Source organism: Kribbella sp. NBC_00382, assembly GCF_036067295.1.
Lineage (GTDB): Bacteria > Actinomycetota > Actinomycetes > Propionibacteriales > Kribbellaceae > Kribbella.
Map to the genome: position 1 here is coordinate 6230910 of NZ_CP107954.1, position 57671 is coordinate 6288580.

Genomic DNA, 57671 nt, shown 5'->3' on the forward strand with positions numbered 1-57671 from the left:
GCACTCCGGGGGTTGTGGGTGTGTTGATTGGGTGCAGGTGAGCACGCCGGGTTAGCGTTCTCGCGCGATGAAAGACTCGATCACCTTCCTGCACAGCTCTGACTGGCAGCTGGGCATGATGCGCCGGTTCCTGGGGCCGGACGGTCAGGCCCGCTGGGCCCAGGCGCGGCTGGACGCCGTCATGCGGATCGGGGACGTCGCCAAGGAGACCGGCGCGGCCTTCGTGGTGGTCACCGGGGACGTGTTCGAGCACAACCAGGTCGAGCGGCCGACGATCCTGCGCGCTTGTGAAGCGCTGAAGCGGATCGAAGTACCGGTGGTGTTGCTGCCGGGGAACCATGACGCGCTCGAGCCGGGGTCGCTGTGGTCATCGGCGCAGTGGTTGGGGCATGCGCCCGATCATGTGGTCGTGGTGACGGACAGCCGGCCGATCGAGATCGTGCCAGGGGTCGAGATCGTGGGGGCACCCTGGCGTTCGCGCCGGCCTGTGTCCGATCCGGCGGCTCCTGGGTATGCCGAGCTGAAGCCTGCTCCTGCCGGTACGACGCGGATCTTGCTCGCGCACGGGCAGCTGACCAGCCTCAGCGGCGGCATGTCGGACGTACCGACCATTGACCAGGTGGCGCTCGAGGCCGCTGTTGCCGATGGGCGGTTGCATTACGTCGGTCTTGGTGACCGGCACTCGACCACTGAGGTGACCGAGCGGATCTGGTTCTCCGGGACGCAGGAGGTCACGGCGCCGGAGGAGACGCACCCGGGCAATGTTTTGAAGGTGACGGTCAACGCCGCGCAGATCGAGGTCGAGCCGATCCGGGTCGGGGCCTGGCACATGGTCGAGCATCACGCGGAGCTGTACGACGAGGAGTCGCTGACCGCGCTGGAGGACTTCTTCGCCGAGTTGCCGGAGAAGGAGCGGACCTATGTCCGGCTCGCCGCCGACGGGTCGCTGCCGTTGCCGCTGCTGAGCCGGCTGGACGCGATGGTCGACGCGCAGGGCGAGGTCTTCGCCAGTGTCGAGCGGTGGGCGAAGTTCTGGACGGTACGCCCGGCGCCGGATGCCGCGGATCTGGACTCGTTGCAGTTGAGTGGTCCCGCCCGGGCCGCGATGGAGGAGTTGCGGCAGGCGCTGGCCGGTGGCGACGAGAGTGCCGGTGCGGCGCTGACGTTGATGCACAGACTGGCGCGGGACGCGGGATGAGGCTGCATCGACTGACGCTGCGGAACTTCCGTGGCGTCAAGGACCGTACCGTCGACCTGCCTGGCATCGGTACCACCGTGATCGTCGGCGACAACGAAGTCGGCAAGTCGAGCCTGGTCGAGGCGTTCGCGCTGGTCTTCGACTTCCCCGACGACTCCAAGTCGACCCGGATCCGAGACATCCAGCCGGTCGGCCAGGACGTTGCCCCCGAGGTCACCGTCGAGCTGACGCTGGGCGGCCGCGAGCTGGCCTACACCAAGCGCTGGCTGAAGAACCGTTCCACCGAGCTGTCCGTCGTCGAGCCCGACGGCCGCCGGCAGACCTTCACGGGCCGCGAGGCGCACAACGAGGCTGAGCGGCTGTTCGCGGAGAACGTCGATCCCGTGCTGTGGCAGACGTTGATGGTCGGTCAAGGCCAGTCCCTCGTACTTCCGACGCCCGCCGACGCCGAGCCGCTGATCACCGCGGTCACCGCAGAATCCGGTACGCCGGTCGATGGCGCCTCGATGCCACTGGTCACCGCCGTCGAGCACGAGTACCTGCGCTACTGGACCCGTGGCGGCCGTCCGACCGGCGATTTTGCCAAGTCGGCGCAGCACGTCGCGGCAGCGGAACTCGCAGCCGAGCAGGCGTTGAAGGCGATGGACGAGGTGCTCGCCGATATTCGTCGCGCCGAGCGGCTCGCACTCGACCTGGCTGACCTCTCGGGAAGACTCGACGCGCACCTCGTCTCCGTTGAGGGACTGCGCGAGAAGAAGAAGGCGACCGACGAGATCCTGCTCCGGCGGGACTCGATCCGCAGCCGCGCCGAGACTGCTCGTGCGCGTTTGGAAAACCACACCCGCACGCGGCTCGAACGCGAGCGGTTGCTGGTCGACGTCGAGCGATTCACCAAGGCCGATGCGGAGCTGGCCGAGCGCTGGAAGCACGCTGACCAGACTGCTCGCAAGGCGGCTGAGACGGTTCACGCTGCCGAGGCTGCGCTCGCCGAGGTGGTCGAGCTCAAGGATGAGCGGCGTGGCGAGGTCCAGGATGTGGAGCGGCTCGTCTCGTCGCTGATGGACCGGGCCGAGCTTGATCGGTTGCTTGGACAGCAGGCTGAGCTGATCGACGTACGGGCGCGGATCGCTGCGGCTGGTGCTGTGCTCGACGCGATCTTGGTCGATGACGCGTTGGTGAATGCGTTGGAGGATGCGCGGGCGAAGGTTGTCGAGGCTCGCGCGGCGCTGGCGGCCGGAGTACCGGAGGTGTCGGTACGGCGGCTTGGTGGTGAGGCTGTCGAGTTGTCGGGGACCGGGTTGGATGCCGGTTCGTCCAAGGTGCCTTCGTCGTTGGGCGAGGACGGCAGCGTTGAGTTGCTGGTGTCTGGCGAGTTGGTGGTCGGCGTACCGGGTGCGGTGGAGGTCCGGGTTCGTGCGGGTGGCGAGGCGGCGACGCTGCGGGCGGCCGTGGATGAGGCTGTCCGGCGTGAGAAGGATCTGCTGAAGAAGGCGCGGGTCAAGGACCTGCCGGCTGCGCGGGAGTTGTTGCGCAAGGGAGACCTGGCGTCGGCGGAGTTGCAGGAGGCCCGGCGTACCGAGCGGTCGTTGACGTCTGGCGGTGACCCGGCCGAGCGGATCGCGCTGCTGACCTCGCGGCTCGGGTTCGTCGAAGGCGAAGAGGCCGAGCAGCCGCCCGCGAAGCAACAGGCTCCGGTCGAGGACGTTCCTGGGCAGATGTCGTTGTTCGAGCAGTTCGAACCGGACGAGAACGCCTTTGATTTCGCGGATCTGGAGATCCCCGAGCCGATGGACGTCGGCGAGCTGGCGGTTGCGCAACGGCGGTTGGAGAACGCGCGGAGCGGGCTCGCCGAGGCCGAGTCGTTGCTGGCGGATGCGGAGTTTGCTGCAGCGCAGGCGCGTAAGGCGGCCGACGAGGATCGGTCGGAGGCTCAGCAGGCGCGGGCTCGGGCGGAGTTGGCGGGGGAGCGGTTGGCTGCTGCTGTCGAGTCTCTTGAGGCTGCTCGTTCGTTGCTGGCCGATGACGACGTCGAGGGCGCTGAGGTCGAGGCCACGGGTGAGGTCGAGGCTGTACTTGAGGAGCTGACCGCAGTACAGGAGCAGGTCGATGAAGCCGGGGCCGATCAGGTCGCGGGGGAGTTGGCGGATGCGCTGGCGGTCGCGACGCGGCTGCAGGGCGAGCGGGACGTACTGCGTGATTCGCTGCGCACCACCGAGGGCCGGCTGGAGCAATCCGGGCGGGACGGCCTGGCAACCCGGCGCGACACGGCTGAACTCGATCTGGCCGCTCTGCGCACCGAACACGAGAGCTTGAAGCGGCGCGCGGATGCGGCCCACCGGGTCTACGAAACCCTCGGCCGGCATCGGGCGGAGGCGCAGACGAAGTACTCGGAGCCTTTGCAGACCCGGATCGAGGCGCTCGGCCGCAGCGTCTACGGTCCGTCGTTCCGTGTCTGGCTGGATGACGACCTCGCTGTCGCCGAACGCGAACTGGACGGCGCACGACTCCGCGTCGAAGCCTTGTCGACGGGCGCCCAGGAGCAGCTCGCGATCATCACCCGCCTTGCGATCAGCCACCTGGTCAGCACCGGCGAAGGCAGCGTCCCGATCATCTTCGACGACGCTCTCGGCTGGTCGGATAAGGCGCGGCTGCGGGACATGGGCGCATTGCTCGGCCGGGCCGGCGACCATGGGCAGGTCATCATCCTGACCTGCATGCCGGACAGGTACGAGTACGTGCCGCGCGCGACGTACATCAAACTCGAGTCCTGACGGCCCGCTGACGTTGTAACGTGCCGCGCATGAGTTTGCCGGTCGTGCGCGCGTACACCGCTCGGTTCTCCGGTGCGCTGACTGCCTCGTCGCTCGATCGGCTCCGGGCGGTCAGCGGGTTGGAGGCCCGCGGGCGGCTCGATGACGAGCGGTCGGAGGAGTTCGGCGTACGGCGGCTGCGGGACACACCCGGTACGCCGGTGGTGCTGCGGCTCTACCGGGAGGACGGCCGGTGGTCGTTCGTCCTCACGTACCAAGGGGATCCGCCGGCAGCCGGTGAGTTGGCGGCGGTCCGCGATCAGGTGCGGGCGGCGGTTGCGGCGGCTGGCGTAGTACTGGATCAAGAGGCCTGAGCCGGTGTTCCCCGTCGATCCGGCCAACGGGTATCAGGTGCGGGCGCGGGACCTGGAGTTCCTCGGCTACTCGCGTGAGCAGCTCGAGTGGTGGCATGGCCGGACGGCCCCGAACGGGCTGACGCCTGGGCAGTTCCGGGAGTTCAGGTCGAGTCTGCTCGATGCGCTGCGCTCGGACGACGTACCGGCCGAGTCGGTCGAGGTGTTCCTCAAGGGGTCGAGCGTCAGCTTCTTCGCCAACAAGCGGAAGGCGTTGCCGACGCCGGCGGAGTTGGCCGATCAGCCGGTGGCCAAGGCGCGGCTGGAGCAGTGGCTCGGTGACGATGCGGATCGGCCGCAGTCGCGGTTGTTCGATGCGATGCACCGGCTCGGGCTGGAGCCGCCGAGTGATGTCGATCTGGTGATCAGCTCGGACGAGATGGTGCGGCGGGCACGGGAGCGGTTCGAGGCGGATCCGACGCACGGGCCTGACGACTACCTGCATCCGAAGTACCGGTTCGTCCGGAAGTCGTTGATGAACGAGACGTTCCCGAGCATCGCCGACTGGACGGATCGGTGGCAGGCGATGCTCGGCCGGGAGGTGACGCCGGCCGTGTTCGGGCTGCGGGAGGAGCAGCTCGAACCACCGGACATCGACCAGGCCGTGCGCTGGAAGATCGTCGGGCCGGAGGCCCTTGCGATGAACACTCTGGGGAGTGAAGCGGTGCGGCAGACGAGCTATGAGGACAAGCTTCGGATCACGCCGCCGGAGCTGCCGGTGCCGGGTATCGACCTGCGGATGCGCGCTGATCAGCAGCAGCGCGGGATTGATCGGGCGTTGCTGCGGTTCCTGGACTCTGAGGTCAGCCTGTCGGCCGATGCGTACCGCGTGCTGGGTCAGCGGGTGGCCGACGTCCGGCAAGCTTTTGTGGAGGATTCGCTCTTCGCTGCGAACGAGAATCGGCTGCTCGGACAGGGGAGTTGCTTCTACGGTACGGCGATCCAGCCGGTCGCCGGGCGCGGACTCGACGTCGACGTACTGCTCGAGCTTCCGTACCGGGCGGACTGGAATCCGCAGCATTATCTGGTCGAGGCCGAGCGGGCGCTGAACGAGAGCCGTACATGTGCGGGGGCGGCTCAGCGGCAGAGCCGGAACGTGCGGATCGACTTCCCGGGTGAGGTACACGTGGACGTCGTACCGATGGTGAAGCTGCCGTCGGGGGAGCGGGCGATCGTGAACTTCGACGAGAACGCCTTCCAGCCGGTCGATCCGGTCGGGATCGCGGAGTGGATCGACCAGCAGGACTCGCGGGCGGGTGGCAGCTTGCGGCCGGCTGTGCGGTTGCTGAAGTACGCGAACGCTATGGAGGGGAAGTTGCCGCTGGCTCCGATCGCTTTGACGATCCAGCTGGGTGAGCAGATCAAGAGATCGGGGCTCGATCAAGCAGGACTGACCGAGGACCTGCGCCAGTTGACCGATGGGCTGTGCGAGGCGACCGCTGACCCGTCTCGCAAGCCGCGGATCGATGACCCGAGCCGGCCGGACGTGAACTTCGATCATCGGTGGAAGCCGGAGGACTACCAGCGGTTCCGGGTCGGGATCCGGGAGTACAACGATCGGCTGGCGAACGCTCTCCGGACCGATCCGGAAGGGACTCGGGCCGATGTGTGGTTGCCGGTGTTCGGGAAGGACTTCGCGCAGTACCTGGACCGGGTGGAGGCGGACAGTTCGTTGCAGTTGTCGGCAGCGAAGGCTTTCGGCGGGAGTGCGCCGGCGGCTCGGGCTGTGGAGGGCGTGGGCGGACAGGGATCGGCGCGGCGGGCGGCATCACGTAGTACCGGCGAGCGTGGGCGTGAATGAAAGTCGCTGAACGGGGTTGACCTGGAGTGCACTCCAGGTAGTTGGCTAGGGGCATGACCTCGATTCAGGTGCCGGACGGTGGGGTGACGATCGGTGAGGCGGCCCGGGTGACTGGGTTGTCGATCGATACTTTGCGGTACTACGACCGCGAGGGGCTGCTGGGGGAGTTGCCGCGGGACGGCGGTGGGCGGCGGCGGTTCGATCAGCTCAGCATCGGGTTGCTGGATGTGCTGATCCGGTTGCGGCGTACTGGGATGCCGATCGAGCAGGTACGGCGGTTCACCCGGCATGTGCGGGAGGGCGATCGCGACCGGGCCGGGCGGCTGGCGTTGCTGCGGGAGCACCGGATCAAGGTGCTCGAGGATCTGCAGCAGTTGCAGGCCGATCTCGAGGTCATCGACTGGAAGATCGCGGCCTACCAGGCCGCCGAGGACGGCATCGATCCGCCGCCTCGCGACTGACTTTTGCGATGGGACACAGATGACTGAGGCAATGAGCAAGAAGCTCGGCGGGCGTACTACGAGCGCGCTGGGAGTCGGATGCTGGGCGATCGGCGGGCCGTGGGTGGCCTCCGGGCGGCCGGCCGGCTGGGGTGAGGTGGATGACGAGGTCAGCATCCGGATGATCCACACCGCCGTCGAGGCCGGCATCCGGTTGCTGGACACAGCTGACGTCTACGGCACCGGGCACAGCGAATTGGTGGTCGGCGAAGCGTTGCGTCGACTGCCGTCCAGCGTCCGCGACGAGGTGATCGTCGCAACCAAGTTCGGCAACCTCTTCGACGAGACCACCCGGATCGCCCAAGGCCAGGACGTCTCACCTGCCGCGATCCGCAACGCCTGCGAAGGAAGCCTGCGCCGCCTGGGTGTCGAATCTCTCGACCTGTACCAAATGCACGACGGCGCCGGCACCGCCGCCGCTGCCGAGGACGTAGTGGCAACCCTCGACCAACTAGTTGCCGAAGGCAAGGTCAAACAGTTCGGCACCAGCGTCGACGCCCCCGAGGTAATCGCAACCTACGGCAAGGCAACGGCCGTAAGCGTCCAGTCCCAACTCAACGTCTTCGGCCACAACCCCGAGGTCTTGGCGACCGCCCACGAGTACGACCTAACAGTCCTGGCCCGAACCCCACTAGCCATGGGCCTGCTAACCGGCAAGTACAACCTCTCGAACCGCCCCGCCGAAACCGACGTCCGCCGAGACACCCCCTGGTGGACCTACTTCGACGACGACACCATGACCGACTGGCTCCGCCGCCTGGAAGCCGTCCGAGAAATCCTCACCACCAACGGCCGCACCCTAACCCAAGGCGCCCTCGCCTACCTCTGGGCTCTGGACCCGATCATCATCCCGCTCCCCGGAGCCCGAACCCCGGAACAGGTCAGCGAACACGCGGCCGCCATCACCTTCGGCCCGCTGACCGACGCCGCGCGCCAGGAAATCGACACCCTCCTAGCCGACTCCCCAGAACGGCACTAGTCGAGGACCGCGCCGAGAAACTCATCCACCCGCCCGTACCAAACGCAGTGCCCGGCAGCGACGACCGACCTGACCCGAAAGCCGAGCCCCTTGAGTTCACCAGCCCGCTCCGGCGAAACGAACCGACTGGGCTCGGCTCGGATCAGTACCGAGGGAATGCTGGTACTCGGCGGACCCGGTAACGGATTTCGGTCGTATCTCAGCTGCAACGCCACCGCCGTCGCCGGATCGAACTGGCGAGCAGCCTCCGCTTCGACCCTGCGATCTTCTTCGGACCACGCGGGCTTGCTCACCCGCAACTGCTCAACGGTCCGGCCGGCTTTGGCGCCGCTGAACCGGGCCAGCAGTTCGTCAGCGCCGGCACCCGTATCGGCGGGCGAGAACGGCACGTCGACGTAGACGGCTCTCGCCGGACGCAGGAGCGGGAGAGCAGCAGCGAGCACGATGGCCCCGAGCGAGTGCCCGATAGCCAGTTCGACCACAGGACCGGGCGCGGCTCGAGTGTCCAGTTCGGCCCGGACGGTTTCGGCAACGGACTCGGCGTACGACTCGATCGTTGGATCGGCGGTTGCGGGTGAGCGTCCGTGGCCAGGCAGATCGACACCAATCGCCCGGTAGCCGCGGCCGGCCAGAGCTGGGCCCAGCTCGTGAAACTGCCGGGCCGACCCCAACATCCCATGCACCAGCACGGCGATCTTGTCGCCAGCACCCCACGCCAGCCGGTTCAGCAGCACGCAGTGTCTGACGCCGGCGAGGCGCGACTGGTTGGCGGATGGGTGGGGGTGGGGGAGCATGAGGGGATGGAAGCGGGCCGGGTGGCCGCTGGCTGGGGGCTTGCTGGTCGGGGTGTTGAGCAGGAGTTGCTCGAGGGTGCCTTGGGAGGGGCTGCGGGCGGGCGGCCCCGTGCGGTGGTCGTGCATGGTGAGGCCGGGGTGGGGAAGACCCGGCTGGTTCGGGAGGCGTGCGGCGATCCGGAGCTCCTCGTGCTGTGGGGCGCCTGCGTTCATTTCGGTGGTGGGACGGTTCCGTATGCACCGATCATCGGGGTGCTGCAGGACTGGTATGCCGGAGCGGATCCGACGGAGCGTTCGGAGGTACTGGCCGGCGCCGACGAACTGGGAGCACTGCTGCCGGCCATGGGGACCGGGCGGATCGCACCGACCATCCGCCTGATCCCGTTGATCGACACGGTCCTCAACCGGATCGCGGAGCGCCATCGAACAGTCGTGGTGATCGACGACCTGCACTGGGCGGACGTGGCTTCGCTGGATGTGCTGGCCTACCTGATCACCGGCTTCCGCGGGCAGCGGCTGACCGTGCTTGGGACCTGCCGGGACGAGAACCGGACCGAGGGACACCCGCTGCACAGCTGGCTCGCGGACATGCGGCGGATGCCCGGCTTCGAGGAGATCCACCTCGACCGCCTCGACCTGGACGCCACAGCGATACAGCTGGAGCAGTTGCTCGGACAGGTGCCGGATATCGAGCTTGCTGCCCAGGTGCAGTCGACCTCGGGAGGCAACCCGTACCTCACCGAACTGCTGGCCCAGCAACTGTCCGGTGGGGAATCCGTCTTACCGGCGACTGTGCCGCAAGCTCTCCGCGACGCGCTCTTGGCCGCCTGGCACAAGCTGTCCGCGCCGACTCGTCAACTGGTCCGAGTGCTCGCCGTCGGCGGCCGCCCGACCACCCTCCCGATCCTGGCCGCCGTCGCATCGGAGCACGGCATCGACACCGACGTACTGTCCGCGTGTCTCGGGGAGGCCCAGGTCGGGGGAGTTCTCAGAGCCGAGTCGACCGACAAACCGTGGTTCCGCCATCCCCTGCTCGCCGAGGTCCTGTACGCCGAACTGGCGCCACTCGAGGCCGCTCGCATCCATGCCACCTACCTCGAGGTGCTGGAGCCCCTGGCTGGTCCGGCGGAAGCTGCCGACCTCGCCGTCCACAGTCAGCATGCGGGTCGTGTCGACGACACCTATCGCTGGTCGAAGCTCGCCGCCGATCACGCGACCGACCTGCGCGCGCCCGCCGAGCAAGCTATCCAGCTGATCCGGATGTGCGACCTGTGGGAGCAGGTCTCGCCGACCATTCGTGGCACCGCCGCCGACCGGGTGGAACTCGTCCTGCGGGCCAGCGCGGTCTGTCTGCGGGTCGGCCGGGACGACATCGCGATCGACCGGCTCAACGAGGTGATCGGCTTGGTCGACCGGGATCGTGAACCGCTCCAGGCGAGCAACCTGCTGGTCGACCGAAGCATTCTGCGCTGGCACCGGACCGAACCGATCGAGGCCGTGCTGGCGGACATCCACGAGGCTCAGGAGCTCACGGCCCCTTTCCCGGAGAGCGCCGAGCACGCCCGGGTCCTGGCTGAGCTCGGATCCGCCGAAGGCTGGATCGGTAGCCCCGAGGCACTCAGGCACGCGGAAGAGGCCGTGTGCATCGCCCGCGGTGCCGGCTCCGAACGGGTGCTGGCCGAAGCGCTGACCGCACGAGCGAATGCGATCCTCGACCACTCCACGGTACGAGCCCTGACGGACGCACGGGCAGCCGAACCGCTGGCACGCTCGTCCGGATCGATGGGCGACCTACTGAAGGCCTTCGTGTGGCAGGTGAACGCCCTGGTTGGCCTCGGGAGGATCGAGGAGGCAACCGAGGTTGCACTGCGCGGGTACAGCGAGCTCGTCGCGCCCGGGCCGGACCTGTTCGCGTACTCCCTGGCCTACCTGGCCTGTGAAGGTCTGCTGCCGTCGGGGCGCTGGAACGAGTGTCGCGAACTACTGCGTACCGCGCTTGCCGCCCGGTGTGTGGGCATCGCCGGCGCCGCTATCAGATTGACGGCCGCGACGCTGGCGGTCCGCTGCGGCAGCCTGCCGGAGGCAAGACAGCATTTCGATCGCGCTCGTGAACTGATCTCCGATGACTTCCTGGGAGTGCGGGCCGCGTTGGCGGAGGGTGGCGCCGAGGTCCTCGTCGCCGAAGGGAAGCCCCTGCAGGCGCTGCATTGGCTCGACAACAAGTTGAGCCGACCGGGCGGCGTACCGAGGGATGATGACGACGACCTGCTGGTGCCTTACGCGAACGCTGCGGCAGAGGCCGCACGGATGGCGCGCGATGCCGGTGATCCAGCGGCCGCCGGCGAGGTCGTCGCGATGCTCGGCGAGGTGGTCAGCGATTGGCCGTGGGAGCCGTTCACCACCGTACGGCCGGACGCGGCGGTGCAATCGATGAATCAGAGCCTCTTCCTCGCCGAGGTCGCGCGCTGCCGCGATGACCCAGACCAGCCTGGCCGATGGCGAGTTGCGATCGAAGCCTGCGAGGCCGCGAACGCGCCGTGGCACCAGGCTGTCGCGCAATGCCGATGTGCTGAGGCGACGGTGGCTGCTGGTCAGCCGGCGGTCAGTGTCAGTGAGTTGATGCGGCGGGCACACCACACTGCCGCCGAGCTGGGTGCGGAACCGTTGCAGGACAGCGTCGCGGCGCTGGCCCGGCGTACGCGGATCAGCCTTCGCGAGCCGGCAGCTGTCGCCGCCCCTGGCCAGTCGCGCACGCCGCTGTCCGCCTTGACCGCGCGGGAGCTGGAGATTCTGGGCTTCCTCGTCGCCGGCCGTTCGAACGGCGAGATCGCGAAGGAGCTCTTCATCAGCGGCAAGACGGTCAGCGTGCACGTCTCGAACATCCTGCGAAAGACCGGTACTGCGAGCCGTCTGGAGGCCGCTGCCCTGGCCGAGCGGCTAGGCGGTCCGAAGGGTTGAACGACGCCGGTACAGCCAAAGACCGGTGACGGCCAGACCGGCGCCACCCACTGCGCCGGCGCCGGTCTGCAGCGCTTCGGCCAGGCCGTCGTCGACCGCGACTACCTGCGTGGGTCCTGGCACGTCGATGAACATGACGGCGTCGCCACCACCACCGCCGCCGGGTTCGACGTTCTGGGCCGATGCCTGTGACGTTGCGGCGACGGCCGTACCGCACACCAGCACCGGTACTGCGATGAATGCATACCTGAGTTTCATGGCTCCTCCTCGCGGCGCGAATCGCCGCCTGCCTCCACGATCGGACGGCAGTGGAGGAGCCACATCAGGCTTACTGCCTTAGATTTCTCACCCGTTCGCCCTTAGGCCATCGGGATGACGGTGGCGGTGGTGAGGGTGGGTTGGGTGGCGCCTGGTTTGTTTTCGATGGTGAGGCCGAAGGCGATCTTGTCGGCTACGCCGCCTTCGATCAGGTGGGGGCCGTCGGTGGTGGTGAGGCCTACCGAGTGCATGTCCTGGGACTTGTCGCTCAGCCAGAGTTGGTAGGTCTTGTTGTCGGGGAGTTTGGGGAGGTTGTTCAGCAGGACGATGGCGGTGTCCTTGGTGGGGGACACCACGACTGCTGCTTGGCCGCCGGTTTTGAGGTTGGCTCGGACGGTTTTGGCGTCCGGCTCGGCTAGGAGGGACGCCAGTTGCTGGTTCTGGCGGTGGGCCTCGGAGTTGTCGCGGTACTGGTCGATCGCTATGCCGCCGGCGCCGGCTACCAGGAGTCCGGCCGCGGCCAGGCTGAAGAGGGAGCGGCGGGTGAAGGACTTGCGGTGGACAGCGATCGGCTCAGCGATCGGTACGTCGGGCCTCACCAGCGGGTGTAGTTGGCGGGTGGTGGCGATCTCGGCGAGGACGCGCGACTTCAGGGCCGGCGGCGGCTCGGTGGCGACCGCAGTACCGAGTTTGTTGGCCGCCTCGCGGAGCTCCGCGACCTCGGCGCTGCAGGACTGGCAGTCGGCGAGATGCGCCTCGAAACCGATCCGCTCGTCCTCGGGCAGTGCATTCAGTACGTAGGGACCGGTCAGCGCGTGCACTTCCGGTGTCGTCATGGCCCTCACCTCCCCGTCACACCCAGGCAGTCGCGCAGCCGGATCAGGCCGTCGCGCATGCGTGCTTTGATCGTCGCGAGCTTGGCGTCGAGCAACTCCGCCACTTCCCGGTACGAGTATCCGCCGTAGTACGCCAGCGTCACCGACTCCCGCTGCAGCTCGGTCAGCGAGGACAGACAGTGCCGGACCTGCTCCACCTCGAGGTTCGTCGTCACGGCTTCGGCGACCTCGTCGTACTCCGTGGTCGAACTCGCCGCCGCGACCGCTTGCTCCCGATCGGTGGACGACTGCTCCGAGCGAACCCGGTCGATCGCCCGGCGATGCGCCATCGTCAGGACCCACGAGGTGAGCGAGCCGCGATCGGCGTCGTACCGAGTGGCAGTGCGCCAGATCTCGACCATCACCTCTTGGGTCACCTCCTCGGACTGTGCAGGGTTGCGCAGTACGCGCCTGATCAGGCCGTAGACGCGGGGCGCCATCAGGTCGTACAGCTCAGCGAACGCGTCGGTGTCGCCGCGTGCCACCCGCGCCATCAGGTCGGCCGGGCTACCAGCAGCCGGGTCGACAACCCGCGGCCACGGTAAGGCGGTCTCCTCGCTCACAAGGCGCTTCCTCCGACTCGGTTGGAATGGTCGCCTGTACTTCGGAGCGCGATGGTCGTCGGATAGGTCAGCGCAGGACCCGGTCGGGTGAGCTGTAGATCACACAGCGCTCGCCTCGGGTGAAGCCGACCAGGGTGACGCCGAACCGCCGGGCCAGGTCGACGGCGAGGCTGGACGGTGCGCCGACGGCGACCATCATGCCGATGCCGGCAGCTACTGCCTTCTGGATCAGCTCGTAGCCCATCCGGCCGCTCACGACGAGCGCGAGGCCCTTGCGGCTGCGCTGGTTGAGTACGGTCCAGCCGACCACCTTGTCGACGGCGTTGTGGCGACCGACATCCTCGCGTACTACGACCTTCTCGCCGTCCGGGGTGAAGAGGCCTGCCGCGTGCAGTCCACCGGTACGGCCGAAGGTGGGCTGTGCCTCGCGGAGGAGGTCCGGCAGGCGCAGTACTACGTCCAGCGGCACCTCTACTGGGTCGACTGGTTCGTACTGGCGTTCGGCGAGCTCGTCGAGGCTCTGCTGGCCGCATACGCCGCAGGCGGCTGAGGTGACGCCGTACCGCTGGGGTGGTTCGCGGTCGGGCGGTCCGTCGAAGGTGACCGTGACGGTGTTGAACTGCTGCTCGCGGGTGAGCTTCACGTCGGTGCAGTAGGCGACCGTACTGATCGCGTTCGGCCGTACTGCGAACCCCTCGCCGAGGCAGAAGCCGGCGGCCAGCTCGAAGTCGGAGCCGGGGGTGCGCATGGTGATGACGAGCGGCTCGGGCGGGCGGCCGGGCCACTCGAGGCGGAGCTCGAGCGGTTCCTCGGTGACGACCACGTCCTCGCGGCGGGACGTCTTAGCGCCGTCCTGCACCTCGACCTTGTACCGGGTCGTGGGTCCTTTGCTCATGTATACAAACTAGCGCCCCGTGCTCGGATTCCGCTGGCGCTTGCGGCGCCCAGGCACGCACCTCGCGGCACTGGCGAAGCGTCCACGATGCTCCGCATCGAGGACGCTCCTCCAGCACCGCGATGCACGCACCTGGACACCGCAATCGCTCACCGGAATCCGAGCACGGGGCGCTGGGCCTTTACGCCCAGTCACGCCTCAAGGCGAGCCAGTCGAGGAAGGCCCAGGCGTAGAGGCGCTGGTGGCGGCGGATCTCGGGGGTGCAGCCGGGTGGGGGCGGGGCGTCGAGCTTGTTGAGGAAGTAGACGGCGAGGACTGCGGCGAAGCAGTCGAGGTGTTCGGCTGGTGCTGCGCTCGTGAGCGGGCTGGCCTTGAGGGCGGCGAGGGTGTCGATGCCGTCGCGGTGGGCGAGGGGGAGCAGGCCGACCCAGTCGAACCAGGCGGGTCCGAGGCACAGCCAGTTCCAGTCGACGGTCCAGCAGGTGTTGTGGGCGTCGATGAGGAGGTTGTCGGGGCGGATGTCGGTGTGGATCGCGGAGGTCGGGGCGAGGGCGGTCGGGTAGAGGTCGACCAGGTCCTGCAGCTCCTGCAGTCGGTCCGGCAGCCACGGCTGGAAGCCGTCGGGCATCGGCTCTTTGCCGGCCAGGATCTCGGTCGGCCGGTACCGCGGGAAGTTGCGGTCTTCGATCTCCTCGGTGAAGGGCCGCAGGTCGTCGAACGGGCTCGGCGTGAGGGCATCCGCCATCAGCTCACAGGTCGCGGTCACCACCGCGAAGTCCTCCGGAGTCCAAGGCATCCCCGGCATCCGCGCCTCGACCCGCTCGGAGGCAACCGCGAACCATCGGGCTTCGCCTTCAGTGGCGTGCGCCGTGGCCAGGATGCGGGGGACGCGGATCGACTTGGGCAGGCGGGGGACCAGTTCTGCCTCGCGCTGGTAGGCCAGGTACGGGTGCTGGCTGTCGTCGGCTGCTTTGACGAAGATTTGGCGGCCGTCGGCGAGTTTCAACGGAGCTGCGAAGCCGCCGGTGAAGCCGGAGGCGACTGATGGGCCGGCTTCGAGGATTTCGGTGCCTAGGGCAACTGCTAAGGCGGTGCGGAGGGAGGCGGGGAGAGCGCCCCACGGAGGTCTGGACGACGTGGCGGTGTAGTCGACGTGGGGTGGTCCGCTCATGGTTGAAGCGTAGGCCGGTCGGCGTGGCGGGCGCCTTGGGTTTTCGCTGGAGCCAGGGTGGGCGGCTACGGTGCGGTGGTGAGTGGATGGGCTTTGCATGTGCTCGATCTGGTGGGGATCTTCGTGTTCGGGATCACCGGAGCGCTGGTCGGAGTACGCAAGAAGCTGGACGTGTTCGGGATCCAGGTGCTGGCGCTGGTGACCGGGCTGGGTGGTGGGTTCATCCGCGACGTACTGATCGGTGCGACGCCGCCGGCCGCGCTGGTCGACTGGCGCTACCTCGTCGTACCGGTGGCCGCCGGGCTGATCACGTTCTTCCTGCATCCCGGGATCGGCCGGGTCGAGCGCCTGGTCAACGTCTTCGACGCGGCCGGCCTCGCGCTGTTCTGCGTCACCGGCGCTCGCAAAGCGCTCGAGTACGGCCTGCCGCCGCTGTCGGCCGCGCTGGTCGGCACCATCTCCGGAATCGGCGGCGGCGTCATCCGCGACCTACTCTCCGGCCGCGTCCCCGTAGTACTGCGGAGCGAGATCTACGCCACCCCGGCATTCCTCGGCGCCGGTATCGTGGTCGTCGTCAACGCTCTGCACTACGACGCACCCTGGACCACCCTCGCCGCGGCCGTCGTCTGCTTCCTCATCCGCTTCATCGCCATCCGCCGAGGCTGGAACGCCCCACTACCCCGTATGACGTAGCGCCCATCCGTTGACTACGGCAAGCAGATCCAGATAGCGGCTCCACCGCGGATCCACGGTCGTCCGCTGCAGATGGGCGAAGCGCTCCCGAAGCGACCCCGGGCGCCCGGCGGCCACTGCATAGTCGGCCGCCATCAACCGGACGGCAGCGCGGAAGGATGCCTGCTGGGACAGCTCCGCGAGCTCGACCCAGGCTTCCAGTTGCTCGGTCGATGGGTGGTCCGGCAGCTCGGCGGTCAGCGTCTGGCGGATGCCCGCGAACACCGGGTCGGATCCGAAGACGCTGGTGAGGAAGTCGTCGACCAGTTGTCGTCGTTCGGTTTCGGAGAGTCGGGCGAGTCGGTGCATGAGGTTCAGCTCCTCGGGTGTCGAGCCACGCTCGGCTACCGCCGTGAGGATCGCGCGTCGCAACCGCAGGGTCTGGATCTGGACAGCGAGCGCCTTCGCATGCGCGGCGGCGACCTCGGAGAGCGCGACCTCGCGGTCCAGGACCTGGCGGATCGTGCCGAGGTCGAGGCCGAGTTCACGCAGCGAGCGGAGCAGCTCCAGACGGGCGACGGCGGCGTGGTCGTAGCGGCGGTAACCGGCCGGGCTGCGGTCGGTCGGTGGTACGAGCCCGTGATCGGAGTAGTACCGGACGGCCTTGACCGTCAGCCCGGTCCGCCGGGCCAGTTCGCCGATCGAGAAGAGTTCGTCCATGCCAGCCACCTTCGCGTCTCCCGCCAGGGGAGAGTCAACCTCAGTTGTGGGCGAAGCGGGTCTTGGGGCGGGCGAAGGTGACGGCGACGCTGGCGATCAGGGCGCAGGTGATGCCTGAGATCACCGGCACCCAGTACGCATCTGAGGCACCCCAGACGTCGACTGCATGACCAGCGGCTGCGTTGCCTGGGGCAACACCGAGTAGCAGGCCGGTGACCGTCCAGGTGATCGCCTCGGTGAGGCGCTGGGGCGGTACCCACTCCTCGATGCAGGCGGTGACCGCGACCATCGTCGGCGCGATCGTCAGGCCGGCCCCGAACAGCACTGCGCCGAGAACGAGGATGTTGCCGACGAAGGGCAGTGGCGACAGCGTGATGGCCAGCGCGATCGTGCCGATCAGCAGCCGGCGCTCGACCGGCGCCTTCCAGTGGACGGATCCGTACCAGAGGCCCGCCAGCATCGACCCAAGCGCCCACACGGCCAGTACGACGCCTGACATGCCCGGCTGGCCCTCGGCGGCGGTGAACGCCACAGTGACCACCTCAGCGCTTCCCAGCGTCGCTCCGAGTCCGAGCCCGATGATGCTGAGCAGGAGCAACGAGAGCCAGGGGAGGGGCGCCTTCTCGGTACCGTCCGCAGCACCCCGGCCTGGCGGGTCGGAGGCGCGCAACGCGGCCAGCCAGATGCCCCCGCCCAGACCGAGCGCCCCGGCCGCTGCAAGCGCGGCGTACGGGCTGATCTGGGTGGCGAGGGCGGTGACCAGGACCGGGCCGAGGATGAAGACGACCTCGTCGCCGACGGCCTCCAGTGCGAACGCGGTCTGGAGAGCGCGACCCCGGCCGAGCAGATGGGTCCAGCGGGCCCGGACGAACGAGCCGACCTGCGGACGGGTGCCTCCGGCAACGAACGAGATGACGTACAGCACCCACGACGGCGCATCCGCGCGGACGGCGACGAGCAACCCGGCCAGCGCGACCGTGCAGAGCACCGTACCGACGAGGAGCAGCAGTCGCTGGCCCCAACGGTCGACCAGCCGGCCCTGGACCGGCCCGGTGAGAGCTCCCGCGACCACCCCGACGCCGGAGACGGCGCCGGCCAGACCGTAGGAACCGCTCTCTCGCGCGATCAGGATGACGATGCCGAGACCGAGCATCGAGATCGGCATACGCCCGACGATCCCGGCGACGAAGAAGGCACGGGCGCCGGGTCGGCGCATGAGGTGTACATAGGGCTTCAGCATGGGAAATCGAGTTCACCCTAGCTGTCCCAACCGGGACCGCGCGCATCAGTTCTCCGCGCGCCTGGGATCATCGGGGTATGCCCGTCGAACCGACGCCTGACCCAGCAATTGACGCAAGCCCGTACGACGCCGTGCTGCTGCTCTCGTTCGGTGGTCCCGAGAAGCCCGCGGACGTGCTGCCCTTCCTCAAGAACGTCACCCGGGGCCGCGGTATCCCGGACGAACGGCTGGTCGAGGTCGGTGAGCACTACTACTCGTTCGGCGGCCGCAGCCCGATCAACGACCAGAACCGTGAGCTGCTGACGGCGCTCCGTGAGTCCTTCGACGAGGTCGGCCTGGACCTGCCCCTGTACTGGGGCAATCGCAACTGGGAGCCGTACCTGACCGACACGCTGCGCCAGATGACGGCCGACGGCATACGCCGGGCTGTGGTGATCGTCACGAGCGCCTACCCGTCGTACTCCGGCTGCCGGCAGTACCGGGAGAACCTGGCCGATGCGACGGCTGCTGTCGAGGGTGCTCCGGTGATCGACAAGCTGCGGCACTACGCGAACCACCCCGGCTTCGTCGGCTCCTTCGTCGAGTCCACCGCCGAGGCGCTGAGCAAGCTGCCCGAGGGCTCGGCTATCGCCTATGTGACGCACTCCATTCCAAACAAGATGAACGAGACCAGTGGCCCCGACGGCAATGGGTATGTCAGCTGGCACCTGGATGTGGCCGCCGAGATCACCGCAGAGCTGCAGCGGCGTACAGGGGTCGAGCGCAGGACCGACCTGGTCTACTGCTCGCGCTCCGGCCCGCCGCAGGTGCCGTGGCTCGAGCCGGACGTCAACGACCACCTGGAGGCGCTCGCGGCCGAGGGGGTGCCTGGCGTTGCCGTAGTACCGATCGGGTTCGTCAGTGACCACATGGAGGTCATCTACGACCTCGACACCGAGGCCCTAGCGACTGCGGAGAAGCTCCGGCTGCCCATGGCGCGTGCTGCGACTCCTGGTACCGACCCACGGTTCGTGACGATGCTGCGCGACCTGGTGATCGAGCGGGCCGCCGCGGAGCGTGGCGAGCAGCCTGCCCGGCCCTGTCTCGGCAAGCTCGGCCCCGGGTGGGACAACTGCCGCCCGGACTGCTGTCCCGCCCTCCGCCGCCCCGGAGCGCCCACCTCCCACGAACCAGCCGCACCGGCAGCGAAGGAATCCGCATGAGCTCCGAGAACCCCCAGGACCTGCTGAAGCTGGCGGTCGAGGTCGCCGCCGAGGCGGCCCAGCTGATCGTCGAGCGCCGCCGCGGGACGGTCACGGTGGCCGACACGAAGAGCACGGCGACGGACATCGTCACCGCCGTCGACCGGGAGTCGGAGGAGCTGATCCGGGCCAGGGTGCTGGCGGCCCGGCCGGACGACTCGTTCCTCGGCGAGGAGGGTGACGACGTCAACGGCTCCAGCGGCGTCCGCTGGGTCGTCGACCCGATCGACGGCACGGTCAACTACCTGTACGACATCCCGACGTACGCCGTCTCGATCGCGGTCGAGGTCGACGGGCAGACGGTGGCCGGGGTGGTCGTGGACGCGCCCAAGGGGGAGATGTTCACCGCGACGCTCGGCGGCGGGGCGTTCCTCGACGGCAAGCCGATCCGGGTCTCGGAGTGCCCGGACCTGAGCAAGGCGCTGGTCGGTACCGGCTTCGGATACGACCCGGACCGCCGCCTGGTGCAGGCCGAAGTTGTGCAATCTCTGATCGCCAAGGTCCGGGACATCCGCCGGATCGGGGTCGGCGCGATCGACCTCTGCTACGTCGCCTGCGGACGGCTCGACGCGGTCTACGAGCGGGGGCTGAACCCGTGGGACTACGGCGCCGGCGCGCTGATCGCCGCCGAGGCCGGCGCGACGGTCGGTGGGATCGGCGGAGCACCCGTTTCGCCGGAGATGTCGATCGCCGCAACCCCTGCCGTGTTCAGCGCGCTGCACGATGCGCTCGCTGCCGCCAACCCGCTCAGATCGTAGAACTGCTCGTTAGTGCGCGCTAGTACGCACTAATGAGCATTCGACTGTTCGGTCCTGTCTCAATCTGCGACACGCGGGCCAGAAGGTGGACCCCGACGCGCGCGAAGGCCCGTTGATAGGGCACAATCCCTGCCTCGGGGGCGGTACTGACACCGCTGCCAGCCTGTCTGTCAAGGGTTTCGGGGGACGAGAGCTTCCATGATGGAATTTCTCGGCCGTGTTACCCGTTCAAGGGCTCAGCAGGCAACACCACGGGTACGAAGAGGGCAGGGAACACCATGGCGACTGATTACGACGCCCCGCGCAAGACGGACGAGGACTCCAGCGAAGAGTCGATCGAGGAACTGAAGACTCGCCGTCACGACAAGAACTCCGGCAAGGTCGACGAGGACGAGGCGGAAGCTGCTGAAAGCTTCGAGCTCCCCGGCGCGGACCTGAGCCACGAAGAGCTGGCGGTGCGGGTCCTCCCGCGCCAGGCCGACGAGTTCACCTGTTCGAGCTGCTTCTTGGTTCACCACCGCAGCCAGCTCGCGAACAGCAAGAACGGACAGCTGATCTGCCGCGACTGCGCTGCCTGAACCACAGCATCGTCGCCCTGCTCGGCTGAGTCCGTACCGACTCACGGGACCGTCCCCTTCTCCACGGGGACGGTCCCGTTGTCATGTCTTGAGATAGGTAGCTCCTACCGATGTCCAGGCGCCATCCGCGCTCCTAACCTGGCCGCATGAGCAAGCAGATGCGAGACCTTTGGGCGGAAGGACTGGGGCTGCTGCGCCACGAACCGACCGAGATGCGGGTGCGGATCCGGCAGGACGGTCATGAGCTGGTGGACACGGTCAGAGCGATCCTGGTCTGGGAGCCGCGCCGGGTGGTCCCCTCGTACGCCGTACCGGCGACCGAGCTGCACGCCACCCTGAGTCCGTCGGACGCATCGGTGCTGCCGCTGCCGGACGGCATCCTCCATCCCGGCATCCCGTTCGCGGCGCACTCCTGCCCGGGCGAGGTGATGGACGTCGACGGGTTGATCGGCGCCGGCTTCCGCCCGGAGGATCCGGAGCTGGCCGAATACGTCGTGCTGGACTTCAACGCGTTCGACGAGTGGTACGAGGAGGATGAGCGGCTGGTGGCGCACGCCCGCGAGCCGTACCACTGCGTGGCGACCCGGCAGAGCTCGCGGACTGTACGGATCGAGCGGGACGGGCAGGTGCTCGCGGAGAGCTCCCGGCCGACGCTGGTGTTCGAGACGAGCCTCCCGATGCGCTTCTACCTGCCGCGGGAGGATGTCGTTACCGAGCTCGAGGCGACCGACCTGGTGACCTCCTGTGCCTACAAGGGCGTGGCCACCTACTACGGCGACAACCTCATGTGGAGCTACCTGGAGCCGTTGAAGGAGGTCAGGGAGCTAGCAGGGCTCGTGGCGTTCTACGACGACGTACTGGACGTGTATGTCGACGGGAAGCTCCGGGAGCGCCCAGGTGGTCCTGTTGCGGAGGCGCTGCGTCAGGAGTTCGGCTTGTCCTCGTAGCCGGGCGGCAGGCTGCCGGTGGACTTGAGCCAGTACTTCGCCGCGCGGTCCTCGGCGAACCGCTTGGCGGCCGCGGCAGACGCGCCACTGGCGACGGCCCACGTGACGATCTCGATGTAGCCGGCCTGGTTGCCCTTGGGTGGCTTGCCGCCCGACCCGATCTTCCAGGCCGTCGTCACCGCCTTGTTGGCGACCAGACCCACCACGATGGTGAACGCCATCAGGACAAGCTTCCAGCCGATCTTGGCTCCGACCACGACTACCTCCTATGGGACCCGTTGCTCAGGATCTTGCCACGCTGTCGGCTGTGAGTGCCGCTGCGAGCTGTTCTGGGTGCCGCGTGGCGATCAGCCAGTAGGGCGCCGGGTCCTGCGGGTCGGTGATCTCGACCCGTACTGCGCCCGGCAGGTAGCTGCGCAGTACTAGGTACGCCTTGGGGTCGCAGTCGCGGCCGAACGCGTTGCGGGCGTCCTCACCGGACAGCGGCTCGGCCTTGCCCACGTACTCCCGCTCGATGGCGGCACGGCCGGCCCGGAGCTTGGTGGAGTCGACAGCGACCACAGCACCGCCGTACCGGGTGAACAGGGTGAGCAGCAGGATCGCAGCGACCCCTCCGACGGCAGCGCCCGCTATGACCCCGGCCGGGACCGCAGTGATGACGTACAGGGTGATCACTGCCGCAGTGGCGATGATCCACCAGCTCACTGGCACGCTCAGCCGTTCCCGGTATTGCTCCACGACACCAGCCTGGCACGGCCTGTGCCGGACGCCGTCGGTAGGGTCCTCTCCCATGACTGAGGTACTGATCCAGCGGCTAGACGAGGACCTGCCGGTACCGGCGTACGCGCACCCAGGAGACGCGGGTGCCGACCTGGTCGCGGCCAGCGACATCACCCTGAAGCCAGGGGAGCGGGGGCTGGTCGGTACCGGGATCGCGATCGCGTTGCAGGACGGGTACGCCGCGTTCGTGCACCCGCGGTCAGGGCTGGCGGCGAAACACGGGGTGTCGATCGTCAACGCGCCGGGCACCGTGGATGCGGGTTACCGTGGCGAGATCAAGGTGTGCCTGATCAATCTGGACCCGGCTGCCGAGATCACCCTCAAGCGGGGCGACCGGATCGCGCAGCTGATCATCCAGCGGGTCGAGAAGGCCCGGTTCGTCGAAGTGACGAAGCTGCCGGGGTCGGATCGCGGCGAGGGTGGCCACGGCTCGACCGGTGGCTTCGGCGGTGTGACACGCTGATCAGGTGCACGCGATTGACCTGCGTGATGCGCGAGACTACGGCGGGCTGATTTCACGGCCGCCAGATGACTATGGAAGTAGGGCTAGAGCAGTGATCTTCCGTCGCAAGGGCAAGAACGACGACGAGCCGACGACCGGCGGTTTCTTCGGCGACGAGGAAGACGTCGTTGAAGGTGACGACGCCGAGGAGGCTGCGCCGGTCGGTCGCAGCGCCGGCCCGTTCGACTCGACCGAGATCGACCTGGAGACGCTCGAGGCCGAGGACCGGATCGACCTCGGCGCGCTGGTGGTCACCGGGCTGCCCGGCATGGAGCTGCGGCTGCAGGTCGACGAGGCCAGCGGCGACGTCCAGGCGGTCCTGCTGGTGCTGGAGGACTCCGCGCTCGAGCTGCGGGCATTCGCTGCGCCCAAGACGAGCGGCATCTGGTCCGAAGTACGGCGTGAGATCGCTGCCGAGGCGACCCGGATGGGTGGCACCGCGTCCGAGACCGAGGGTCCGTTCGGGACCGAGCTCGTACTCGTCGTACCGGTCGAGGACCCCGAGGGGCAGATCTTCAGCCAGACCTCGCGCGTGATCGGCGTGGACGGCCCGCGCTGGCTGCTGCGGGCCACCGTGCTGGGCCGCGCCGCGGTCGAGCCGGACGCCGCGCCGCCGATGGAGCAGTCGTTGCGCAACGTGGTCGTCGTGCGCGGTGCGGAGCCGATGGCGCCGCGCGAATCGCTGGCGCTGCGGCTGCCTGCGGGCGCCCAGGCGGCCACCGAGGAAGAGGCCTGATCGACATGTCCGGATACCGGCCGAGCACGCTCACGAACGGCCTACACTGGGCTCATGGGTAGTGATAAACCCGGGGGGCTGTGGAAGCGCGCCTTCAAGGGACTGGCCGGCGATCGGGACGAGCAGGACGCCGAGGTGCTCAAGGACTACGCGCACGGTTGTGGCGCGCGGTCCATCACCGGCTGCCACGACCGGGAGATGGTGACGCTGTACGGCACGCTGCGCACGATCACCTTCAGCCCGCGCGGCGGCGTACCGGCGCTGGAGGGTGAGCTGTACGACGGCACCGGCACGGTCAAGCTGGTCTGGCTGGGGCGGCGCAAGATCGCCGGCATCCACCCCGGCTCGGAGCTGACCGCGTCCGGGCGGATCGGTGTTGTGGACGGGGACCGGGTGATGTTCAACCCGAAGTACGAGCTCCGTCCGACGGCCGCGCATGGCTGAGCCGCACGGAACGCCGCAGGGAACCCAGCGTGACCAGCTCGACGAGGACCTGAACGAGAAGCTCGTCGAGATTCTGAAGCCCGAGTTCGAGGCCGCGGAGACCGTGCCGCCGGCCGAAGACGAGCCGGCTCCGGCCAAGCCGACTGTGTCCAGGCCGGAAGGGACCACCGACAAGGACTTCTTCCAGGCCCTCGGTGGCTGGGGAGCCCTGCTCGACGTCGGTCTGCCGTGGATCGCGTTCATGATCGTCTACGCGGCGTCCGACCATGATCTGAAGCTCGCTCTGATCGTCGCGGTGGCCTGTGGTGGCGCGGTCGCGCTGCTGCGGTTGCTCCGCAAGCAGCCGCTGCGCAACGTGATCGGTGGCTTCATCGGGGTCGCGTTCTCCGCCTGGGTGGCGAACCGCAGCGGCAAGGCCGAGAACGTCTACCTGCCCGGCATGATCCTCAGCGCCGGCTACCTGCTGATCTACGGCATCTCGATCGTCGTTCGCTGGCCGCTGTTCGGCGCCCTCTACGGCGTGATCACCCAGACCGGCGGCGACTGGCGCCGCGACCCCGACATGTACCGCGGCTTCAACCGCGCGACGTTGGTCTTCGCGGGTCTCTTCGCCGGCCGCCTGGCCATCCAGATTCCCCTGTACCTGACCCACCAACTGAACGCCCTGGGAATCGCCAAGATCGGCCTCGGCCTCCCGTGCTACGCCCTGGCCCTCTGGCTTGCGTACTCCGTCCTCCGAGGCTCCCTCCCAGCCGACAAGTGGGACGAGACCCGCGACCACGTGACCGGCCTCCTCCGTGGCGGCAAGAAGTAGTCCTCCTCGCTAACCCGGCTGGCCTTCGAGTAGGGGGAGGCGGACCGAGCGGTGGGGGATGATGCGCAGCTCTGCCAAGGCTGCCTTGGAGTTAGCGGCGCCTTGGGAGGCTGCGGTCAGGGCTGCTGTTACGGGGATCTGAGAGCGGTGGATTGCGCGGGCGGTGTCGAGATCGCCGGTGCGGATGGCGTGGATGAGGTCGGCGTTGGGGGTGGCTGTGAGGTTGGCGGTGACGCTGACCAGGCCGGTGGCGCCGGCGGCTAGGTACGGGAGGTTCAGGTCGTCGATGCCGCAGTAGTACGCGAGGGTCGACATGAGGGTCATTGCTTCGGCCAGGTCGCCCTTGGCGTCTTTGATTGCGTGGATGTGGGGGTGGGTGGCTAGGTCGGTGATGGTGGCTGGGGCGAGGGCCAAGCCGGTGCGGTGGGGGACGTCGTAGAGCATGACGGGGAGGGTGGTGGCGTCGGCTACCGCTCGGCAGTGGGCTATCACGCCTGCTTGGGTCGGCTTGGAGTAGTACGGGGTGACTAGTAGGAGGGCGTCGGCGCCTGCTGCTTCGGCTTCCACGGCGCGGCGGATTGTGGTGGCGGTGTCGTACGTGCCGATGCCGGCGATGACTTTGGCGCGGCCGCGGGCTTGGGTTGCTACCGCGCGGATCAGGGCGGTTGTCTCGGCGTCGGTGAGGGTGGGGGATTCGCCGGTGGTGCCGGCGACGACCAGGCCGTCGGCGCCGGTGGTGATGAGGTGGTCGACGAGGCTGTTGACGCCCTGGGTACTGATCGAGCCGTCGGGGTTCATCGGGGTCACCATGGCGACGAGGTTGGTGCCGAAGAGGTGGTCAGCGGTCATGGGTCGATCCTGGTCGAAGATGATCAGTGGGGTCTAGCGACGGGTTTTTGCCGGTATTGATTACCGTGGCTTCATGATCGAGGTCGGTGCGTTGAGGGCGTTGCGGGCGGTGGCCGGGCTGGGGACGTTGGCGCGGGCGGCTGAGGAGCTGGGGTTCACGGCTTCGGCGGTGTCGCAGCAGCTCAAGCGGTTGGAGCGGCAGGTCGGCGTACCGGTGATCGCGCCGGCGGGGCGCGGGGTGGTGCTCACGCCGGCCGGGCAGGCGATCGTCGACTCGGCGCCGGAGGTGTTCCAGGCACTCGAGCGGTGTGCTGAGGCGGCTCAGTCGGTGTCGGAGGGGACGCCGCGCGGTGTACTGCGGGTGGTCGCGTTTTCCACCGCCATCCGCGGCCTACTCGCGCCAACCCTGCCGCGACTCGCGAAGACCGCACCTGACCTCCGGGTACACCTCACCGAGCAGGACCCGGACCAGGCACTCCACAGCGTCGAAGCCGGTACTGCGGACCTCGCCCTCATCCACGACGCCGACGGCCTCCCGACCCCACTCCCGCCGTCCCTGACCCAACGCCACCTCCACACCGACACCGGCGACGTCGTCATGAGCACAACCCACCCGTTGGCGATGGAGGACGAACTACTCGCCGCGACCGGCGATCGATCGGCTCGCCGCGACCAGCCGCTGACTGCTGCTGATCTCGTCGGCCATGCGTGGGTGACCAGCCCGCCTGGGACTGTTTGCCACCAATGGTTCCGCCGGCTCGTCGCCGATGCGCCGGAGGAGCCCGATGTGCGGCATCTGGTTGACGACTTCGCTACCCAGCTTGCGCTGGTCGCTGCCGGGGACGTGATCGCCCTGATCCCGCGGCTTGCTCGCCCGGCGCTGGGTGAGCTGGTTGCCAGGCCGCTTGCCCGGCGGCCGACTCGCGAAGTACAGGCTGCTTGGCGGCGGAGTGGTGATGCGAGTCCGGCGATTCGGGCGATGTTGACGGAACTGACACAGGGGTAACCCGCGTCGTAGGGAACAATCGGGGGCTCGGAGCAACGAGGGAGAGCGCGTGAACAAGGCCGTTGTGATCGTCTTGGTGATCGCCGGTATCGGCGCCGCCATCGGTCTCTTCGCGATCATCCGCCGCCAGCGGTACGTCAGTTCGCTGCGGGATCGCGGCTGGACCTTCGAGGGCAGCCCGACCTGGGACGCCGTGGCCAGGCTCGCGAATCCGCCGTTCGGGCTGGGGTTCGTGCGCAAGCCCGATGACCAGATCACCGGCTCGACGAGCACGGGCCGACCGTTCCAGGTCATCGAGTACGGCGCCGAGCACTGGAAGGGCTGGGTCGGCATGGTCACCCTATCCCGCCGGCTCCCCGAGCTGTGGATCATCGGCGGCCAAACCCAACTCCGGTACGGCGTAACCGCGACCAGCGTCCCAGCCCCGCCGCAACTCGGCCCCGGCTGGAAGGTCGGCGCACTCGACTCGGCGTACGGCGCTGAGGTGCTCACCCCGCAACTGTGCGAGCGGCTGACCGTGATGGCGGCAACGCAACCCGGTCTGAATCTCAGCATTGACGGCGACCAACTCGTAGTACTGGATCCGCCGCGCAAGGACCCGGCCGTGCTCGCCGAATGGCTGGAGCAGCTCGCCTCCATCGCCGCGGTGATCGACGCGACGCCGCTGGATCGATGGATCCAGCCGGAACGGCCACAGCGGTTGACGTTCTACCAGCACCCGGAGTGGTACTGGGTCGGCGTCGACGACAGCTTGCTGCAGACCACCCGGGTGACCAGGTCCGGTCACAGCCACAGCACCTCGGACGTGATCCGCGGCCGCGACGGCAACGGTCCGCCGTTCGTCGCGTTCACCCACGAGTGGAAGACGACCCGCACCGAGTCGTACACCGACAGCGAGGGTCGCAGCCAGACCCGGCAGGTGACCGAGAACCACAGCGAGGCTGTGCTCGGGTTCCAGCTGCCCGTTCCGATGCCGGCGCTCTCGGTCGGCCGGCGCGGTGGTTTCGGTCGCGGCATCAGCTTTGAGAGCGGTGCGTTCAACGAGCAGTTCAAGGTCAAGGCGGACGACACCAAGTTCGCGTACGACGTGATCCACCCGCGCCAGATGGAGTACCTGATGGCCAGCCCGCCGGCCCCGTTCGAGTTCGCCGGGGACTGGGTCTGGTTCAGCCCGGGCCAGCACAGCCACGAGCTGATCGAGCACTCGTCGGTGTTCCTCAACGGCTTCCTGACCCGCATCCCGCGCTTCGTCTGGCGCAACCTCGGCCTGCCCGACACCCCGTACCCGGACTTACTTTCCGGGGTGTCGCAAACGTGACACGGCTGGTTCTGGCCAGCTGAATCGGTTAATCAGGACGGATTTCCAGGCCTACGATCTGGCGACTCATTCGTAGACCCCCTGTGAGGCACTTGTGACTCCACGTCCTGGCCGCGGTCGAAGACTCTCGGTCCTTTCGGTGGCGCTGCTGGCAGCCGCCGCCACCGTGACCGGCGGGTACGCCGCCGCGGCACCGCCCATCGCTCCCTCCGGCTCGTACGCCGCCACGGCCGGTCACGTTGCACAGTCCCTCACCTTGATCACCGGGGATCTGGTCAAGGTGAGTGTCGGTGCCGACGGCAAGAAGAGCTATCTCGTCACCGGCCCGGACGGCCGGCTGGTCGACAACGACGTACGGGTGAACGGGAAGGACACCTACGTCTACCCGCGATCCGCGGCTCGCTTCCTCGCGGCGAAGCTGCTCGACGAGGAACTGTTCAACGTCACCAAGCTGCTGGCCGACGGGTACGACGACGGCCTTCCGCTGATCGTGACCTACACCGATGCCGCCGCCAAGGCGCGCACGCAAGCCGTCCCGGCCGGTGCGCGCAAGCAGACCACCCTCAGCAGCATCAAGGGTGCCGCCTTGACGGTCGACCGCACCGCTGACTTCTGGCATTCGCTGACGGCCGCCACCACCGGGCGGGCAGCGTTCACGGCCGGCATCAAGAAGGTCTGGCTGGACGGCAAGCTCAAGGCCGACCTGGCCGACAGTACGGCGCAGATCGGCGCGCCCGAGGTCTGGCGCGGCGGCAACATCGGCGAGGGCGTCGATGTCGCAGTACTGGACACCGGCGTCGACCTGGAACACCCAGACCTCGATGACCGCGTGACCGCCTCGACTAGCTTCGTGCCCGGCCTCGACGTCACTGACCGGCACGGCCATGGCACCCATGTCGCCTCCACGATCGCCGGTACCGGTGATGCGTCGGGCGGTGTCGAGCGCGGGGTCGCGCCAGGGGCCCACCTGCACATTGGCAAGGTCCTCGACAACGAGGGCAGCGGCCAGGAGTCCTGGATCATCGCCGGGATGGAGTGGGCGGCGCGCGACCAGCACGCCAAGGTCGTCAGCATGAGCCTCGGCGGCGGGCCGACCGACGGTACTGATCCGATCAGCCAGTCGCTCAACGAGCTGTCCGCCGAGACCGGCGCGCTCTTTACTGTTGCCGCAGGCAACGCTGGTCCGGGCTACTACACCGCCAGCGCGCCGGGCATCGCCGAGTCAGCGCTGACGGTCGGCGCGGTCGACGGAGCTGACAAGCTCGCCGACTTCTCCAGCTGGGGTCCGCGCGTGGGCGATGGCGGGTTGAAGCCCGACATCACCGCGCCCGGCGTGGACATCCTTGCCGCCCGCTCGCAGTACGCGGCGGAAGGTAGCGGTTCGTACCAGGTAATGAGCGGTACTTCGATGGCTACACCGCACGTCGCCGGCGCGGTCGCGCTGCTCGCCGCGCAGCACCCGGACTGGACCGGCCAGCAGCTGAAGAGCGCCATCGTCAGTACTGCGAAGCCGACCCCCACCTACAACCCGTACCAGGGTGGCAATGGGCGGCTGGACATCGCCGCCACGAGCAAGGCGACCGTCTTCGCGACCTCGAGCGCGTACTCCGGTCACTACGCCTGGCCGGTCGAGCCGGGCACGGTCGTCGACCGCGACATCACCTATACCAACACGGGTGATGCACCGGTCACCCTTGACCTCACCACCAAGGTCGCGGACGCACCGGCCGGGCTGTTCACGCTGTCAAGCCCCACGGTGACAGTGCCCGCCCATGGGACCGCCACGGTGAAGCTCACCGCTGATGTCGACGTAGCGCCGGTCGACCGGCAGCTGTCTGGTCAGTTGATCGCGAAGAAGTCCGACGGCACCCAGGTGAGCACCATGATCGGCATCGGCCGTGAGGGGGAGCGCTACAAGCTGACCCTTGACGCCAAGGACCGCAGTGGTCAGCCGCTGACCGGCGACGCGATCCTGATCGGTGGTACGAGCTACGGCCAGTTCACCGTCGAGGAAGGCGGTACGTCGATCAGCCTGCCGCCTGGTGACTACACCACCTGGCTCACCACGGATGTTGAGGGCACGCATGGGCCGTCGTCGCGCGGACTCGCAGTACTGACTCTGCTCGACATCCACCTCGACAAGGACCGTACGGTCACCTACGACGCGCGCAAGGCGAAGCAGCTCACCGTGGCTGCTCCGCAGGCGACGACGCTCGGCGAGGTACGGGTGAACAACTACCGGGACTTCGGGCGGGACGTCTTCTCGGTCGGGTCGTCGCGGTGGCCGGACGGCAGCTACGACAGTGTGTGGGAGCTGCCGACGGGCAAGGCGACCAGTGGCACCTTCACGACCGGCGCGCGGTGGCGGTTGGAGCAGCCTGCGTTGACGATGAGCTCGTCGAAGCAGACGTTCGACGACCTCCGGGTACGCCGGGGTGACACCCCGCTGTCGAAGGGGAAGCACCAGCTCGAGGCCGTGCTCGCCGACGCGAAGGACCAGCGTGGCAAGGCGGTCGTCGTACGAAACGACGGCTCGCTGTCGGAGCAAGCGGCTGCGGCTGCCGAGGCCGGCGCGAAGGTACTCGTCGTGGTCAACGGTGGGGTTGGCAGGCTGGCGCCTTGGGATGACTCGATCTACTGGGTGCAGCCGGTGCCGCTGACGGTAGTCACGCTCACGCATGACGAGGGCGAGGCGCTGATCGCTCAGGTGGAGCAAGGGCGGGGGAGTCTGACCGTGAACTCCAACCCGACTGAGGAGTACACGTACGACTTGTCGAAGTACTGGGATCACTTGCCCACCGATCCGTCGTACCGGGCGCGGACGGGCGACCTTGCCCGGCTCAACGTCTCGTACCGGAACTTCCGGCAGGGCACCGGGATCGAGAACCGGTTCGACATCTGGAACGTCGACTGGGAGTCGGCGATGAACACGACCGGGATGCCGCTCGTCGCCGAGCGCGCGGACTACGTGATGGCCGGCGTGCCTTACCAGGCGAAGGCCGAGATCGTCCGGGAGGCGCAGCAGGCCGAGCCGGAGTGGACGTCGTACCCCGCCGGCAGCCGCACCGATGTGCAATGGTTCGGCCCGATTCAGCGGCCGCGGTTGAGCAAGGGACTGTCGCCGGTGCGGCTGCAGGACGGGCTCGCGATGGTCGCGCCCGGCTGGAGCGACGGCGGCGGCAACCACACCGGTACTGCGTTCGGCAACTTCGACCTCACCCAGAAGCTGAGCCTGTACCAGGGCTCGACACTGGTCGCCGAGGCTGACCGCGACCAGCTGACCGTGAGCGGCCTGAAGGCCGAGTCGCAGCCGTACCGGATGGTCGTCGACAACACGCGTGGGACCTACCCGAGCCCGTACTCGACGGCGACTCGCACGGAGTGGACCTTCAACTCCGCCTCGACCGCCGACGCTTCGCCGGTGTCGTTGATCCAGCTCGACTACGCGATCGACACCGATGTCGCTGGTAGGGCCGGCAGGCATGACGATCTGACCATCTCGCCGAAGTGGTCGGTCAGTTCGACGGCCGAGGGGCTGCGTCAGCCGTCGCTCGACATCTCCTACGACGATGGCAAGACGTGGCAGCGGGCGGCTCTTCGGAGTACCGGTAAGGGCTGGACCACGCGGCTCGACGGTCCGCGGGATGGCTTCGTCAGCCTGCGGGTGCATGCGGACGACGGCAAGGGTGCGGGGATCGACCAGACCATCACCCGCGCCTTCGGCCTGAAGTAATCAAAGCCGCTGCCGGGCGGAGTAGCAGCTCCGCCCGGCAGCTTTTACTTCTTGACGCTGAAGGTCCAGTGACCTGATCCGACCGCATGTGAGGTGCCGCCGAGCAGGACGGTCGCCGTGGTGCCGACCGGGATGGTGACGGCCAACCGGATCTCGTCCGCTGTCTGCGTCCAGCGCGAGGCGACCTTGCCCCGGACCGTCTCGATCGATGCCGAGACGGTCCCGAGTTGCGGTGGGATCTGCGGCGCGATGGTGACGGTTCGATAGGCGGGGGAGGTGGGCTTGATTCCGCCGAGCTCGGTATAGAGCGACGCGTTGATCCCGGCGAACATCGCGTGGTCGTGCGTCTCCATCGCCGAGCTGTACAGCCATTGCTCCCATGAGGTCGTCGCCTGGTGCGCGATCTCGAAGCCGAAGCCCGGATAGGTCCGCTGGTTGAGGATCGTCATCGCGACGTCGATCCGGCCGATCTTCGCCAGCGCGTCGACCAGGTACCGAGTCCCGAAGATACCCGTGTCGAGATGGCCGTTGTCCTTGGTGAGGATCGTCGCGACGAGTTGGTCGCCGACCGCCTTCACGTTCGCCGCCGGCACCATGCCGAAGGCGAGCGGGAGCACACTCGTCGTCTGCCGACCGCTCCCGTACGTCGTGCCGTCCGCGCTGAGGAAGTGCTCGTTGAACGCCTGCCGAATGCTCTCGGCCAAGTCGGTGTAATGGCTTGTTTCCGTTGCGGTGCCGACCACCCGCGCGGCCTTCGCCACATCGACGGCTTGTTGATACGACAGCGCCGTGTTGACCAGCGACACCTCGCTGAAGCAGTCGCCGGCCGACGGACTGCCCATGCCGTCGTTGGCCTCAGGGCCGTGGTCAGGCGGACACCAGTCACCGAAGCCCTGATCCGCCGGCCAGATATGGCTGGGCACGTCGGCCGCGTTCTTGTCCACGAACGCCTTCATCTTCGGATAGGTCTCGGCGAGCGTCGCGCGATCGCCGTACTGCTCGTAGAGCGTCCACGCCAGGCTGATCTGTCCGCCGGCCATGTCCGGGTACTGCGCTTTGGCCGCGTCGCTCGGCAGGGCGGTGCCGGGCGGCAGGTCACGCAGGTACTTCGCGTAGAAGCTGTTCATCCCGAACTCGCGCACCGAGGCGTCGCGGTACGCCTGGACGTCCATCGTCGGTGGGGTCCGCTCGTCGCGGACGGGCGTGTCGGTGGGCAGGCTCATCGAGTTGTTGAGGATGCTCCAGCGGTTGTTGCGCCAGATCTGGTTGAGCAACTCGTTGTCGGAGTCGAATGAACCTGTCGACTCGACATCAGCGTGGACGACCCGGCCCTGGATGGTGTCCAGCGCGGGTTGGCCCGGGTAGCCGGTCAGCTCGACGTACCGGAAACCGTGGTAGGTGAAGCGGGGCTCGTAGGTCTCGGGGCCTTGCCCGCTGAGAGTGTAGGTGTCGGTCGCCGCCGCGCCCCGGTTGGTGGCGGTGTCGAGCAGGCCGTCTCCGCCGAGCTCCTCGGCGGTGCGGAGCTTGATCGTGGTGCCCTTCGGGCCTTGCATGGACAGGCGTGGCCAGCCGGCGATGTTCTGGCCGAGGTCGTAGATGAAGACGCCGGGCTTCGGCTGCGTGAGCTTCGCCGGCCGAAGCGTTTGCGCCAGCCGGATGGCCGGCATGGTGTTGGGGGAGAGGTGGGCGCTGGGGGCGGCGACTGTCTTGGTCGGCTGCCAGTGCGAATCGTCGAAGCCGGGTTTGTCCCAGCCTGGTTGATTCAGCCTGGCGTCGTACGTCTCGCCGCCGTAGATGTCGTTGCCGACGATCGCGCCCGTCGACCACTTCCAGCTGGGATCCGACGAGATCGTCCGGTGGGTGCCGTCGGCGTAGGTGACATCGATCAGCACTATCGCCTGCTTCGGCCCGAGCCAGCGGAAACCGTACGGGTTGTACTTGGCGCCGTAGCCGTTCCCGAGCCAGACGCCGACCGCATTGGCTCCGCGTCGCAGCGCGGCGGTCACGTCGTACGTGTCGTAGAGACTTCTCTCCCCGTACTGCGAACTGGCCGGCGTCAGCACGCGATCGCCGACCTTGTTGCCGTTCAGGTGGAGTTCGTAGAAGCCGAGTCCGTAGACGTAAGCGCGGGCACTGACGATCCGCTGGTCGAGGGTGAACTCGCGCCGCAGCATCGGCGCATCGGGGTCGCGCTGGATCAGTGTGGGGTCGCCGGTCGGCTCCAGCTGCCCGCCAGGCTCAGTGTCGAAGCTGTCCCGATAGAGCTCGTCGCCGTTGAGACCGTGGATCGCGAGGTTGTCATAAGCCGCTCGCTCCTGGACACCGCCACTCGTCGAGGAGCGGAAGCCCACCGTTCCCTTGCTGAGCGCGGTGTCGGTGAGCTGGCTGACCTGGGCGCCGTCGATCCAGGTCGTGAGGGTGGCGCCCTCGGCGCGGACCTTCAGGTGGTGTTGAGCGCTGGTGTCGAACGCGCCGAGGTCGATCTCCGCGAGCGTCGTGAACCGGCCGCCGACTTTGGCGTGCGGGCGAAGTAGCACCTTGCCGGGGGACAAGGCGGCATTGATCTGCCAAAGATAGAAATTGTCAGTATCTTTCGCACGAAACACTACGCTCGCAGCGGCAGCTTTGATGGTGAAATCGACGTCAAGAAAGAAATCGGTCCACGACTTGCTGTCCGCGGTGTCCGGACTGATCCATTGCGCGCCCTTCCAGTCCGCGACGGCAGTCTCCCACCAGGCGGTCTCGGTCGAGGTGGTCGACCGGCCGTGCGAGTCCCAGACCTGGACGGCCCAGTAGTACCGATGCGCCGGCAGCAGCGCGGGACCGGAGTACGGGATGGCGACCGATTCGTCGGACTCGACGCGGCCGCTGTCCCAGACGTCCGGCCGCTGCAGCAGTACCGGATCGCTGGCGACCATGATCCGGTACGCCGATTGCCGCTCACCGTTGATCGCCGTACCGAGCCTCCAGCCGAGCGCTGGCCGTGGATCCTCGGTAGCCAAGGGATTGCGCGTGTTGCCGACGCTGAGCCCACTGACGCTGAGGCTGCCCGCCGCAGCCGTCGCGTCAGGCATCGGCCCCAGGCCCACCAGGCTCAGCGCGCCCACCAGCGCCGCTGCGATCCATCGCCGAACCATCATGACTCTCCCGCCCCAGCCGGATGAAACGATTCATGGTGGGACGACGGTAGACCTTCGCGCCGCCGATGCGAAATCGGTGGCGGCCCGATGACCGGATCCGGCCAACCGGCCGGCCAACCAGCCGACCGGCACGATCGCCTGTCGGCGGAATGCCGCAATTGTCCGGACGAATGGGCGATCGGCCAATGAATTGTAAGAGCGGCGCAAGGCTGTCCGGATGGCGTTTTCGGACAGCGGTTGCCGGGCGTAAATTCCGAGTCACCGCCCCCACGGAAGCGATGGGAATCAGGAATGATCCATCGAAGAACTGTCACCACGCACGTCCACGGACCGGCCGCGCGGGCCGGCTGGTTCCTGCTTTATCTCGAGGCACTGCTGGTGCCGCTCGTCCTCACCTGGCTGTCGCTCGGCCCCGATGATCTGAAGGCCGGCGAGGCGGTCGCGCTGAGCCTCGGGCTGGTTGCCTTCTCGGCCCTGGTGGTCGCGGTGATCCTGCCGGCCAGGGTGTCACCGCTGATCGCCGCGTTCGGGATCGAGACGATCCTCCGGATCCATCGGTCGATCGCCAAGACAGCAACGATTCTGGTGCTGCTGCACCTGCTCGCAGTACTGATCGAAGACCCGCGCGGCTTCTCCATCTTCAACCTGGCGCACACTACCTGGGCCGCTCGGGCAGCCACCTGTTCGACGGTTGCCTTGCTGCTCCTGGTCGTACTCGCGATCACCAGGCCGAGCCGCCAACCGCGGTACGAAGGTTGGCGACTGGTTCACAACGCGCTGGCGTGGATCGTGCTGCTGACGGCCTGGATGCACGTCTGGTGGTTGCGGCACCTGATGTCGATGCCGTTGCTGGCCGCCTGGTTCTTCGGCACAGGGCTGCTGGTGCTGGCGCTGACGGTACGCCGCTGGCTGTGGTTGCCCTTGCAGGCAAGGCGCCGCTCGTACCTGGTGGAGGAAGTACGGCGCGAGCCCGGCGACGGCGTCACCCTGACGATCCGGGCAGACCGGCATCCCGGCGTACCGTTCAACGCCGGGCAGTTCGCCTGGCTGAAGTTCGGCTCAACTGCCTTCGTCTTTGAGGAGCACCCCTTCAGCATCTCCTCAACAGCCGTCCGCCCTCACCGCAAACAATTCACCATCAAGGCCCTAGGCGACTTCACCGAGTTGCTGAGCGCGCTACGCCCAGGCCGCCGAGTGTTCCTGGACGGCCCCTACGGCGGGTTCACGATCGAAGGCCACAACGGCTCAGCCGGCTTCATGATGATCGCAGCCGGCGTAGGCATCACACCCATGCTCAGCATGCTCAGAACCCTCGCCGACCGCCACGACCCCCGCCGCCACTGGCTGATCGTCGCGTCGCGAACAGCCGACGAAATGATGCTCCGCCCCGAGATCGAGGACGTCCGGCGCCGCCTCAACCTCAAAGTCGTAGAAGTCCTCAGCAAGCCAGACCCGAACTGGACCGGCGAGGTCGGCCGAATCAGCACCGACCTACTGACCCGCCACCTGCCCCGCAACCCGTCCCACCTGAACTACTTCCTCTGCGGGCCGGCACCGATGGTCCACGCCGTCAGCCACGAGCTCGCTGCCCGTGGCATCCCGCTGCGCCGCATCCACACCGAACGCTTCGGTGCCGCCTAAACCAAAACCCAAACCCCAACCACTAGCCAAGGGTTAGCTAAGAGCACCCCGCAACCCGACTACCCCAAGGCTGACGGTTGCTACTTCTTGCCCAACGAACCCGCACCAACTCGCCGAGGCAACGCGGCAAGAAGTAGCAACCGGCAGCTAAGTGCCACCTACCCGACAAACCGCCGGCCGCGCCGCGAGGCTAGATCCACACCGGCGGAACCAACACGGCTTCCACCTGCGCCGGATCACTTCCGATGGTGCGGAGACAACATGTCTTCGAGTTGTTCCTCGGTCTCGTCCGCTGCGACGAAGAGGAGTTCGTCGTTCAGTTCCAGCGTGCCCTCCGGGTCGGGGCGCAGGACGCGGCCCTCGCGGATGATCGTCACCAGTGCTGTGTCGACCGGCCAGTCGATGTCGCCGACGCGGAGGCCGATCATGGGGGAGTCCTCGGGCAGGGTCAGCTCGACCAGGTTCGCGTCGCCCTGACGGAAGGTGAACAGGCGTACCAGGTCGCCGACCGAGACAGCTTCCTCAACCAGCGCGGACATGATCCGAGGCGTGGACACCGAGACGTCCACACCCCACGCCTCGTTGAACATCCACTCGTTCCGCGGATGGTTGACCCGCGCAACAGTCCGCGGCACGCCGAACTCGGTCTTGGCCAGCAACGACACGACCAAGTTGGTCTTGTCGTCCCCAGTACTAGCGATCGCCACCTGGCACCGCTGCAGCGCCGCCTCCTCCAGCGAGGACAGCTCGCAAGCATCCGCCAGCAACCACTCGGCCCGCGGCACCGACTCGGCCTTGATCGCCCGGGGGTCCTTGTCGATCAACAGGACCTCGTGGCCGTTCTCCAGCAGTTCTGCCGCGATCGATCGCCCGACGTTGCCCGCGCCGGCGATGGCTACCCGCATCACAGCTCCTCAGGCTTGGTACCTAGTTGGGACTCGATGGCGGCGGCGTCCTTCTCCAGCATGACCACGTGCACCAAGTCGCCTTCCTGGATCACCGTGTCGGCCTTGGGCATGAAGCCTTCGCCGAGCCGGGTCAGGAACGCGACCTTCGCGCCGGTGGCCTTCTCGATGTCCATCGCCAGCCGGCCGACCCAGCCCGAGTTCACGTAGACCTCGGCCAGCCGGACGGTGCCAGACGGATCGCGCCACTCGGGCTCCGAACCGCTCGGCAGCAACCGCCGGATCATCTGATCGACGGTCCACTTCACCGTGCCGACGGTGGGGATGCCGAGCCGCTGGTAGACCTCGGCCCGGCCCGGGTCGTAGATCCGGGCGACGACGTTGCCGACGCCGAAGTTCTCCCGGGCGACGCGCGCGGCCAGGATGTTGGAGTTGTCGCCGTTGGAGACCGCCGCGAACGCCTCGGCCTCCTCGATCCCGGCCTCGGTCAGGACGTCGCGGTCGAAGCCCATCCCGGTCACCGTACGACCGGAGAAGTTCGGGCTGAGCCGGCGGAAAGAGTCGGCGGACTGGTCGATGATCGCGACGGTATGGCCGCGCTTCTCCAGCGTCCGGGCGAGCGTCGACCCGACGCGGCCGCAGCCCATGATGACGACGTGCACTCCGTGATCACTCCTTGCCCCACCTGGGGCCGCTGGCATCGGTCTCGGCAGGGATAGACGCTACACCGGACCGGTGCTGCCTCTAACATCACCGGTGTGACTCCCGCTCTAGGCGACATCGGCAAACGCATCCTCATCGGACGCAAGCTGCGCAGCGCGCAGCTCGGCGAGACGCTGCTCCCGAAGAAGATCGCGCTCCCCGTGTTCGCCAGTGACGCTCTGTCATCGGTCGCGTACGCGCCGGACGAGATCTTCCTGACCCTGTCCGTGGCCGGTCTGGCGGCCTACTCGTTCTCCTGGAAGATCGGCCTGCTGGTCGTCTTTGTGATGCTCGTCGTGGTCGCGTCGTACCGGCAGAACGTGCACGCCTACCCGTCCGGCGGCGGCGACTACGAGGTTGCCACTGTCAACGTCGGGCCGACCGCCGGTCTGACGGTGGCGAGCGCGTTGATGGTCGACTACGTGCTGACCGTGGCCGTGTCGATCTCGTCGGGGGTACAGAACGCGAAGTCCGCGCTGCCGTTCCTGGCCGGCCACGAGACCCCGCTGGCCGTGACGCTGGTCCTGATCCTGACGGCGCTGAACCTGCGCGGAGTACGCGAATCGGGCGCGCTGTTCGCGATCCCGACGTACATCTTCATGGCCTCGATCATCGGGATGGCGATCTGGGGCTTCATCCGGCTCAGCGCGGGGAACCTGCCGCTGGCCGACAGTGCGCAGTTCGACATCGCGCCGGAGACGGGGCACGAGATCTTCGGTGGTCTGGCCGGGGCGTTCCTGCTCGCCCGGGCGTTCTCCTCGGGGTGTGCCGCGTTGACCGGTGTCGAGGCGATCAGCAACGGCGTACCGGCGTTCCGCAAGCCGAAGAGCAAGAACGCGGCGACCACGCTGCTACTGCTCGGCACGATCGCCGTGACGATGCTGATGAGCATCTTGTTCCTGGCCAGCAAGATCAGGCTCCGGTACGCCGAGGATCCCGCGACCCAGCTGCTCCAGAACGGGCAGCCGGTCGGCGACAGCTACACCCAGAAGACGGTGATCGGCCAGATCGGCGACTCGGTCTTCTCCAACTTCTCGCCCGGCTTCTACCTGGTGATCGGCGCGACCATGCTGATCCTGGTGCTGGCCGCGAACACGGCATTCAACGGCTTCCCGGTACTGGCCTCGATCCTGGCCAAGGACGGCTACCTGCCCAAGCAGCTGCACACCCGTGGCGACCGGCTTGCCTACAGCAACGGCATCATCTTGCTGGCGCTCTGCGCGGTCGGCCTGATCATCGCCTTCAACGCCGAGGTGACGAAGCTGATCCAGCTCTACATCGTCGGGGTGTTCGTCTCCTTCACGCTCAGCCAGTTCGGCATGATCCGGCACTGGACCAGGCACCTGAAGACCGAGACGAACGGCGCCAAGCGCGCGCAGATGATGCGCTCCCGGGTGATCAACGCGATCGGCCTGACCATGACCGGGCTGGTCCTGGTCATCGTGCTGCTGACCAAGTTCACCCACGGCGCCTACATCGCGATCATCGCGATGGCCGTGCTGTTCCTGCTGATGAAGGGCATCCGCCGGCACTACGACACGGTCGGCCGCGAGATGGCAGTCGACGCCGACGACTCGCTGATGCTGCCGGCCCGGGTGCACTCGATCGTGCTCGTCTCCAAGCTCCACAAGCCGACCCTGCGAGCACTGGCCTTCGCCAAGGCGGCCCGGCCCTACATGCTCGAGGCAGTGACGGTCGATGTCGACCGGGAGGAGTCGGAGCAACTCCAGGCCGAGTGGGACTCCCGGGACATCCCGGTACCGCTCAAGCGGCTCGCGTCGCCGTACCGGGAGATCACTCGCCCCATCGTGCAGTACGTTCGAGACATCCGGCGGCAGTCACCGCGGGATGTGGTCATGGTCTACATCCCGGAGTACGTCGTCGGGCACTGGTGGGAGCACATCCTGCACAACCAGAGCGCACTACGGCTCAAGGGACGGCTCTTGTTCACACCTGGTGTGATGGTTACGTCCGTTCCGTACCAGCTGATCTCGTCCCAGGCAGCTGAGGAGCGGCAGGACCGTGAGGAACGCGTAGCCGGCCAAGTACGGCGCGGCGCGCGCAAGAGTTCAGGAGACCGGTGACGGCTGAGCAGATCGTCGGGACGCTACTGGAGCTGGAAGTAGGGCCAGTAGCTCACGGCGGGCACTGTGTCGCGCGCTACGAGGGCCAAGTGGTCTTCGTGCGGCACGCGCTACCAGGTGAACTGGTGCACGCCCGTGTGACCGAGCAGACCAGCAAGTACCTCCGCGCGGACGCAGTACAGGTACTGACGCCCTCACCGCAGCGGATCGAACCGCCCTGCCCGTTTGCCGGGCCTGGCCGGTGCGGCGGTTGCGACTTCCAGCACGCCAACATCGTCGAGCAGCGGCGGCTGAAGGCGACCGTGGTGTCGGACACGCTGCGGCGGATCGGCGGCATCGAGCGGAACATCGTCATGGAGTCGCCTGGCGACGACGGCCTCGGGTGGCGGACCAGGATGCGGTACGCCGTAGTCGGCGGCCGGCCCGGGATGCGTGCGCACCGGTCGCATGACCTGGTGCAGATCGACAAGTGCCTGATCGCCCACCCGGGTACTCCGGACGTACTGCATGAGCAGTGGCCGGACGCTACGTCGGTGAAGGCAGTGGTGTCGTCGGAGGGCAAGACGGCGGTACTGACCGACGACAACTCCGGTGGGCGAGTAGTGGAGGTCGTGCGGAACAGGCGCTTCCGGGTGGAGGCCAATGGGTTCTGGCAGGCACACCCGGCCGCTCCCGAGACGCTGGTGGACGCAGTACTGGCTGGGCTGGAGCCGCGCTCTGGTGAGACCGCTCTGGACCTGTACTCCGGCGTGGGGCTGTTTGCTGCGTTCCTGGCCGAGGCGGGGTGCGCAGTACTGGCTGTCGAGGGCAGCAAGGATGCAGTGAAGAACGCGCGTCGGAACCTGCATGACCTGCCGGCGGTGACGCTCGAGGCCGGTGATGTCGGCAAGGTACTGAACAACGCGGCCGGGCAAGGGCTGGAGTCGGTCGACCTGGTCGTGCTCGACCCACCGCGGACGGGGGCCGGCAAGGACGTCGTACGGCGTATCGCGGCGCTCTCGCCTCGCAAGATCGCGTATGTCGCGTGCGACCCGGCGGCGCTGGCGCGCGACCTGAAGACGTTCGGGGAGCTGGACTACGGGGTGAGCTCGCTGCGGGCGTTCGATCTGTTCGGGATGACGCATCACATAGAGTGCGTGGCCGTGCTCGAACCGCGACCTGCCTAGCGGCGCTTTCTCGGGTACCGTTCTGGCTTGTTCGCTGGATAGGCACTAGCAGGAGACCCGATGCCGCTCGTCGACCTGGACGACCCGGAGGAGTTGCGCGCCCGCTGGAGCGCGCTCGCCGCGGTCGCCCATGCCACCGGCTACGACCGGCGCTGGTACGCGGACGAGCACGGCTGGTACCACCAGGACGAGACCGGCAGCGACCTGCGGATGGTCCGGCTCGACGGTGGGCGGGCGGTGCTGTTCGGGTTCCACACGCAGCACACGCAGACGGCTGAGGCTGATCTGCTGGCGGGTGCTCCCGACTGGATCGGCCAGCCTGAGGTCAAGCGCCGGATCGCTGGTGGGGATCTGGGGTTCGTCTACGGCAGCTTCAGCGGGACGTGGGCGCGGGCGTCGTACCCGGGTGACCCGTGGCAGCCGCTGGATGACGGGTTCCTGCCGATCGGCGAGTGGATCACCTCGGACGAAGAGGCCGCCCGCGAGATGATCGAGTGGGCCGCCGAGTGGTCCGACTACCTCGGTGGGCTGGACGAGCTGCTGCCGATCGGCGTGCGGTTGATCCGTACTGCGGCGACCACCGGCATCACCTCCGAGTCGCTGTTGGACCTCTTCGAGCGGCTCGGCATCGGGCCGCATTCGCCGCAACACCCAGACCTCCGCGCTGCCCTGGCCGCCGCCAACGCCTTCAACGGCACCGCCGCCAGCGAACCGGCCCCCGCCACAGCCTCACCCCGCACCCCGTCCCCAGCCACACCCCGACGCCCCGCGCCCCCCGCTGCGCCAGGCTTCGAGGCACCCGCTGGGTACACCGCGCCGTCCGACGCCTATGCGCCCGCAGAGCCGCTGGCCGACGAAGCGGACGATGAGGAGTCCGTTCTCGTCCCACCCGGCATCAGCCCCTTCACCGGCCAGCCGATCGGCGACGACGCCGACCTCATCATCGGCGGCAACGAGCCCTTCACCGTTGATCCGCAGTACGCCTCGGAACCGCCGTACGCTCCAGAACCGCCCTACGCCTCCGAGCCGCCCTTCACCTCCGAACCCCCCTTCACCCCGGAACCGCCGCTCAACCCGGAGCCCCCGTTCCGCCCTGACTCACCCTTCGCTCCGGACCCCCAGCCGGATCCTCCGGAGCCCGAGCCAGACCCCCCGTACCAGCCCGAAGACGCGGCAGCCCACGCCGACGACTACGGCGTAGTCGCCAAGAAACCCCGCCTCTTCCGCCGCCGCAAACACGAAGACCCCGACCCGCAGCCCCCACACACCGGCACACCACCCGCCGGTACGCCGCACGCGCCCCCGGCAGGCGCTCCGTACGCACCACCCGCCTCTACGCCGCACGCGCCCTCTGCCGGTGCGCCGTACGCGCCGACGCCCGGCGACCCGTATCGCTCGCCCGTGCCGTACACCTCACCAACCGACGGCCCCAGGACCCCCGCGCCAGGCACCCAATACGCGCGATCCACCGGTGACCACCCCGGCCAGGCGGACGCCCCCGTTCCGCCGATGGACCGGCTCCCGTCATCCGAGCCACGGGTCGGCGGCCCGGTCAACGACGGCGAGGACTTCTACGCGAGCCTCTTCGCCGACGCCCCAGCCGCCGCGACGTACGTACCAGACGTAATCCGCGACACCCCAGCGGACGCAGACGCCTGGTCCGCCGACGACGCCACCAACGAAATCGCAGCAATCCCCGACGACACGGGCGAGATCACCACCGCCCCCGGCGTCCCCACCTCCTACGAAGACGCCCCCACCCCAGACGTCTCACCCCCCGACGACGACACCGCCTCCAACGAAGTCGGCCTCACCCCAGGCGTCTCCGCCTCCGACGACACAGGCGAGCTCGCGCCCGTCCCGGACTTTCCCGCCGTCTCCGCCTCCGATGACACCGGCGTCATCCCCCCGATCCCCACCGACGAAGACGCCTCCCCAGCTGCCCCGAATCCGCCCCGAAACCCCTTCGCCCGTCCTCCCTCCGCCCAACCCCAAGACCCCGCGGTCCAACGCCCGAACCCCTTCGCCCCACACCCGAACCCCTTCGCGCCAGCCCCGTCCAACGCGCCCTGGCCGGCCAGCGACAGCGAGCCGGCGATGCACGCCGAGTCGCCCACGGACGTCCGTCCGACCGCAGACACCGAGCGTCACGCAGCCCCCGAACACGATTCGAACCACGAGCCGGCGGAGCACACCGAACTAGCCGCCGAACCCGCTCGGCTCGCGCCCCCCGAGCGTCACCCGAACCGCGAGTCAGCCGCACACACCGGCCTGGACGCCGGGCCGACCGCGGACTCCGGCCGTGACCCGAACCGCGAGCAGGCTACCCAGACCGAGCCGCCCGCTCACACCGAGCGTGAGCTCGCTGCGGGCACCGGGTGGGCGGCGGACGCCGAGCGCGATCGGGACCGCGGATTGGCTGGGCACACCGGGTTGGCCGCGGACGCTGGTCTGCTTGCGGACGGTGCCTACCCCGACCTTGATCCCGGCGACGAGCCGGCCGCGCACAGCGGTCTAGCTCAAGACACTGGGCGAGCTACGCACACGGAATATGGTTCAGACGACGAGCTCGCTGCGGACGCCCGTCGGGCCGCGAACACAGAGCTGACCGGGCATACGGGGCAGGCCGCGGACGCCGAGCGCGATCCGGACCGGGAGTCGGCTACGCACGCCGGGCTGGCTGCGGATGCCGGGCGGTTTGCTGGCACGGAGCTGACCGGGCATAGCGGGCAGGCCGCGGACACCGAGCTTGAACCGGGCCGGGAGTCGGCTGCGTACGCCGGGCCGGCTGCGGATGACGGGCGGATTGCGGATGCCGGGCGGGTTGCTGGCACGGAGCTGGTCGCGGGCGCCGAGCGTGGTCGGGACCGTGGGATGGCTGCTGACACGGATCTGGGCGCGGACGCCGGGCTGGCTGCGAGAGCGGGTTCCGGTGCGCCCGAGCGAACCTTCGGCGACAGCCAGCACGAGCGGACGACGGACGGCGCTGGCGCCTCGGAGGAGCGCTCCGAGTCCTACGGCGTGGAGCCTCGGGCGCAGGCAGGTCTAGGGGGCTTCGAGTCCCGCCAGGCAGCGTTCGGGGACGGTGCGCAGCGCGGTGCTCGGGATGCTGGAGATACAGGGCTGGGTGCGAGCGCGGATCCTGATGCTCGCGAGCGCACCTTCGGTGACCGCCAGCAGGAGCGGACGGCGGACGGCGCTGGCGCCTCGGAGGAGCGCTCGGCGCCCTTCGGTGTAGACCCAGGAGCGCAGGCGGTAGACCCAGGAGCGCAGCCGGGTCTGGGGGGCTTCGAGTTTCGCCGGGAAGCGTTTGAGGACGGCACGCGGGCCGGTGCCGGGGATGCCCTTGATGCGGATCGCGGGCTGGATGACGACACCGCGGCGTACGAGCGTGTTGCTGAGGCGCAGTCGGAGCTAGGGCTGGCCGCACGGCCAGAGCCGGAGCTGGAGCCAGAGGCGAAGTACGCGCCGGAAGCGGTGTCGGAGGCGGAATATTCGACGGAAGCGGTGCCGGAGGACGTGCCGGAGGCGCCGGTTGAACCTGCGAAGCCGGAGTGGATCGGGGGCGCTTGGATCAACGGCGTGTGGGTGGAGGATGTTGCCGCCTACCTGGCCGCTCAGAACGCCGCGGGTCCTGCGAAGGCTGCCGAGGGAGATGCCTCTGGTGCAGCAGACGTCGGCGACGTCCAGCCTGCTGACGAGTCTCCGACTGAGGAGCACGTACTAGGGTTGACCAACCTCGAGCAGAGCGCGGAGGAACCTCCGACTGAGGAGCACGTGCTTGGGCTCACGAATCTTGCGCACGGCGCGGAGGAGCCTCCGACTGAGGAGCACGTACTAGGGCTGACCAACCTCGAGCAGAGCGCGGAGGAGCCTCCGACTGAGGAGCATGTGCTTGGGCTGACGAGTCTTGAGGAGGAGTCGGAAGGGCCTCTGGCTGAGGCGGCGTCGATGGATGAGGCGCCGACTGAGGAGCGGGTTCTTGATGTTGGCCGGTTCGAGTTGGCTGAGGAGCCGGGGACTAGGGAACGGGCTCGAGGCTTCAATCGGTTTGAGGAGCAGGCCGATCGGATCTTCGGGCACCGGCGGTCTGAGCAAGATGTCGACGGGGCGGATGCTGACCAGGCTCACGGGGCTGGGGAGGTTGAGCGGGAAGAGTTGGACGGGCAGTTCCCAGGGGGTGGCGAGCAGGTTGTTGATGAGCCGCCGACCGAGGAGCGGGTCTTTGGGCTCGTGGGTGGGGAGGCCGACGAGGCGGCGGCTGAGCAGTCGTTGGACGTAGTACCGGCTGAGGTGGAGCAGTCTGGGGCGGAGCGGTCTGGGGAGGGGCTGCCGGGTGACGGTGGCCTCGAGCCGGAGGGTGAGGCTCAGGGGGAGGTTGAGGGTGATGCTCCTACGGCTGAGATCGCGGCCGTGGTTGAGGATGATCCTGAGGATGAGTACTACGCAGCCGGTAGTTCGCCTTTCGCGCCGGTAGCGCGGGATATCCCGCCGAACGGGTTCAGCAGTCTTGAGCCGTTCGGGGACTTCGACTACCGGATGGGCGACGAGGCGTTCCACGACGAGATCCTCGGGGAGGCCGACTGGACCGCCGACCAGCTAGGCGAGCCGCAACTCCAACAGCCACTGCCCCAACAGCAGCAACCCCAAGAGTCGCGACACGAAGAGTTCCAGCAGCGGCAGGCCGCGGACGAGGCGTACGACCCGGAAGAGGTTCGCGAGCCGGAGGAAGTGGCGGCGACTGACGTCACGGCTCAGTTCGAGGCGATCCGGGTAGACGACGAACCGCAGGCCTCGGAGCAAGCACCCTCAGAGCAAGCATCCTCAGCGCAAGCGCCCTCAGAGCGGGCATCCTCAGCGGAAGCGCCCTCAGAGCGGGCATCCTCAGCGGAAGCGCCAGAGGAGGTACCGGAGAAAGCGGGCGACGCCCACGTCGACGCTGCAGCCAGAGCGGCTGAGGGTGTCGCTGAGGCTGAAGCGCAGGTTGAGGCTTCGGAGCGCCCGGAGAAGTTGGTGGTGCCCGACGAGGGCGGCGGTGCCGTCGCCATCCCCGGGCTCGGTGTCGTCGGTGGCGAGAGCCCCCGCGTCGAGACGCCGCCCGGTTCGATCGAGGAGGCTATGCGCGCCGAGGTTGAGCGCCCCCGCCCGCGCCCCAAGGAGTCGGCCGCCTTCCACGCGCTGCGCGACTGGTGCCGCGCCCGGACCAAGGTCGTCCCGTCCGGCTTCACCATCCAGGTGCAGGTGCTCGACCCAGCAGCACCCAGCTATCGGTTCGACCTCGAGCCACCTGAGGTCGACGACCCGCAGTACGGGGCTGAGATGCTCACCGAGCTCCTCGGCGACCTCTGGCTCGCCGAGTCGCAAGGCGAGCAGGGTGGCTGGCTGTTCGCGCGGCTGGATGCGGCCGGCCGAACGCTGCGGATCGATCGCTGGTACGACAGCGTGCCCGACTGGTGGGACAACCCGGTCGAGTCGCGGCTCGACGTGCACGGGCTGGTCCGGCGGCTCAACGGGCGTGGTCCGGACTGGCAACCGTCGTACCTGGAGAAGCTGTACACCAGCGCGAGATAGCGTTGCGGCATGTTGCTCAGGATCTTCACCGAACCCCAGCAAGGTGCCACCTACGACGATCTGCTGGCGGTCGCCCGCAGGACGGAGGAGTGCGGTTTCGACGCGTTCTTCCGCTCAGACCACTACCTCGCGATGGGCGATGGCGACGGCCTGCCCGGCTCGACCGACGCGTGGATCACGTTGGCCGGACTGGCTCGCGATACCAGCCGCATCAAGCTCGGTACGTTGGTCAGCCCGGTCACCTTCCGCCATCCCGGCGTACTGGCGATCTCGGTCGCGGGGGTGGATCAGATGAGTGGCGGCCGGGTGGAGCTCGGTCTCGGTGCGGGCTGGTTCGAAGCTGAGCACCAGGCGTACGGACTCGACTTCCCGGACACGCCCGGGCGCTTCGACCTGCTGGAGGAGCAGCTGGAGCTGATCACGGGTCTGTGGGACACGCCGGTGGGGGAGAAGTACAACTTCGACGGCGAGCACTACCAGATCAAGGACTCGCCGGCGCTCCCGAAGCCGGTCCAGCAGCCGCATCCGCCGATCATCGTCGGCGGCGCGGGCAAGAAGCGGACGCCTGCCCTCACCGCGAAGTACGCGTCCGAGTTCAACGCCGGCTTCCGCAGTGTTGAGGAGACCAAGGCACTCTTCGACCGCGTCCATGCAGCCTGCGAGGTAGCCGGCCGGGATCCCAAGACGCTCACGCTGTCGACCGCACACACCGTTGTCGTGGGCAAGGATGACGCCGAGGTACGCCGGCGCGCGGCCGTCGTCGGTCGCGACCCGGAGAACCCTGGCGACGGCTCCATCGTCGGTACTCCGGCGCAGATCGTCGACCACCTCGGACGGCTCGCGGCAGCCGGTTCGCAGACCCACTACCTCCAGGTGCTCGACCTCGCCGACCTGGATCACCTCGACCTGCTCGCATCGGACGTCCTGTCGCAGGTCTCCTGACTCGATGCTGCTCAGGATCTTCACCGAACCGCAGCAGGGCGCCACGTACGACGATCTGCTCGCAGTTGCCCGCAAGACGGAGGAGTGCGGATTCGACGCGTTCTTCCGGTCGGACCACTACCTGGCGATGGAGGGCTGGGACGGTCTGCCGGGTCCGACGGACTCGTGGATCACGCTGGCCGGGCTGGCCCGCGAGACGAGCCGGATCAAGCTCGGTACACCTCGAGCTGATCGCCGCAGAAGTCCTGCCCCACTTCTCCTAGCAACGCTATTCCGAGTTAGAGTGCCTAAGTCGGAATAACTCCGGCGCTATTCCGACTTAGGCGGGGCAGATGGCGACAGGTGATCAGGCCGAACCGACCTGGCCTGCTCACGTGCCCGAGGTACGGCCTTGGCGGCAGACGCAGCGACGGGGACGTCCGAGGACCGGAAGCTGACCGAAGTGGTCACCATGCGGCCGCCACTGATCGCGGAGTTGGAGGTCCGGTTGGCCCCCGCGGTGAGCGCGGCCGCGGAGACCTGCGTGCGCGAGATCGTCGCGCTCGATCATTCGCACGGCGCCGACCTGAAGGGTCTGGAGACGCTGCTGATGCGGACCGAGTCCGTTGCGTCGTCCAAGATCGAGCGGATCGAGGCCTCCGTCGACGACTTCGCGCGGGCGCTGCACGGGGTCCGGTCGAACGCGTCCGCGACGTCGATGGTCGCCGCGGCGGACGCGCTGGTGACGATGATCAACTCGGTCGAGAGTGGCGCCGACATCGAGGTGAAGCATCTTTTGAAGGCGCACCGGGCGCTGATGATCGACGACCAGCACGAGCGTGCTTACGCCGGCCGTCTCCGGGACATGCAGAACTGGATCGGTGGCAGCGACTACTCGCCCCGGATCGCTTGGTTCGTGCCACCGGCCGCGGACACCGTCGAGGAACACCTCGAAGACCTGGTCTCGTTCGCGAATCGCGACGACTTGCCGGTACTGGCCCAGGCGGCCATCGTGCACGCGCAGTTCGAGTCGATCCATCCCTTCACCGACGGCAACGGGCGGATCGGCCGTGCGCTGATCAACGCGGTATTGCGACGCCGCGGCGCGACCCGGCAGGTCGTGGTGCCACTCGCGTCAGCGCTCGTTGCGCGGCGCGACGAGTACTTCGGCTTGTTGACCGACTACCGCGCGGGCCGGATCGAGCCGATCATCTCGGCGTTCTCGGCAGCGGCGGCCATCGCGGCGCGCGAGTCGCAGCTCACCGCCGGCCGGATCCTGACGATGCCCGAGGTCTGGCGGTTGGTGATCACCGCGCGCCGGGGGAGTGCGGCGGCCAGATTGCTGGACGGCCTCGTGGCTGCTCCGGTGTTCTCCGCCGATGACGCTGTCCAGGCGATCGGCGGGTCGACGAGCAGTGTCTATTCAGCGATCGAACAGCTGCATGAGGGTGGTGTGATCCGGCCCCTCACCCGGCGCGTCCGCGATCAGGTGTGGGGCGCGTCCGACGTACTCGATGAAGTGGAACTCCTCGGCGCGCGGATCGCGGCCGCGTTCGTGCAGTGAGGACCTGCGGAAGTGGCTCGATGTCGTGTATCTTGATGTCGAGAGAGTTTGTGGGCGAGGTTAGGGGAGCCTGACCTCGCGGCCGGGCCGGTGGCTCGGCAGGATGGGTTCAGCGGATACAGGACCGGATAGAGGAGCAGGTTGATGGCCAGCGTCGACAGCTTCGGTGCCAAGGGTGCACTCGAGGTCAACGGAACGTCGTACGAGATCTTCAGGTTGGCGGGTATCGAGGGCGCTGAGACGCTGCCGTACTCGCTCAAGGTGCTGCTCGAGAACCTGCTGCGCACCGAGGACGGCGCGAACATCACCGCCGAGCACATCAGCAAGCTCGGCAACTGGGACGCGAGCGCGGCGCCCGACACCGAGATCCAGTTCACCCCGGCCCGGGTGATCATGCAGGACTTCACCGGCGTGCCGTGTGTCGTCGACCTGGCCACCATGCGGGAGGCGGTCGCCGAGCTCGGGGGCGACCCGACCAAGATCAACCCGCTGGCGCCGGCCGAGCTGGTCATCGACCACTCGGTCATCATCGACGTCTTCGGCCGTCAGGACGCCTTCGAGCGCAACGTCGAGTTGGAGTACGGGCGCAACAAGGAGCGGTACCAGTTCCTGCGCTGGGGCCAGACCGCGTTCGACGAGTTCAAGGTCGTACCGCCGGGCACCGGCATCGTGCACCAGGTCAACATCGAGCACCTGGCCCGGACCGTGATGGTCCGCAACGGCCAGGCGTACCCGGACACCTGCGTCGGCACCGACAGCCACACCACGATGGTCAACGGTCTGGGCGTGCTCGGCTGGGGCGTCGGCGGGATCGAGGCCGAGGCCGCGATGCTCGGCCAGCCGGTCAGCATGCTGATCCCGAAGGTCGTCGGCTTCAAGCTGACCGGGTCCGTCCCGGCCGGCGCGACCGCGACCGACGTCGTACTGACGATCACCCAGATGCTGCGCAAGCACGGTGTGGTCGGCAAGTTCGTCGAGTTCTACGGCGACGGGGTCGCGGCGGTGCCGCTGGCCAACCGCGCCACGATCGGCAACATGAGCCCGGAGTTCGGCTCCACCTGCGCGATCTTCCCGATCGACGACGTGACGCTGGAGTACCTGCGCCTCACCGGCCGCGGCGACGACGAGGTCGCTCTCGTCGAGGCCTACGCCAAGGAGCAGGGCCTGTGGCACAACGCCGACATCGAGCCGCGCTTCTCGGAGTACCTGGAGCTTGATCTGTCGACGGTCGTACCGTCGATCGCGGGCCCGAAGCGGCCGCAGGACCGGGTCGTGCTGAGCGAGGCCAAGGAAGGCTTCCGCGGCGCGCTGGCCGACTACGCGAGCAACGACGACGAGGCCGACGTCGACCCGTCGGAGCTGGGCAGCTTCCCGGCCAGTGACGCCCCGAACGGTCACGGCCACACCAACGACGACCCGCACGTCCCGCACGGTGCGGGCGCCGCCGGCCGGCCGAGCAAGAAGACCAAGATCAGCCTCAACGGCCAGGAGGTCGAGCTCGACCACGGCCACGTCGTGATCGCCAGCATCACCTCCTGTACCAACACGTCGAACCCCTCCGTCATGCTGGCCGCCGCGTTGCTGGCCAAGAACGCGGTCGACAAGGGCCTGACCAGCAAGCCGTGGGTCAAGACCTCGCTCGCGCCGGGCTCGAAGGTCGTCACCGACTACTACGACAAGGCCGGCGTCACGCCGTACCTGGAGAAGCTCGGCTTCCACCTGGTCGGCTACGGCTGCACCACCTGCATCGGCAACTCGGGCCCGCTGCCCGAGGAGGTCTCGGCCGGTGTCCAGGAAGCCGACCTCGCGGTCGTGTCGGTACTGTCCGGCAACCGCAACTTCGAGGGCCGGATCAACCCGGACGTGAAGATGAACTACCTGGCGTCCCCGCCGCTGGTGATCGCGTACGCGCTGGCCGGCACGATGGACTTCGACTTCGAGACCGACGCGCTGGGTCAGGACACCGACGGCAACGACGTGTTCCTGAAGGACATCTGGCCGGCCGCCGACGAGGTCGAGAAGGTGATCGCCTCCTCGATCAACAAGGAGATGTTCACCAAGGACTACGCCGACGTCTTCGCCGGTGACGAGCGCTGGCAGTCGCTGCCGACGCCCGAGGGCAAGACCTTCGCCTGGGACGCCGACTCGACCTACGTGCGCAAGCCCCCGTACTTCGACGGGATGGCCAAGGAGCCGTCGCCGGTCACCGACATCGCCGGCGCGCGGGTGCTCGCCAAGCTCGGCGACTCGGTCACCACCGACCACATCTCCCCGGCCGGCTCGATCAAGGCTGACGGCCCGGCAGGTAAGTACCTGGCCGAGCACGGCGTCGACCGCAAGGACTACAACTCGTACGGTTCCCGCCGCGGCAACCACGAGGTGATGATCCGGGGCACGTTCGCCAACATCCGGCTGCGCAATCAAATCGCGCCGGGCACCGAGGGCGGCTTCACCCGCGACTTCACCAAGGACGACGCGCCCGTCACCTCGATCTACGAGGCGTCGGAGTCGTACCTGGCCGCCGGTACTCCGCTGGTCATCCTGGCCGGCAAGGAGTACGGCTCGGGATCGTCCCGCGACTGGGCGGCGAAGGGTACGGCGCTGCTCGGCGCGAAGGCCGTCATCACCGAGTCCTTCGAGCGCATCCACCGGTCGAACCTGATCGGCATGGGCGTACTGCCGCTGCAGTACCCCGAGGGCGAGAACGCGGAGTCCCTCGGCCTGACCGGCGAGGAGACCTTCGACATCACCGGGGTCACCGCACTCAACGACGGACCGGTACCGCCGACCGTCCACGTCAAGGTCACCGGCACGGACGGCTCGGTCAAGGAGTTCGACGCCGTGGTCCGGATCGACACCCCTGGTGAGGCCGACTACTACCGCAACGGCGGCATCCTGCAGTACGTGCTGCGGTCGCTGATCGCCAACTGAGCACTGCCGGTACGGCGTACTCCGGGCTGCCGCCTGGGGTACGCCGTACCGGTCTGTTAATGGGGTTGGTCGCTCGTCGTAATACAGTCCTGGTTAGCTGTCGCTGCCTGGTCGGGCGGCCGGGCCTCTTTTCCGGGGGGAAACTTGCGTTACCCAGCTCTTGTACTCGCGGCGGTTCTGCTTGTCGCGGGGTGTGCGGCCGAGGAGCCGACCACGTACGGGCCGACCACCGCCGGACCGACGATCCGGCCGAAAACTAGTGCGCCGGTGGACGAATCGACGCTGCCTCCGATCGAGGAGGAGTCCACCGCGCCGCCGAAACCGCTCTGCGAGATCTTCAGCACGGCGGAGATCAGCACGACGCTCGGACTAGCGGTCCGCAAGGCCGTGACTAGCAAGAACGGCCCGTACATCACCTGCACCTGGGCGACGGTGAAGCCGGTGGACGGTCCCGGGGTCGTCACGATCACCCGGGGCGACGGGTCGCTCTACACCGCGTACTCGCAGAAGATGATCGGCGAGGCGAAGGCGAAGAAGGCCCGCGGCAAGAAGCTGCTCGAAGGGGTCGGCGACCAGGGCTTCGCGATCGGCGCATCGGTCAGCGGTATCCCGATCTGGTACGCCGCTGTCGAACACGCCGGTGTGCTGACCGGGGTGCAGCTCTCCGGGGCGGGCAGCAAGGCCAGCGTCGGCACGATCAAGGCGTTCATGATCGAGATCCTGGCCCGCGGCTGAAAACTGTCGGCCGGGTCCGGTTGACTGAGGGCATGGAACGGGAACATCCACGCGAGGTGATCCACGCCGCCTGCGCGAAGTACGGCGAGGACGTGGTGATCGACTGGTGCGTCGCCTTCCTCACCGGCGAGATCTCCGGCGAGGACGCCTACGGCCCCGACCTCCCGAAGCTCGTGGCGATCACGGGCTCCGCGAACCCGGGCGGCTGGTCACAACCGGTCGACCCGGTGAACTACTACTGGATCCGGGTCTGGGCGGCCCGAGCCTTCCTCTACATCTGGCGCGACGACGTGGTCGAAGCCCTGGCCGCAGTCGCCGACGACCCAGCCTGGCGAGTCAGCGAACACGTAGCCCGCATCACCGCCCAACGCGAACTCGGCCAACTGGTCGACGCGCTGCTGCCGATGCTCGACCACGAGTTGCCTCGCGTCCGCGCAGCCGCAGTACGAGCCATCGGCGCCGCAGGCGAATACGAACACGCCGCAGCAGTCGAAGCACTTCGAGAGGACCCGGACAACGCAGTACGAGTAGCCGTCGACCGAGCCCTCGAAAAGCTGTCCCAACGGCTCGACCGCCCGCTGAGCTAAAGGGCGTTGCGCAGCCTTTCGGCGTACTGCGCTGCCTCGGCGTCGTCGGCGTATTTGGTGCGGGGCCAGAAGAAGCCGCGGAGGCCGTCGCCCTTCGTGCGGGGGACGACGTGGACGTGCAGGTGCGGCACCGACTGGGAGACGACGTTGTTGGCGGCAACGAAGGACCCTTGGGCGTCGTACGCAGTACGGACCGCAGCCGCGACGGTGCGAGCAGCGCCGAAGAGGGGCATCATCAGCTCGTCGGGCAGCTCGACCAGGGTCGGGATGTGCTCGCGGGGGACGAGCAGGGTGTGGCCCTTGAAGACCGGCCTGATGTCGAGGAAGCCGAGCACCTCAGGGGTGTCGTAGACGATGTGGGCCGGTGTCGAACCGGCGATGATCGAGCAGAAGAGACAGTCCGCCATCAGCCCAGCTTCTCGTCTACGAAGCACCAACGCCAAGTCTCACCCGGCTCGAAGCTGCGCATCACCGGATGCGCGGTCTCGTCGAAGTGCTTGCTCGCGTGCCGCGCGGGCGACGAGTCGCAGCAGCCGACGTGACCGCAAGCCAGGCACAACCGCAGGTGGACCCAGGTACCGCCGTCGCGCAGGCATTCCTCGCAGCCGTCGGGCGTGTTCGGCGTGAGCACGCAGGGCGCCGAGGCGAGGTGCTCGCACTCGGCGACCGTCGTCGGGGGAGCGGTGAGGTTGTCCGACGTACCGCCGACGTCGTCGGCCTCGGAGCGGTCGAGGATGGACTCCTCGATGTCGAGCGCCATCTGGGCGCGTTGCAGCACCTCGTCGGCGACCAGACCGTCGTCGCGGATCTTGAGGATGTGTGACCGCTCGGTCTCCAGCATCGCCATCCGCAGCCGGCGGTACGTCTCGCTCGGCGTCTCCAGATCGGTCTCCGCCCGGCCGAGGCGTTCCCAGGCGGCCAGGGCGCGCGACTCGCCGCGCTGCCGGAGCAGGCTGACAACCTCGGGAGAGTCATTCGGCGTGACGAGCTCGTCGAGCGTCTGCTCGGCGGCACGGTGAGCACCCTGCAGTACTGCGGCCTCCTGCAGCGCATCCTCGGCCGGGTCGGGGCCGGGCAGGCGCAACCGGCGTACGAGCCAGGGCAGCGTAGAGCCCTGCAGCAGCAGGGTTCCGGCCGTCACCACGAGCGCGATGAAGACCAGTACCTCGCGATGTGGCGTGTTCTCCGGCAGGACGAAGACGGCCGCGAGCGTGACCACGCCGCGCATCCCTGCCCACGACACCACGATGAGCGCCCCCACGCTGACCGGGCCCGGCCGGGAGCGGCCGAGGATCCGCCGGGACAGGTAAGTGACCGGGAAAAGCCAGATGGGCCGGAGCAGGACGGTCGCCGCGAAGACACCGGTCGTGGCCGCCGCGATGGTCCAGGCCGAGAGCGGGCTCTGCGAGAGGTCGTCGAGGATCCACCGGGTCTGCAGGCCGATCAGCAGGAAGACCGTGTTCTCGAGCAGGAACTGGAACGTTCGCCAGTTGGTCCGCTCGGAGATCCGCGACGCCGCCGACTGGATGATCGGCGCCTTGTGGCCGAGCAGCAGGCCGGTGACGACGACGGCGAGCACGCCGGACGCATGCACGTAGTGGTTCTCGGCGGCGACGTACGCGATGAACGGAGCGGTCAGGCTGAGCGTGGTGTCCAGGACCGGATCGGTGAAGCGCTTGCGGACCTTGGCCAGCACGATCGCGACGACCAGGCCGACCGCGACGCCACCACCGGCGGCGCGGAGGAAGTCGAGACCGACGTGCAGCAAGGTCGGCGTGATCAGGGCGGCGGCGATCGCGGTGTTCAGGCAGACCAGGGCGGTCGCGTCGTTGAGCAGGCTCTCGCCCTCGAGGATCGTGACGACCCGGCGGGGGAGACCGACCTTCTTGGCGATCGCGGTGGCCGCGACGGCGTCGGGCGGCGCGACGACGGCGCCGATGGCGAACGCGGCCCACAGTGGCAGCGGGTTCTCGCTGACCATCGACGGCCCGAGCAGCCAGTACGCGACCAGGCCGACTCCAGCGGCGGTGAACGCGACCAGGCCGACCGACAGCAAGCCGATCGAGCGGCGGTGCTGGGAGAAGTCGACCAGGCTGGTCTTGATCGCCGCGGAGTACAGCAGCGGCGGCAGGAAGCCAACCAGGACGACCTCATGGGACAGCTCGACCCGCGGTACGAACGGCAGGTACGACGCGGCGATCCCGATGACGACGAGCAAGAGGGGAGCCGAGATCCCGATCCGCCGGGCGAGAGCGGCACCGGCCGCGACCACGGCGACGAGAGCAACGATCTCGATCGCGATATCCACGCGCACAGTGTCGCAGGCCACCCGGGCTGCCGTCGCACGGTTCGCCCACAGCGGAGATCAGGAACTGTCCGAGCGGCCTGCCATCATCTACCGTGTGCGCACCGGCACGCTCCGCTCACTGGAGGTCGCATGTCCAGTCGCTTCGCCCGCAGCGTCAGTTTCCGTACGGCTATCAGCCTCGCGCTTCTCGGGTCGGTGGTCGTCGCCGCACCGGCGCATGCGGCAGGGCCGGTCACGACCAACGGGTGCGTCGCGAGCGTGCCTGAGCCGGGCACGACGACGCCGGTGAAGATCTGCTACTCGTTGTTCCAGCCGGCCGGGGCGTCGGCGGCGCATACAGTGCCGCTGATCTTCCACAGTCACGGTTGGGGTGGCAGCCGGACGAAGGACGCGGCCGCCTTCAAGTCGTGGCTCGACGCCGGGTACGGCGTACTGAGCTTCGACCAGCGCAGCTTCGGGGAATCGACCGGGGTCGCTCATGTGATGAACCCGGATCTCGAGGGGCGTGACGTGGTCAAGTTGGTCGACCTCGTCGCCGGGCTGGACTGGGTGACCAAGCAACGGCCTGGTGACCCGCTGATCGGCGCGATCGGCGGCTCGTACGGCGGTGGCTATCAATTCGCCGGGGCCTTCGCGGAGATGCGGGAGAAGGGCCGGACTCGCTTCGACGCGCTGGCGCCTGAGATCACCTGGTGGGATCTCAAGGAGAGCCTGGCGCCGTCCGAGGCGGCCCGGACGATGTGGCTGGCGCTGCTCTACGCGGGTGGTGGCACGCATCTGCCGCCGGCAGTGCAGGCCGGGTTCGTCGCGCTGATCACGACCGGGCAATGGCCTACCGGGCAAGCGGGCCGGGACCTGGATGCGTTCTTCCGCCAGAACGGTCCGTCCTGGCAGGTCGCGCACGGACGGAAGCTGAACATTCCGGTGATCATCGGGCATGGGCTGCCGGACAACCTGTTCAACCTCAACCAAGGGCTGCAGAACTTCGACAAGGCGCTCACCGGGCGCGCCCGGTCGAGGTCGATCTTCGTCGGCTACAACGCCGGTCACACGCTGCCCAGCGTCGTTCCGCCGGGGTACGCCACGCCGGGGGATCCCTGCTCGATCGCTTTGGGCAGCCCGAACTTCGGCGCGCTGGAGCAACGGTTCATGGACCTCAACCTGAAGCACGAAGCGAGCGGGCTGACCGGCTTCGGCAGCTATCACCTGGCCACCGCGGATGGCCGTTGCCTTACGCAACGACAACTCGGCGTCAATACGCAATACCGGCTGGGCCGGCTCGGTGCGGTGACGACTGCTGTGGCCCGGGGACCGATCACGGTGGCCGGGGTGCCTCAGGTACGAGCTCGAGTGAGCAGTCTGGTGCCGAACGCGGCCGCGTTCTTCGCCTTGAGCGTCGGCACGACTCCGCTGGACGCGAAGATCGTGCAGAACAACACGATGCCGCTACGGGAGAAGAGGCCTGTCCACGGAGCCCGGCGCACCGTTGACCTGCCAGGGATCGCGGTCGACGTACCGGCGGGGAAGACGCTCTTCCTGACGGTCTCGCCGGTGGCCGACATGTTCGCCGGCCAGGACGGCCATGTTCCCGGTCAGCTTCGCTTGGACGACGTGACAGTGCGGCTGCACCAGGTCCGCTGACTGGCTACTTCAGTTGGTAGGCGTGGATCAGGGTCTGGTCGACCGTGGCTCCTGTGGTCCCGGTGAGCTGGGCCCGTAGGGAGATGTAGGTGCCTTTCGGAGTGCCGAACAGTGCGACGAAGGTGCCGTTCTTCTTGCGGATCACGGTGGCTTGGCGCCAGGTCTTGCCGTCGTCACCGGAGTACTGCAGCTTGGCTGACTTGGGAGGCGGCACTCCGTCGCGAGAGTCGGCTTGGAAGGGCAGGACGGTCAGCGGCGTACGGCGTACCAGGTTGGCGGCGT

Annotated in this window: 46 protein-coding genes and 2 pseudogenes (1 of these 48 only partly in view); 30 read left to right on the forward strand and 18 right to left on the reverse strand. The window is 68.1% G+C overall.

Annotated features, from left to right (window positions below; all coding sequences use genetic code 11):
• Positions 1 to 67: 67 nt before the first annotated feature.
• The 6 genes from OHA70_RS29665 to OHA70_RS29690 are packed head-to-tail and all read left to right on the forward strand — an operon-like array spanning position 68 to position 7641.
• Positions 68 to 1198: a metallophosphoesterase family protein gene (locus OHA70_RS29665; protein WP_328323006.1), complete on the forward strand. Its 1131-nt coding sequence runs from the start codon at positions 68 to 70 to the stop codon at positions 1196 to 1198.
• A complete protein-coding gene (locus OHA70_RS29670; protein WP_328323008.1) occupies positions 1195 to 3969 on the forward strand; it encodes an AAA family ATPase in 2775 nt (924 codons plus the stop codon). Before OHA70_RS29665 ends, OHA70_RS29670 begins: the two co-directional genes overlap by 4 nt.
• Before the next feature lie 29 nt (positions 3970 to 3998).
• Positions 3999 to 4322 carry a hypothetical protein gene (locus OHA70_RS29675; RefSeq protein ID WP_328323010.1) on the forward strand — a complete coding sequence of 108 codons (324 nt, stop codon included), beginning with the start codon at positions 3999 to 4001 and terminating at the stop codon, positions 4320 to 4322.
• Between the two features lie 4 nt (positions 4323 to 4326).
• Positions 4327 to 6162, forward strand: coding sequence for an SMODS domain-containing nucleotidyltransferase (locus tag OHA70_RS29680; protein ID WP_328323013.1), 1836 nt, complete (start codon positions 4327 to 4329; stop codon positions 6160 to 6162).
• Positions 6163 to 6215: 53 nt separating this feature from the next.
• Positions 6216 to 6623: a MerR family transcriptional regulator gene (locus OHA70_RS29685; RefSeq protein ID WP_328323015.1), complete on the forward strand. Its 408-nt coding sequence runs from the start codon at positions 6216 to 6218 to the stop codon at positions 6621 to 6623.
• Positions 6624 to 6642: 19 nt separating this feature from the next.
• A complete protein-coding gene (locus OHA70_RS29690; RefSeq protein WP_328323017.1) occupies positions 6643 to 7641 on the forward strand; it encodes an aldo/keto reductase in 999 nt (332 codons plus the stop codon).
• Here OHA70_RS29690 and OHA70_RS29695 read toward each other — a convergent pair.
• Positions 7638 to 8561 carry an alpha/beta fold hydrolase gene (locus tag OHA70_RS29695; protein ID WP_328323019.1) on the reverse strand — a complete coding sequence of 308 codons (924 nt, stop codon included), beginning with the start codon at positions 8559 to 8561 and terminating at the stop codon, positions 7638 to 7640. The genes OHA70_RS29690 and OHA70_RS29695 overlap by 4 nt on opposite strands.
• Between OHA70_RS29695 and OHA70_RS29700 the strand changes: the two genes are divergently transcribed.
• The gene (locus OHA70_RS29700) at positions 8442 to 11393 is read left to right on the forward strand and encodes a helix-turn-helix transcriptional regulator (RefSeq protein WP_328323021.1); all 2952 of its coding nucleotides are present in this window, start codon (positions 8442 to 8444) and stop codon (positions 11391 to 11393) included. The genes OHA70_RS29695 and OHA70_RS29700 overlap by 120 nt on opposite strands.
• Here the strand turns inward: OHA70_RS29700 and OHA70_RS29705 are convergent.
• From OHA70_RS29705 to OHA70_RS29725, 5 genes are all read right to left on the reverse strand, one after another.
• Entirely contained in the window at positions 11373 to 11651 is a 279-nt protein-coding gene (locus OHA70_RS29705) for a hypothetical protein (RefSeq protein WP_328323024.1), read from the reverse strand. The two genes, OHA70_RS29700 and OHA70_RS29705, sit on opposite strands and share 21 nt — an antisense overlap.
• Before the next feature lie 101 nt (positions 11652 to 11752).
• A complete protein-coding gene (locus OHA70_RS29710; protein WP_328323026.1) occupies positions 11753 to 12487 on the reverse strand; it encodes an anti-sigma factor in 735 nt (244 codons plus the stop codon).
• A gap of 5 nt (positions 12488 to 12492) precedes the next feature.
• On the reverse strand, positions 12493 to 13089 hold the full coding sequence (locus tag OHA70_RS29715; protein WP_328323028.1) for a sigma-70 family RNA polymerase sigma factor: 597 nt from the start codon (positions 13087 to 13089) through the stop codon (positions 12493 to 12495).
• A 67-nt stretch (positions 13090 to 13156) separates the two neighbouring features.
• Entirely contained in the window at positions 13157 to 13984 is an 828-nt protein-coding gene (fdhD, locus tag OHA70_RS29720; RefSeq protein ID WP_328323030.1) for a formate dehydrogenase accessory sulfurtransferase FdhD, read from the reverse strand.
• A gap of 181 nt (positions 13985 to 14165) precedes the next feature.
• A complete protein-coding gene (locus OHA70_RS29725) occupies positions 14166 to 15155 on the reverse strand; it encodes a phosphotransferase family protein (protein ID WP_328323032.1) in 990 nt (329 codons plus the stop codon).
• A 78-nt stretch (positions 15156 to 15233) separates the two neighbouring features.
• Between OHA70_RS29725 and OHA70_RS29730 the strand changes: the two genes are divergently transcribed.
• Positions 15234 to 15848, forward strand: coding sequence for a trimeric intracellular cation channel family protein (locus tag OHA70_RS29730; RefSeq protein ID WP_442913848.1), 615 nt, complete (start codon positions 15234 to 15236; stop codon positions 15846 to 15848).
• Positions 15849 to 16061: 213 nt separating this feature from the next.
• On the opposite strand, the pseudogene OHA70_RS39810 reads toward OHA70_RS29730, so the two are convergent.
• From OHA70_RS39810 to OHA70_RS29740, 3 genes and pseudogenes are all read right to left on the reverse strand, one after another.
• Positions 16062 to 16184, reverse strand: a pseudogene (locus tag OHA70_RS39810) (MerR family transcriptional regulator); the annotation flags it as partial.
• 156 nt (positions 16185 to 16340) lie between these two features.
• Positions 16341 to 16547: pseudogene (locus OHA70_RS39815) on the reverse strand (MerR family transcriptional regulator); the annotation flags it as partial.
• A 40-nt stretch (positions 16548 to 16587) separates the two neighbouring features.
• Entirely contained in the window at positions 16588 to 17787 is a 1200-nt protein-coding gene (locus tag OHA70_RS29740; protein WP_328323037.1) for an MFS transporter, read from the reverse strand.
• A 77-nt stretch (positions 17788 to 17864) separates the two neighbouring features.
• Here OHA70_RS29740 and OHA70_RS29745 point away from each other — a divergent pair, with 77 nt between their 5' ends.
• The 4 genes from OHA70_RS29745 to OHA70_RS29760 all read left to right on the forward strand — a co-directional run bounded on the left by OHA70_RS29745 (position 17865) and on the right by OHA70_RS29760 (position 21311).
• Positions 17865 to 18989, forward strand: a complete 1125-nt coding sequence (locus tag OHA70_RS29745) for a ferrochelatase (RefSeq protein WP_328323039.1) — start codon at positions 17865 to 17867, stop codon at positions 18987 to 18989.
• On the forward strand, positions 18986 to 19786 hold the full coding sequence (locus OHA70_RS29750; RefSeq protein ID WP_328323041.1) for an inositol monophosphatase family protein: 801 nt from the start codon (positions 18986 to 18988) through the stop codon (positions 19784 to 19786). The genes OHA70_RS29745 and OHA70_RS29750 overlap by 4 nt, the downstream gene beginning before the upstream one ends.
• 278 nt (positions 19787 to 20064) lie before the next feature.
• Complete coding sequence (locus OHA70_RS29755; RefSeq protein ID WP_012921380.1) at positions 20065 to 20364, forward strand: DUF4193 domain-containing protein; 300 nt, start codon at positions 20065 to 20067, stop codon at positions 20362 to 20364.
• A gap of 146 nt (positions 20365 to 20510) precedes the next feature.
• Positions 20511 to 21311, forward strand: coding sequence for a DUF427 domain-containing protein (locus OHA70_RS29760; RefSeq protein ID WP_328323050.1), 801 nt, complete (start codon positions 20511 to 20513; stop codon positions 21309 to 21311).
• On the opposite strand, the gene OHA70_RS29765 is transcribed toward OHA70_RS29760, so the two are convergent.
• Together OHA70_RS29765 and OHA70_RS29770 are read right to left on the reverse strand one after the other, a co-directional pair.
• Complete coding sequence (locus tag OHA70_RS29765; protein ID WP_328323052.1) at positions 21287 to 21568, reverse strand: DUF4235 domain-containing protein; 282 nt, start codon at positions 21566 to 21568, stop codon at positions 21287 to 21289. The genes OHA70_RS29760 and OHA70_RS29765 overlap by 25 nt on opposite strands.
• A gap of 25 nt (positions 21569 to 21593) precedes the next feature.
• Positions 21594 to 22049, reverse strand: coding sequence for a DUF3093 domain-containing protein (locus OHA70_RS29770; RefSeq protein WP_328323054.1), 456 nt, complete (start codon positions 22047 to 22049; stop codon positions 21594 to 21596).
• 52 nt (positions 22050 to 22101) lie between these two features.
• Between OHA70_RS29770 and dut the strand changes: the two genes are divergently transcribed.
• The 4 genes from dut to OHA70_RS29790 all read left to right on the forward strand — a co-directional run bounded on the left by dut (position 22102) and on the right by OHA70_RS29790 (position 24587).
• On the forward strand, positions 22102 to 22554 hold the full coding sequence (dut, locus tag OHA70_RS29775; protein WP_328323056.1) for a dUTP diphosphatase: 453 nt from the start codon (positions 22102 to 22104) through the stop codon (positions 22552 to 22554).
• A gap of 91 nt (positions 22555 to 22645) precedes the next feature.
• A complete protein-coding gene (locus OHA70_RS29780) occupies positions 22646 to 23329 on the forward strand; it encodes a DUF3710 domain-containing protein (protein WP_328323058.1) in 684 nt (227 codons plus the stop codon).
• A 54-nt stretch (positions 23330 to 23383) separates the two neighbouring features.
• Positions 23384 to 23773 carry an OB-fold nucleic acid binding domain-containing protein gene (locus tag OHA70_RS29785; RefSeq protein WP_328323060.1) on the forward strand — a complete coding sequence of 130 codons (390 nt, stop codon included), beginning with the start codon at positions 23384 to 23386 and terminating at the stop codon, positions 23771 to 23773.
• Positions 23766 to 24587, forward strand: a complete 822-nt coding sequence (locus tag OHA70_RS29790; protein ID WP_328323062.1) for a DUF3159 domain-containing protein — start codon at positions 23766 to 23768, stop codon at positions 24585 to 24587. The genes OHA70_RS29785 and OHA70_RS29790 overlap by 8 nt, the downstream gene beginning before the upstream one ends.
• A gap of 9 nt (positions 24588 to 24596) precedes the next feature.
• Here OHA70_RS29790 and dapA read toward each other — a convergent pair whose 3' ends face one another.
• On the reverse strand, positions 24597 to 25436 hold the full coding sequence (dapA, locus tag OHA70_RS29795) for a 4-hydroxy-tetrahydrodipicolinate synthase (RefSeq protein WP_328323064.1): 840 nt from the start codon (positions 25434 to 25436) through the stop codon (positions 24597 to 24599).
• A 73-nt stretch (positions 25437 to 25509) separates the two neighbouring features.
• On the opposite strand from dapA, the gene OHA70_RS29800 reads away from it, so the two are divergent.
• The 3 genes from OHA70_RS29800 to OHA70_RS29810 all read left to right on the forward strand — a co-directional run bounded on the left by OHA70_RS29800 (position 25510) and on the right by OHA70_RS29810 (position 31493).
• Positions 25510 to 26442, forward strand: coding sequence for a LysR family transcriptional regulator (locus OHA70_RS29800; RefSeq protein WP_328323066.1), 933 nt, complete (start codon positions 25510 to 25512; stop codon positions 26440 to 26442).
• 49 nt (positions 26443 to 26491) lie between these two features.
• Positions 26492 to 27760: a hypothetical protein gene (locus tag OHA70_RS29805; protein WP_328323068.1), complete on the forward strand. Its 1269-nt coding sequence runs from the start codon at positions 26492 to 26494 to the stop codon at positions 27758 to 27760.
• A gap of 139 nt (positions 27761 to 27899) precedes the next feature.
• Positions 27900 to 31493 (forward strand): S8 family peptidase, encoded by a 3594-nt coding sequence (locus OHA70_RS29810; protein ID WP_328323070.1) that lies wholly within the window; start codon positions 27900 to 27902, stop codon positions 31491 to 31493.
• A gap of 44 nt (positions 31494 to 31537) precedes the next feature.
• Here the strand turns inward: OHA70_RS29810 and OHA70_RS29815 are convergent, their stop codons facing one another.
• Entirely contained in the window at positions 31538 to 34633 is a 3096-nt protein-coding gene (locus OHA70_RS29815; protein WP_328323072.1) for a family 78 glycoside hydrolase catalytic domain, read from the reverse strand.
• 291 nt (positions 34634 to 34924) lie between these two features.
• On the opposite strand from OHA70_RS29815, the gene OHA70_RS29820 reads away from it, so the two are divergent.
• Entirely contained in the window at positions 34925 to 36274 is a 1350-nt protein-coding gene (locus OHA70_RS29820) for a ferredoxin reductase family protein (RefSeq protein WP_328323074.1), read from the forward strand.
• Positions 36275 to 36510: 236 nt separating this feature from the next.
• Here the strand turns inward: OHA70_RS29820 and OHA70_RS29825 are convergent, their stop codons facing one another.
• Positions 36511 to 37179 carry a potassium channel family protein gene (locus tag OHA70_RS29825; protein ID WP_328323076.1) on the reverse strand — a complete coding sequence of 223 codons (669 nt, stop codon included), beginning with the start codon at positions 37177 to 37179 and terminating at the stop codon, positions 36511 to 36513.
• Positions 37179 to 37841 (reverse strand): potassium channel family protein, encoded by a 663-nt coding sequence (locus tag OHA70_RS29830; protein ID WP_328323078.1) that lies wholly within the window; start codon positions 37839 to 37841, stop codon positions 37179 to 37181. The genes OHA70_RS29825 and OHA70_RS29830 overlap by 1 nt, the downstream gene beginning before the upstream one ends.
• A 96-nt stretch (positions 37842 to 37937) precedes the next feature.
• Here OHA70_RS29830 and OHA70_RS29835 point away from each other — a divergent pair, with 96 nt between their 5' ends.
• From OHA70_RS29835 to OHA70_RS29875, 9 genes are all read left to right on the forward strand, one after another.
• Entirely contained in the window at positions 37938 to 39965 is a 2028-nt protein-coding gene (locus OHA70_RS29835) for an APC family permease (RefSeq protein ID WP_328323081.1), read from the forward strand.
• On the forward strand, positions 39962 to 41131 hold the full coding sequence (locus OHA70_RS29840; protein WP_328323084.1) for a class I SAM-dependent RNA methyltransferase: 1170 nt from the start codon (positions 39962 to 39964) through the stop codon (positions 41129 to 41131). The genes OHA70_RS29835 and OHA70_RS29840 overlap by 4 nt, the downstream gene beginning before the upstream one ends.
• 60 nt (positions 41132 to 41191) lie before the next feature.
• Positions 41192 to 46702, forward strand: a complete 5511-nt coding sequence (locus OHA70_RS29845; protein ID WP_328323086.1) for a hypothetical protein — start codon at positions 41192 to 41194, stop codon at positions 46700 to 46702.
• A gap of 9 nt (positions 46703 to 46711) precedes the next feature.
• Positions 46712 to 47644, forward strand: coding sequence for an LLM class F420-dependent oxidoreductase (locus OHA70_RS29850; RefSeq protein WP_328323088.1), 933 nt, complete (start codon positions 46712 to 46714; stop codon positions 47642 to 47644).
• A gap of 4 nt (positions 47645 to 47648) precedes the next feature.
• Positions 47649 to 47945: an LLM class flavin-dependent oxidoreductase gene (locus tag OHA70_RS29855; RefSeq protein ID WP_328323090.1), complete on the forward strand. Its 297-nt coding sequence runs from the start codon at positions 47649 to 47651 to the stop codon at positions 47943 to 47945.
• Between the two features lie 90 nt (positions 47946 to 48035).
• Positions 48036 to 49187: a Fic family protein gene (locus tag OHA70_RS29860; RefSeq protein WP_328323092.1), complete on the forward strand. Its 1152-nt coding sequence runs from the start codon at positions 48036 to 48038 to the stop codon at positions 49185 to 49187.
• Positions 49188 to 49331: 144 nt separating this feature from the next.
• Complete coding sequence (gene acnA, locus OHA70_RS29865; RefSeq protein ID WP_328323094.1) at positions 49332 to 52118, forward strand: aconitate hydratase AcnA; 2787 nt, start codon at positions 49332 to 49334, stop codon at positions 52116 to 52118.
• A gap of 144 nt (positions 52119 to 52262) precedes the next feature.
• Positions 52263 to 52853: a DUF3558 family protein gene (locus tag OHA70_RS29870; RefSeq protein WP_328323096.1), complete on the forward strand. Its 591-nt coding sequence runs from the start codon at positions 52263 to 52265 to the stop codon at positions 52851 to 52853.
• Positions 52854 to 52885: 32 nt separating this feature from the next.
• Positions 52886 to 53440 (forward strand): HEAT repeat domain-containing protein, encoded by a 555-nt coding sequence (locus tag OHA70_RS29875; protein ID WP_328323098.1) that lies wholly within the window; start codon positions 52886 to 52888, stop codon positions 53438 to 53440.
• Here the strand turns inward: OHA70_RS29875 and OHA70_RS29880 are convergent.
• Positions 53437 to 53847 carry an HIT family protein gene (locus tag OHA70_RS29880; protein ID WP_328323100.1) on the reverse strand — a complete coding sequence of 137 codons (411 nt, stop codon included), beginning with the start codon at positions 53845 to 53847 and terminating at the stop codon, positions 53437 to 53439. The two genes, OHA70_RS29875 and OHA70_RS29880, sit on opposite strands and share 4 nt — an antisense overlap.
• Complete coding sequence (locus tag OHA70_RS29885; protein ID WP_328323105.1) at positions 53847 to 55748, reverse strand: Na+/H+ antiporter; 1902 nt, start codon at positions 55746 to 55748, stop codon at positions 53847 to 53849. The genes OHA70_RS29880 and OHA70_RS29885 overlap by 1 nt, the downstream gene beginning before the upstream one ends.
• A 129-nt stretch (positions 55749 to 55877) precedes the next feature.
• Here OHA70_RS29885 and OHA70_RS29890 point away from each other — a divergent pair, with 129 nt between their 5' ends.
• Positions 55878 to 57389 carry a CocE/NonD family hydrolase gene (locus tag OHA70_RS29890; RefSeq protein ID WP_328323107.1) on the forward strand — a complete coding sequence of 504 codons (1512 nt, stop codon included), beginning with the start codon at positions 55878 to 55880 and terminating at the stop codon, positions 57387 to 57389.
• Between the two features lie 4 nt (positions 57390 to 57393).
• On the opposite strand, the gene OHA70_RS29895 is transcribed toward OHA70_RS29890, so the two are convergent.
• Positions 57394 to 57671, reverse strand: partial view of a hypothetical protein gene (locus tag OHA70_RS29895; RefSeq protein ID WP_328323109.1) — the 3' end only. It continues 1246 nt past the right edge of the window; the window shows 278 of its 1524 coding nt (coding positions 1247-1524); the start codon falls outside the window, past its right edge — the gene reads right to left on this strand; it ends in the stop codon at positions 57394 to 57396.

Excerpts from the sequence above, each read along its gene's own strand:
- OHA70_RS29665 (WP_328323006.1), top strand. The coding sequence starts at position 68 with ATGAAAGACTCGATCACCTTCCTGCACAGCTCTGACTGGCAGCTGGGC.
- OHA70_RS29670 (WP_328323008.1), top strand. The coding sequence starts at position 1,195 with ATGAGGCTGCATCGACTGACGCTGCGGAACTTCCGTGGCGTCAAGGAC.
- OHA70_RS29675 (WP_328323010.1), top strand. The coding sequence starts at position 3,999 with ATGAGTTTGCCGGTCGTGCGCGCGTACACCGCTCGGTTCTCCGGTGCG.
- OHA70_RS29685 (WP_328323015.1), top strand. The coding sequence starts at position 6,216 with ATGACCTCGATTCAGGTGCCGGACGGTGGGGTGACGATCGGTGAGGCG.
- OHA70_RS29690 (WP_328323017.1), top strand. The coding sequence starts at position 6,643 with ATGACTGAGGCAATGAGCAAGAAGCTCGGCGGGCGTACTACGAGCGCG.
- OHA70_RS29700 (WP_328323021.1), top strand. The coding sequence starts at position 8,442 with ATGGAAGCGGGCCGGGTGGCCGCTGGCTGGGGGCTTGCTGGTCGGGGT.
- OHA70_RS29695 (WP_328323019.1), bottom strand. The coding sequence starts at position 8,561 with ATGCACGACCACCGCACGGGGCCGCCCGCCCGCAGCCCCTCCCAAGGC.
- OHA70_RS29705 (WP_328323024.1), bottom strand. The coding sequence starts at position 11,651 with ATGAAACTCAGGTATGCATTCATCGCAGTACCGGTGCTGGTGTGCGGT.
- OHA70_RS29710 (WP_328323026.1), bottom strand. The coding sequence starts at position 12,487 with ATGACGACACCGGAAGTGCACGCGCTGACCGGTCCCTACGTACTGAAT.
- fdhD (WP_328323030.1), bottom strand. The coding sequence starts at position 13,984 with ATGAGCAAAGGACCCACGACCCGGTACAAGGTCGAGGTGCAGGACGGC.
- OHA70_RS29725 (WP_328323032.1), bottom strand. The coding sequence starts at position 15,155 with ATGAGCGGACCACCCCACGTCGACTACACCGCCACGTCGTCCAGACCT.
- OHA70_RS29740 (WP_328323037.1), bottom strand. The coding sequence starts at position 17,787 with ATGCTGAAGCCCTATGTACACCTCATGCGCCGACCCGGCGCCCGTGCC.
- OHA70_RS29745 (WP_328323039.1), top strand. The coding sequence starts at position 17,865 with ATGCCCGTCGAACCGACGCCTGACCCAGCAATTGACGCAAGCCCGTAC.
- OHA70_RS29750 (WP_328323041.1), top strand. The coding sequence starts at position 18,986 with ATGAGCTCCGAGAACCCCCAGGACCTGCTGAAGCTGGCGGTCGAGGTC.
- OHA70_RS29755 (WP_012921380.1), top strand. The coding sequence starts at position 20,065 with ATGGCGACTGATTACGACGCCCCGCGCAAGACGGACGAGGACTCCAGC.
- OHA70_RS29760 (WP_328323050.1), top strand. The coding sequence starts at position 20,511 with ATGAGCAAGCAGATGCGAGACCTTTGGGCGGAAGGACTGGGGCTGCTG.
- dut (WP_328323056.1), top strand. The coding sequence starts at position 22,102 with ATGACTGAGGTACTGATCCAGCGGCTAGACGAGGACCTGCCGGTACCG.
- OHA70_RS29785 (WP_328323060.1), top strand. The coding sequence starts at position 23,384 with ATGGGTAGTGATAAACCCGGGGGGCTGTGGAAGCGCGCCTTCAAGGGA.
- OHA70_RS29790 (WP_328323062.1), top strand. The coding sequence starts at position 23,766 with ATGGCTGAGCCGCACGGAACGCCGCAGGGAACCCAGCGTGACCAGCTC.
- dapA (WP_328323064.1), bottom strand. The coding sequence starts at position 25,436 with ATGACCGCTGACCACCTCTTCGGCACCAACCTCGTCGCCATGGTGACC.
- OHA70_RS29800 (WP_328323066.1), top strand. The coding sequence starts at position 25,510 with ATGATCGAGGTCGGTGCGTTGAGGGCGTTGCGGGCGGTGGCCGGGCTG.
- OHA70_RS29815 (WP_328323072.1), bottom strand. The coding sequence starts at position 34,633 with ATGATGGTTCGGCGATGGATCGCAGCGGCGCTGGTGGGCGCGCTGAGC.
- OHA70_RS29820 (WP_328323074.1), top strand. The coding sequence starts at position 34,925 with ATGATCCATCGAAGAACTGTCACCACGCACGTCCACGGACCGGCCGCG.
- OHA70_RS29825 (WP_328323076.1), bottom strand. The coding sequence starts at position 37,179 with ATGCGGGTAGCCATCGCCGGCGCGGGCAACGTCGGGCGATCGATCGCG.
- OHA70_RS29845 (WP_328323086.1), top strand. The coding sequence starts at position 41,192 with ATGCCGCTCGTCGACCTGGACGACCCGGAGGAGTTGCGCGCCCGCTGG.
- OHA70_RS29850 (WP_328323088.1), top strand. The coding sequence starts at position 46,712 with ATGTTGCTCAGGATCTTCACCGAACCCCAGCAAGGTGCCACCTACGAC.
- OHA70_RS29855 (WP_328323090.1), top strand. The coding sequence starts at position 47,649 with ATGCTGCTCAGGATCTTCACCGAACCGCAGCAGGGCGCCACGTACGAC.
- acnA (WP_328323094.1), top strand. The coding sequence starts at position 49,332 with ATGGCCAGCGTCGACAGCTTCGGTGCCAAGGGTGCACTCGAGGTCAAC.
- OHA70_RS29875 (WP_328323098.1), top strand. The coding sequence starts at position 52,886 with ATGGAACGGGAACATCCACGCGAGGTGATCCACGCCGCCTGCGCGAAG.
- OHA70_RS29880 (WP_328323100.1), bottom strand. The coding sequence starts at position 53,847 with ATGGCGGACTGTCTCTTCTGCTCGATCATCGCCGGTTCGACACCGGCC.
- OHA70_RS29890 (WP_328323107.1), top strand. The coding sequence starts at position 55,878 with ATGTCCAGTCGCTTCGCCCGCAGCGTCAGTTTCCGTACGGCTATCAGC.